Genomic DNA, 51018 nt, shown 5'->3' on the forward strand with positions numbered 1-51018 from the left:
CCCCCCCCCCCCCCCCCCCCCCCCCCCCCCCCCCCCCCCCCCCCCCCCCCCCCCCCCCCCCCCCCCCCCCCCCCCCCCCCCCCCCCCCCCCCCCCCCCCCCCCCCCCCCCCCCCCCCCCCGGCCGGTGGTCGTGCGCCGGATCAGGAGGTCGGGGGCTCGTCCCGGCCCGACTCCTCGGCCTCGTCGGCCTCCTCCTTGGTCTTGTGGACCGCGCCGTCGGCGTGCTCGGGCGGGCCGTAGACCGTGTAGAGGACCAGCGGGTTCTCGCCGGTGTTCAGGAAGTTGTGCTTCGTCCCGGCGGGGACGACGACCAGGTCGCCCTGCGCCACGTTCTTCTCCTTGCCGGAGATCACGGCCTTCCCGATGCCGCTGACGAAGGTGAGGATCTGGTCGATGTCCTCGTGCGTCTCCTCGCCGATCTCACCGCCCGGCGGGATGGTCATGATCACCAGCTGGGTGTTCGTGCCGGTCCAGAGGACCCGGCGGAAGTCCGGGCTCTTCTCGGCCTCGGTCGCGATCGTGTAGTGGATGACGGACGCCATGGACGGCGCTCCTCTCGTCTCGGGGACGGACGGCTACGGCCGGCCGGGCGCGGAGCAGCCCGGCCGGCGCCGGGCTGCTCCTGCCCTGTCCGGGCCGGGAGTAGTCGTCCGGGGCAGCGTTGTCGATCACGCCCGGGGCGCGACGGACCGGCGCCGCCGGACCCGGCGCTCGGGGCGGCTGTGCCGCCGGACCCTCCTCCGGCGGTCGGCGTGCGGGTGAGGGAACTCACCGCCCGACGGGGAAGCGTCCGGTCGGTCGTGGTGTCCTCCTCAGGTGACCTCCGTGGACCGGGCCCGCCCGTCGGGCCGCGCCTACGCGATGTGGGCCGTGGGACTGCTGGCCTACGCGGTCGCCGTCTTCCACCGCTCGTCGCTGGGCGTCGCCGCCGTCGAGGCGCAGGAACGGTTCTCCGCCGGCGCGTCCGCCGTCTCGCTCTTCCTGGTGCTGCAGCTGGCGGTCTACGCCGGGCTGCAGGTTCCGGTGGGCGTGGCGCTGGACCGCTTCGGGTCCCGGCGGATGATCCTCGCCGGCGCCGTCACGATGGCGGCCGGCCAGTTGGTGCTGTCACTGGCCGGGGACGTCCCCACCGCCATCGCCGCCCGCGTGCTGGTCGGCGCGGGCGATGCGATGACCTTCATCAGCGTGCTCCGGGTGGTGGCCTTCTGGTTCCCGGGCCCGGCGGCGCCGCTGATCACCCAGCTGACCGGGATCCTGGGCCAGGTCGGCTCCATCGTGGCCGCCTACCCGCTCGTCACCCTGCTCCACGAGACCTCCTGGACGGCGACCTTCCTGGGGGCCGCGGCGACCGGTGTGCTCGTCGCCCTGCTCGTGCTCGTCGCGCTGCGGGACGCGCCGGAGGGGACGCCGCGCCCGGCGGCGCCGGACCTGGCCCAGCTGCGCCAGGGGCTGGCCGACACGTGGCGCGAGCCGGGCACGCGGATCGGGCTCTACACCCACCTGGTCACCCAGTTCTCGGGCACGGTGTTCGCGCTGCTGTGGGGCTACCCCTTCCTGGTCGTCGGCCAGGGGCTGTCGCCGGGCACGGCGGCGGCCCTGCTGACGCTGCTGGTGCTGGTCGGCATGGGCGTGGGGCCGGCGCTGGGCCGGCTGTGCGCCCGGTGGCCGCTGCGCCGCTCGGTCCTGGTGTTCGCGATCCTCGCGGCGACGGCGAGCACCTGGACGCTCGTGCTGCTGTGGCCCGGCCGCGCGCCGCTGGCGGTGCTGGTCCTGCTGGTGGTGGTCCTGGGCACCAACGGCCCCGGCTCGATGATCGGTTTCGACTACGCCCGGACGGAGAACCCGGCGGAGCGGCAGGGGAGCGCCAGCGGCGTGGTCAACGTCGGGGGCTTCGTGGCCTCGCTGCTCACCATCCTGGCCGTCGGGGCGGTGCTGGACCTGCTCACCCCGGGCGCCTCCACCGCGTACGACCTCGACTCCTTCCGGGCCGCCTTCGCGGTGCAGTACCTGTTCTGGGCGATCGGCCTGGCCGGCGTCATCCGGCACCGCCGGCAGCTGCGCGCACGGCTGGCCCGCGACGGCGTCGTGCTCCAGCCGCTGCACGTCGCGGTCCGCCACCGGCTGCGCGGAGGCCCGTCGGGCGGCTGATCCGGAACGGGCTGTTGCCGCCCCGGCCGCGCACGGGCACGATGCCGGGAGCGGACGAGCCGGTCAGGGGGGTGGACCCGTGGACGTCGTGGTCGGGCTGGACTCGGGCACCACGGCGACGAAGGCGGTCACCGCGGGCACCGACGGCCGCGTCCGCGACGTCGCCAGCGTGGCCTACCCGCTGCTCGTCCCCGCCCCCGGCCGCGCCGAGCTGGACGCCGGGCGGCTCGCCGCGGCCGCCGTCGAGGCGCTGGGGGAGGTCGCCGCCCTCGCCCGCGAGCGGGGTGATGCGGTCGTCGCCGTCTCGCTGAGCGCGGCGATGCACGGCCTGGTCCCCATGGACGACGGGGGCACCCCGCTCGGCCCGGTGGTGACCTGGGCCGACGACCGCGCCGCGCAGTGGGCGCAGGCGCTGGTCGCCGACGGCCGCGCGCCCGACCTCCACGCCCGCACCGGCACTCCGGTGCACGCGATGTCCCCGCTGGTCAAGCTGTCGTGGGAGCGGGCGGAGAACTCCGCCCGCGTGGCCGGTGTGCCGCGCTGGGGCGGGGTCAAGGAGCTGGTGGTGGCCGCCCTCTGCGGTGGCCCGCACGTGGTCGACCGGTCCTGCGCGTCGGCCACCGGCCTGTACGACCTCCGCGCCGGGCGCTGGGACGAGGAGGCGATGAGCATCGCCGGCGTGCGCCCCGGCCAGCTGGGCGAGGTCCTGCCGACGACGGCGGTGCTCCCCGGCCTGAGGCCGGAGGTCGCGGCGGCCACCGGCCTGCCGCCGGGGCTCCCCGTGGTGGTCGGCGCCTCCGACGGCGTGCTGGCCAACCTCGGCGTGGGCGCCGTGCGCTCCGACGTCGCCGCCGTCTCGCTGGGCACCAGCGGTGCGATGCGCGTCGTCGTCCCCCGGCCGACGGTCGACCCGGGGCGGCGGCTGTTCTGCTACGCCCTCACCGACGACGCCTGGGTCGTCGGCGGCGCCATCAACAACGGCGGGTCGGTGGTGCGCTGGGCCGCCCAGGCGCTGGCCGCCGGCCCCGGGGGCGAGCCGGGCCCCGAGGGGGAGGCCGCCGACGACCTCGACGCCCGGCTGCTCGAGGAGGCGGCCGCCGTGCCGGTCGGGAGCTCGGGCCTGCTCTGCCTGCCCTACTTCCTGGGCGAGCGGGCGCCCTGGTGGCGGTCGGGGATGCGGGGGGCCTACCTGGGGCTGCGGCGCGAGCACCGCCGCCCGCACCTGGTCCGCGCCGCGGTCGAGGGGGTGTGCCAGCAGCTGGCCCTGGTGCGCGACGCGTTCGCCGCGACCGACGTGCCGGTGCGCGAGGTGCGCGCCACCGGCGGCGCGGTCGCCTCTCCGCTGTGGATCCGGACGCTCGCCTCCGCACTGGACCTGCCGGTGCGGGTCGCCGACTCCCCGGAGGGCACCGGTCTCGGCGCCTGCCTGCTCGGCTGGCACGCCCTCGGCGCGCTGCCCGACCTCACCGCGGCCACCGCGCTCGTCGCCGTCCACGAGCCGGTGCTCCCCGCCCCGGAGGCCGTCGCCGTCTACCGGCAGCTCCGCCCCCTCGTCGACCGGTCCACCACGGCCCTGGCCGACGTCCTCACCACCCTCGACGCCCTGGATGACGCACCGAGCCGACCCACCTGAACCCGTGGAGGAGCCATGCCCGAGGTCGAACCCGCGCTGAGCGCCGGGCCCCTGCTGCTGATCGCCGCGGCCGCGGTCGCGGTCCTCCTCTTCCTGATCATGAAGGTGAAGCTGCACGCCTTCCTGGCGCTGATCCTGGTCAGCCTGGCGGTGGCCCTCGCCGCGCGGGTCCCGCTCGCCGACGTGGTGGAGGTCATGACCACGGGCTTCGGCTCCACGCTGGCCAGCGTCGCGCTGCTGGTGGGCATCGGGGCGATGCTGGGCCGGCTCTTCGAGCACAGCGGCGGCGCCCAGGTGCTCGCCGACAGCCTCATCTCCCGATTCGGCGAGCAGCGCGCGCCGCTGGCCCTGGGCATCGCCGCGCTGCTGTTCGGCTTCCCGATCTTCTTCGACGCCGGGCTCGTCGTGTTCCTGCCGATCGTCTTCACCGTGGCCCGCCGGCTGGGCGGCTCGCTGCTGACGTACGGGCTGCCGGTGGCGGGCGCGTTCGCGGTCATGCACGCCTTCGTGCCGCCGCACCCGGGGCCGGTCGCGGCGGCCGGGCTGATCGGCGCGGACATCGGGCTGGTGCTGGTCTTCGGCCTGCTCATCGGCGTCCCGACCTGGTTCCTGGGTGGCTACCTGTTCGGGCTCTGGGCCGGCAGGAAGTTCGAGCTGCCCGTCCCGAACATCCTGGCCGACGAGGCGAAGACCGCCGACAACGCGCCGGACCCGTCGGTCGAGGGCAGCTCGCCGGGGATCGCGTCGGGCCGCACCGGCACGGAGACGGCGACGCGTCCCGCGCCCCCGCGGTTCGCCACGGTCATCACGCTGCTGCTCCTCCCGATGGTGCTGATCTTCCTCAACACCGGGCTGAGCACGCTCGCCGCCGAGGGCGTCGTCGACGAGGACTCGGCGCTCGTCCGCTGGGGTCAGCTGCTGGGGGCGACGCCCATCGCGCTGCTGATCACCGTCCTGGTGGCCATGTGGGTGCTCGGGCGACGGCGGGGCGACAGCGGGGCCGAGGTGGAGTCGGTGCTGAACAGCGCACTCGGCCCGGTCTGCGCGATCATCCTGATCACCGGTGCCGGCGGCATGTTCGGCGGCGTGCTGCGCGCCAGCGGCATCGGTGCCGCGCTCGCCGACGTCCTGGGCGACATCGGCCTCCCCGTCATCGTGGCGGCGTTCGTCATCTCGGCCCTGATCCGGGTGGCGCAGGGCTCGGCCACCGTCGCCCTCACCACCGCGGCCGGTCTCATCGCGCCCGTCGTCGCGGCCACCGACGGGCTGAGCTCGGTCGACCTCGCGCTGATCGTCATCGCGATCGCCGGCGGGGCGACCGTCCTCTCGCACGTCAACGACTCGGGCTTCTGGCTGGTCAGCCGGTTCTTCGGGATGGACGAGAAGACGACGCTGAAGACCTGGACGGTGATGGAGACGCTGCTGGGCACGATCGGGTTCGTCCTGGCGCTCGTGCTCAGCCTCTTCCTCTGACGACGGCGGGCGCCGCGACTGCACCGGGCTCCCGGACGCGCCATAGTGGGGCATGCCGCTCCTCCCACGTGCCGCGGCCGCCGGGCTCGGTGCGCTCGCCGCCGTCGCCGTCCGTGACCTGCTGCAGCGGGAGCACACGCTGCTGCGCAACTTCCCGGTCGTGGGCCACGCCCGCTACCTGCTGGAGTCGATCGGGCCCGAGCTGCGCCAGTACCTGGTCGCCGGGAACAACGAGGAACGCCCGTTCACCCGCGACCAGCGGCGCTGGGTGTACGCCTCCAGCAAGCGCGACAACAACTACTTCGGCTTCGGCACCGACAACGACCTGGAGTTCACCGCCGGGTACCCGGTGATCAAGCACCGCACCTTCGGGCCGGCGGTCCCGGCGACCGACGTGCACGCCGGGCAGTTCGTCGACCTGCCCTGCGCCAAGGTGCTCGGGGCGGCCCGCGGGCGGGCCGCCGCCTTCCGGCCGCCGTCGGTGGTGAACATCAGCGCGATGAGCTTCGGCTCGCTCTCGGGCCAGGCCGTGGAGGCGCTGAACCGCGGGGCCGCGCTGGCCGGCTGCCTGCACAACACGGGGGAGGGCGGCATCTCCGGCCACCACCGGCACGGCGGGGACCTGGTCTTCCAGATCGGCACCGCCTACTTCGGCTGCCGCGACGAGCACGGCCGCTTCGACCTCGACCGGCTCAAGGACCTGGTCGCCGGCGCCCCGGTGCGGGCGCTGGAGATCAAGCTCAGCCAGGGCGCGAAGCCCGGCCTGGGCGGGGTGCTGCCGGCGGCCAAGGTGTCGGCCGAGATCGCCGCCGCGCGCGGGGTGCCCGAGGGCGTCGACTGCATCAGCCCCTCGCGGCACGCCGAGTTCTCCGACGCCGACAGCCTGCTCGACTGGGTCGAGCTGCTCGCCGCCGAGACCGGCCTGCCGGTGGGCATCAAGTCCGCGGTCGGCGACATGACCTTCTGGGAAGAGCTCGCCGGGCTCATGGCCGGCACCGGCCGGGGAGTGGACTTCGTGACCGTCGACGGCGGCGAGGGCGGCACCGGGGCCGCGCCGCTGATCTTCACCGACTCCGTCTCGCTGCCCTTCCAGCTCGGGTTCTCCCGGGTGCAGGCGGTGTTCGCCCGGGCGGGGCTGGCCGAGGACGTGGTGTTCATGGGCGCCGGCAAGCTCGGCCTGCCGGACAACGCCGTGGTGGCCTTCGCGCTCGGCTGCGACATGATCAACGTCGGCCGCGAGGCGATGCTGGCCATCGGCTGCATCCAGGCGCAGAAGTGCCACACCGACACCTGCCCGACCGGGGTGGCGACGCAGAACGCCTGGCTGACCCACGGCCTGGACCCGCAGCTGAAGTCGGTGCGCGCGGCCAACTACATCGGCACCCTGCGCCGCGACCTGCTCCGGGTCGCCGAGGCGTGCGGGGTCGCCCACCCGGGGCTGATCGACACCGACTCGGTCGAGGTGCTCACCGGGCGCACGGCGTCGCGGCCGCTGCGCGAGGTGTACGGGTACGAGCCCGAGTGGGGCCTGCCCTCGCCCGCGGACCGGGCCGCCATCACGGCGCTCATGATCGGCGAACCCGAGGGTGGCAGCGCACCGCCGTCGCCCGACGCCGTCGGCTGAGCCGGGCGCCGCCCGCGTCCACGGGGACGCGTGACGGGTCCATGACATCGGCACGGGTCGGCGTGCCTCTCGGCGGACCGGGGCACAGGAGCGCAGGTACGCCCGTGCCCGACCCCGTGGTCGGCCTGCCTGGAGGAGAACCCCATGAACCGCACGTCCCTGCCCGCCCGTCGCTGGCGCTCGGCTGCCGCCGGGGTGGCCATCGCGGCCGCCTCCTTCACCATGACCGCCTGCGGCGGGGAGGAAGGCGGCGAGGAGGGCGGCGTCATCGAGCAGGAGGTCGGCGAGGAGGGCGGCGAGGAGGGCGGCGAGGAAGAGGAGGACTGACCCCGCCGACGCCCGGGAGCACCCTCGGACGCCCCGGCCTCAGCTGCCCCGGAGCAGGTCCTCGAAGGAGGTCGTCGGGTCGGCGAAGGGGTCGGCCGGGGCGGCCGGGGGCCGGCCGGCCACCAGGTCGGCGAGCTCCCCGGCCGCCCGGCGCACCCGGCCGGTCAGGGCCGGGGTGCCGGTGTCGCCACCGGCCCAGTCCTCGGGGGCGGCGAAGACGGCGGTGGGGACGACGGTCGCCCGCAGGTAGGCGAAGAGCGGCCGCACGGCGTGCTCCAGCGCGAGCGAGTGCCGGGCGGTGCCGGCCGTGGCGCCGATCAGCACGGGCTTGCCGGTCAGCGCGTCCTTCTCGAGGACGTCGACGAACGTCTTGAACAGGCCGCTGTAGGACGCGGAGAAGATCGGCGTCACCGCGATCAGGCCGTCCGCGCCGACGACGGTGTCCACGGCCGCGCGCAGCGCCTCGTTGGCGAAGCCGGTCGTCAGGTTGTCGGCGAGGTCGCGGGCGTGCTGCCGCAGCTCGACCACCTCGACGGTGGCGGCGACGCCCCGCTCCCGCAGCGCGTCCACCGCCGCCGTGGTCAGGCGGTCGGCCAGCAGCCGGGTGGACGAGGGCGTCGACAGCCCGGCGCTGACCACCGCGAGGGTGCGGGTGCTCATCGACCCACCTCCGGTGCAGGAGCGGAAGGGCTGCGCCGTGCCGTCAGGCGCATCATCGGACCTCCACCTCGTCCCGGACCTGCCCGGTCACGTCGTCGGCCGGGGCGTGCACCGTCGCGTCCGCCGCACCGCCGGCCGCGGCGACGCGGGCCGCGTGGGTGGGGGCATCGGGCACGTGGGCGGGCTTCAGCGCGGCGAACTCGCGCCGCAGCACCGGCACGACCTCCTCGCCGAGGATGTCCAGCTGCTCGAGGACGGTCCTCAGCGGCAGCCCGGCGTGGTCGATGAGGAACAGCTGCCGCTGGTAGTCGCCGACGTAGTCGCGGAAGCCGAGCGTCCGCTCGATCACCTGCTGCGGCGAGCCGACGGTCAGCGGCGTCTCGCGGCTGAAGTCCTCCAGCGAGGGACCGTGGCCGTAGACCGGCGCGTTGTCGAAGTACGGGCGGAACTCGCGGACGGCGTCCTGGCTGTTCTTCCGCATGAACACCTGCCCGCCGAGCCCGACGATCGCCTGGTCGGCGGCGCCGTGGCCGTAGTGCTCGTAGCGACGGCGGTAGAACTCCACCATCCGCTGGGTGTGCTCCTTGGGCCAGAAGATGTGGTTGTGGAAGAAGCCGTCCCCGTAGTAGGCGGCCTGCTCGGCGATCTGCGGGGAGCGGATGGAGCCGTGCCAGACGAACGGCGGGACGCCGTCCAGCGGGCGGGGGGTCGAGGTGAAGCCCTGCAGCGGCGTGCGGAACCGGCCGGACCAGTCGACGACGTCCTCGGTCCAGAGCCGGCGCAGCAGCGCGTAGTTCTCGACCGCCAGCTCGATGCCGTTGCGGATGTCCTGTCCGAACCACGGGTACACCGGGCCGGTGTTGCCGCGGCCCATCATCAGGTCGACCCGGCCCTCGGCGAGGTGCTGGAGCATCGCGTAGTCCTCGGCGATCTTCACCGGGTCGTTGGTGGTGATCAGCGTCGTGGCCGTCGACAGCTGGAGCGTCGAGGTCCGCGCCGCGATCCAGGCCAGCGTGGTGGTGGGGGAGGAGGAGAAGAACGGCGGGTTGTGGTGCTCACCCAGGGCGAAGACGTCCAGGCCGACCTCCTCGGCCTTCTGCGCGATGGTCAGCACCGCCTTCAGCCGCTCGGCCTCGCTGGGCGTGCGGCCGGTCGTGGGGTCGGTGGTGATGTCGCTGACGGTGAAGACGCCGAACTGCATCTCGAGCTCCAAACTGGTTGAGAGTGCAATCATCTCTGCCTGGCCCAACGCGCGGGACCCCCGGGCTATGCCCGGTCGCCCTGCGGGGTGGGGTCGGAACGATCCGTGACCGTTCCGGCACGCCCCGCCGTGGCACCCCCGGACCGGCCGCGACACGGGTCACGGAGCCGTCACGGTCGACCGCGCGCTCCCGGCGGCTCTGGCAGATTCCGCTCCACCTACTTCCCAGGGGGGCCATCCGGATGCTCCGGCGTGTCGAATTCGTCGCCAACCGTGTCCAGGACGAGGGGGTGCCGCCGGACGGGCCCGCCGCCCCGTCGCCGCGGCCCGCCGGAGCCCTGGAGGCGCTGCTGGACCACGGGCCCGCGTTCCGGGGCTCGGTGCGCGGCTACGACCGCGTCCAGGTCGACAACTACGTCGCCTGGGCCGAGAACGAGCTCGCCGCCGCCCAGCGCGAGCGCGAGCACCTGCTCGACCGCGTCGTCGCCTGCGGGACGGAGCTGGAGATCTCCCGTCGGCTCCTCGCCGAGCAGCCGGTCGGCCGCGAGCGCCCCGCGGTCAGCGCCCGCGTGGGCGAGGTGCTGCGGCTGGCCGAGGACCAGGCTGCGCAGGTGCTGGACGCCGCCGAGGCCGAGGCCGCCCAGCTGCGCGCCGACGCGCGCCTGGAGGCGGACGCCCGGCTGCGCAAGGCGCACGAGATCAAGGAGCTGGCGATCGAGGTCGCCGACCAGCTGCGGGTCAACGCCCAGCGGGACCGGGCGGAGGGGGTCGCCGCCCTGGAGCAGGCGCGCGCCGAGGCCGAGGAGATGCTGCGGGCCGCCGCGGCGGAGCGGGACCGGCTGGCCGCCGAGGCCGCCGCCGAGCGGGACCGGCTCGCGGCCGAGGCGGCCGCCGAGCTCGAGCGCGCCGAGGAGCAGGCGCGGCGCGACCGGGCCGCCGCCGACGACGCCGCGGGTGCCCACCTTGCCGCGCTCCGCACGGAGATCGAGGATCTGTGGCGCCAGCGCGACCAGGCCCGGGAGTCGCTGCGCTGCCTGACCGACCGGATCGGGGCCGCGCTGCAGGCGGTCGGGGTCCCCCCGGCCGAGGAGCTGGCGCTGCTGGGCGGCCGGGCCGAGCCCGTCACCGGCTGACGGCGCGGCGCGCGCCGCCGGTGGCCTGCGCGGTCGCGGGTGGTGAGAGGCTGACCCGGGCCGGTGATCGCGCCGGCACAGGGCAACGAGGAGGTCAGCGGTGGACGAGGTCCGTGAGGTCGTTCGGATCGAGGGCGGCGTCGTGGTCGGGCACGACGGCTCCAAGTGCGCGCAGGAGGCGCTGAAGTGGGCGGGGCGGCTCGCCCGGCGCGCCGATGTCGAACTGCACGTGGTGCGCGCCTGGTCGATGACGACCGCACCGCAGCCCTCGACCTGGGAGCCGGGCTACGTGCCCCCGCTCCCCGACTGGGAGCAGGCGGTGCGCGACGAGCTCACCGCGCACGTGGCGGCGGCCGGGCTCGACCCCGCCTGCCGGGTCACCACCCACGTCGTCCACCGCGCCCCGGTGCCCGGCCTGCTGGCCGCCGCGGAAGGGGCCAGCCTGCTGGTCGTCGGCGCACGCGGCCGCGGCGGCTTCAAGGGCCTGCTGCTCGGCTCGGTGAGCGACCAGCTGGTCCACCACGCCGCCTGCCCGGTCACCGTGGTGCGCACCGGCGCCCAGGGACGCGACTTCACCGCGGACGCGGTCGGGGCCGTCGTCGGGGAGTGAGCCCGGAGGTCGGCGGCTCGGTCGGGCAGACTGCCGCCGGCCCGCGGAGCGACCGCGGGCGGCGAGCTGGAGGAGACGGCGTGCGCGACTTCGCGGGGGCCACGGTGGTGCCGGTCGGCGAGGGGCCCGAGGACGTCCTCGTCGACGGCGCCGGCCGGGTGCTCACCGGCCTGGCCGACGGCCGGATCGTGCGCGTCGCCGCCCCGGGCGGGCCGGTCGAGACGGTCGCCCGGGTGCCCGGCCGGCCGCTGGGCCTCGAGCTCCTCGGGAGCGGGGTGCTCCTGGTGTGCGCCTCCGACGCCGGGCTGCTCGCCGTCTCGCTCGCCGACGGCGACGTGCGGACGCTGGTCGACGAGGTGGCGGGGCGCCGGCTGCGGGCGGTCAACAACGCCGCCGTCGGCGCCGACGGGACGATCTACTTCACCGACTCCTCGCAGCACTACCTGATCCCGCGGTGGCGGGCGGACCTGGTGCGGCGGACCGCCAGCGGGCGGCTGTTCCGCCGTGACCCCGACGGCACGGTCACCGAGCTGCTCGGCGGCCTGGAGTTCGCCAACGGCGTGGCCCTGGCCGCGGACGGGTCCTGGGTGGCGGTCGCGGAGACCGGGGCGGCGCGGGTCCGCCGGGTATGGCTGACCGGCGCGCGGGCCGGCGCGAGCGAGGTCTTCGTCGACGACCTGCCCGGCCACCCGGACAACATCGCGCTCGGCTCGGACGGGCTGGTGTGGATCACCCTGCCCAGCCCCCGGGTCGCGGCGCTGGCCGCGCTCCACCGGCTGCCCGCGCCGCTGCGCGCCCTGGTGAGCCTCCTGCCGCCGGCCCTGCAGCCCAGCCCCGGCCGGACCCTGGGCGTCCTCGCGGTCGACGCCGAGGGGACGGCGGTGCACCGCTTCAGCGGCGAGATCCCCGGCTTCGAGATGCTCACCGGCGTGCGCGAGGCCGGCGGCAGGCTGTGGTTCGGCAGCCTGACCGGCAGCACGGTCGCGACCCTCGCCGTCTGACGACGTCCCGGCTCAGCCCGGCGTGGCCGTGCCGTAGACGGCCGCGAGCCAGATGCCCAGCAGGACCTCGACGACGTCCTCCTCGGCGACGGCGGGGCCGTCCCCGCTGAAGGTCCCGTACAGCACCCGCTCGTTCATCGACGTGAGGGCGATCGCGAGGTCGCGCGCGGCGAGCCCGGGCGGCGCCGCGCCCCGCGCCCGCTCGGCGTCGACGGCCGCCGCCGACCGCTGCACCCAGCGCTCGACGACCGCCGACCACAGCGCCCGCACCTCCTCGTTGGTGGACCGGGCCTGGGCCCAGGCGACCGTGAGCGCCCGGTGCGCGCCGAAGGTGTCGTAGTAGGCGCCGATGGCCCGCGCCCAGCCGTCCCGCGCACCGGTCGCCGGGGTGTCGAAGACCTGGCGCATCGCCGTCTCGGCCTCGGCCACCACCCGGTCGAGCAGGGCGAGCAGGACGGCGTCCTTGGAGGAGAAGTAGAAGTAGAACGTCGGCCGGGAGATCCCGGCGCCGCGGGCCAGGTCGTCGACCGAGATGGCCGCCAGCGGCCGCTCGGCCAGCAGCCGCTCGGCGGTGACGAGGATCGCGAGCTCCCGGTCGTCGCCGGAGGGCCGGGCCGGTCGCCGACCGCGACCGGCGGTCTGCGGTTCGCCCGCGGCACTCGGCACGGGGAGAGGATAGCGAGGGCGGCGCTGTCGTCGACACCGTGTTGACGCACTCGACAGGGCGTCGATAGCGTGCCGGGGTCAGCCCGCGGCCGGTCCACCCGGCGGAGCCACCGGAGAGTGCATGACCATCGAGCACCTGGACGTGCTGATCGTCGGAGCCGGCCTCTCCGGCATCGGCGCCGCCTGCCACCTGGAGCGCGAGCGGCCGGGTACCCGCTACGCGCTTCTGGAGTCGCGGGCGGCGCTGGGCGGCACCTGGGACCTCTTCCGGTACCCGGGCATCCGGTCGGACTCGGACATGTTCACGCTCGGCTACTCCTTCCGGCCGTGGCGGGAGGCCGAGTCGATCGCCGACGGCCCGGCGATCCGCCGCTACATCGAGGCGACCGCGCGCGAGCACGGCGTGACGCAGAAGATCCGATACCACCACCGCGTCGTGCGGGCGGAGTGGTCCAGCGCCGACGCCCGCTGGACGGTCACCGCCGAGCGCACCGACACCGGCGAGGCGGTCACCCTCACCTGCTCGTGGCTGCAGGTCTGCTCCGGCTACTACCGCTACGACGAGGGCTTCCGCCCCGAGTTCCCCGGGGAGGAGCGCTTCCGGGGGCGGCTGGTCCACCCTCAGCACTGGCCCGAGGACCTCGACGTGACCGGCAAGCGGGTCGTCGTCATCGGCAGCGGCGCCACCGCGGTCACGCTGGTGCCGAACCTCGCCGAGCAGGCCGCGCACGTGACCATGCTGCAGCGCACGCCGAGCTACGTGATGTCGCTCCCCGGCCGCGACCCCCTGGCGGAGAAGCTGCGGGCCCGGCTGCCGGAGAAGGCGGCCTACTCGCTGGTGCGGTGGAAGAACGTCCTCACCAGCACCGCGCTCTACCAGCTCAGCCGCAGGCGCCCGGCGCTGGTCCGCTCGCTGCTGCGGCGCATGACGCAGAAGCAGCTGCCGGGCATCGACGTCGACACGCACTTCAACCCGCCCTACGACCCGTGGGACCAGCGGCTGTGCCTGGTGCCCGACGGCGACCTGTTCCGCGCCCTGCGCCGGGGCTCGGCGTCGATCGTCACCGACCGGATCGCCACCTTCACCGAGGACGGGCTCGAGCTGGCCTCGGGGGAGCGGCTGGCGGCCGACGTCGTCGTCACCGCGACCGGGCTCAACCTGCTGCCGGTGGGCGGGATGCGGATCGCGGTCGACGGGGAGCCCGTCGAGCTGCCGGAGCGGGTCTCCTACAAGGGCATGATGCTCTCCGGCGTGCCGAACTTCGCCATGGTCATCGGCTACACGAACGCCTCGTGGACGCTCAAGGCCGACCTGGTCAACCGCTACGTCTGCCGCCTGCTGGACCACCTGGACGCGCACGGCTACGCGTCGGCGACGCCGGTCGCCCCACCGGAGGGCGGTGGCGCGCCCTTCCTCGACCTCACCGCCGGCTACGTGCAGCGCAGCATCGCCGGCCTGCCCCAGCAGGGGCGCCGGGCGCCCTGGCGGCTGCACCAGAACTACCTGCGCGACGTCGCCGTGATGCGCCGGGGCCCGCTCGAGGACGAGGGCATGACCTTCCAGCCGCGCGTGCCCGCCGCCGACCGGGTCGTGGCCTGATGCGGCCCTACGCCTTCCTGGGCGGGACGGCGGTCGTCACCGGCGCGGCGAGCGGCATCGGCGAGGCGCTGGCCGGGGAGCTCGCCGGCCGGGGCAGCCACCTGGTGCTGCTGGACCGCGACGCCGACCGGCTGGCGGCGGTGGCCGCGCGGATCACCGCCGACCACCCGGCGCTGCGCGTCGTGACCTACGTCGTCGACCTGGCCGACGACGAGGCCACCGCCCGGGTGGCCGCCACGCTGGTGGCCGAGCACCCGGAGACGACCCTGCTGGTCAACAACGCCGGCGTGGCCCTGGGTGGGCGCTTCGACCAGGTCAGCCTCGGGGACGTCGAGTGGCTGCTGTCGATCAACCTGCGCGCCGTCGTCCGCCTCACCCACGCGCTGCTGCCGGTCCTGAAGGCGCACCCCGGCGCGCACGTGGTGAACCTGTCCAGCGTCTTCGGCATCTTCGCCCCCGCCGGCCAGGTCGCCTACGCCACCAGCAAGTTCGCCGTCCGGGGCTTCAGCGAGGCGCTCCGCCACGAGCTGGCGGAGGACGGCGTCGGGGTCACCGTGGTGCACCCCGGCGGCATCCGCACCCGCATCGCCGAGAGCGCCCGCACCGGCGCCGGCGTCTCCGTGGAGGAGTACGAGGAGGGCCGCAGGCAGTTCAGCAAGCTGCTGCGCATCCCGCCGGAGGTGGCCGCCGCGCAGATCGTCGCGGCGGTCGAGCGCCGCCGTCCCCGGCTCCTGATCGGCTGGACCGCGAAGGTGCCCGACGTGCTCGTGCGCCTGCTCCCGGGCACCTACTGGCGGATCATCGCCCGGCGGTCCGCGCCGGCGAAGCGGGAGCGCTGAGGCCGGAAAAGCGGTTGCCGCCCCCGGTAGAACGGGAGGCGTGAGCGACCCCTCCTGGCGCATCGTCGAGCTCGGACCCGACGACGACCTCTTCCCGTCCTGGTGCGAGGTGTGGGCCGCCACGGGTCGGGACGCCCGGCCGCACGACCCGCCCCGGCCGGCGCAGGAGCACGTCGCGCTGGGCCGGGAGCTCGTGGCGGCCGGGGGCTCCCGGGACGGCACCCACCGGGCGGCCCTGGTGGACGGCGCCGTCGCCGGGGCGCTGCGGGTGATCCTCCCCCTCAAGGACAACCCGTCGCTGGCGATGGTCGACGTCGCCGTGCACCCGGCCTCCCGGCGTCGTGGCCTCGGGAGCGCGCTGCTGGCCGAGGCCCGGGCGGTCGCCGCCGCCCACGGCCGCACCCTGCTGGTGAGCGAGGTGGACGAACCGGCCCCCGGGGCACCGGGCCGGGCTTTCGCCGAGCGGCACGGCTGGACGTGCGACCTGGTGGAGACCCGCCGTGAGCTGGCGCTGCCGGTCGACGAGGACCGCCTGCGGGCGCTGGAGGCCGGGGCCGCCGGAGCGAGTGCCGGCTACGACGTCGTCACCTGGCGGGACCGGACCCCGGACGCGCTGCTGGCGGACCGCGCGCTGCTGGAGCGGCGCATGACCACCGACGCCCCGCACGGCGAGCTGCCGGTGGGGGAGGAGGAGTGGGACGGCGACCGGATCCGCGAGTACGAGCAGACCCACGTCGCCCGGGGCCGGACGGTGCTCAGCGCGGGTGCGGTGACCGGCGGCCGACTGGTCGGCTTCACCGACCTGCAGATCCCGCTCGCCCAGCCGGTTCTCGCCCACCAGGGCGGCACGCTGGTGCTGCGGGAGCACCGCGGCCGCCGGCTCGGTGCCCGCATGAAGGCCGCCGTGCTGCGCGAGCTGGCCGCCGGCTACCCCGAGGTGCGGCGGATCAGCACCTACAACGCCGAGAGCAACGCACCGATGGTGGCGGTCAACGAGCAGCTCGGCTTCCGCCCCGCGGGCGGGCTCTCCTCCTGGTCGGCCCGGCTCTGAGCCGGGGCGCTGCGGGGCCGGCGGTCCGGTGCGGTTGACTGCCCGGGTGGACCGTCCCATCCCCGCGGAGTTCCTCCGGGCCCACACCCGGCCGGTGCGCCCGGACCTGGTGCCCGAGGTCGAGCTGCTGGTCGCCGCCGACGTCGTCGCCCTCTGGGAGGCGATGGAGAGCGAGCACGGGCGCACCTCCACCGACCCGCCGTTCTGGGCCGCGGCCTGGCCGGGCGGGCAGGCGCTGGCGCGGTACGTCCTCGACCACCCGGAGCTCGTGGCCGGGCGCGCGGTCCTCGACCTGGGCGCCGGCAGCGGCCTGGTCGCCGTCGCCGCCGTCCTGGCCGGGGCGAGCGCGGTGCTCGCCAGCGACGTCGACCCGTACGCGCTGACCGCCGTCACCGTCAACGCCGGGCGGAACGGGGCGGCCGGCATCACGCCGGTCGGTGACGTGCTCGGTGCGGACCCGCCGGACGTCGGCGTCGTCCTGGCCGGCGACGTCTGCTACGACCGGGAGATGACCGACCGGGTGCTGCCCTTCCTGACGGCTGCCCGGGCGCGCGGCGCCGAGGTGCTCGTCGGCGATCCCGGCCGCGTGTACCTGCCCGAGGACAGGCTGGAGGCGCTGGCGACCTACGACGTCCCCGACACCGAGCCCTCCCCGACGGGGCCGCCGCCGGTGCGCCGGACGACCGTGTGGCGGCTGCCCTGAGGCCCGCCTCACCGAGCGATGACCGCCGGGGGATTGTCACGGACGCATAACGGTGGTTACCGTGGCTCCGCCCGGCCGGTCGTCCACTCCCCACCGGGGGAGGTCCGCCGGGCGCCGCCGAGTCGCCTTCCGGGGCGAGCCGGGGACCACCGCAGCACTGACCCCCCTGCGCCGGACACGTCCCGTCGCGGGCAGCAGCGCTGCTCCCCCCGTCAGCTGACCCGGTAGGCGGCACACGGAAGAAACGGAGAGCCGCCGCATGGCGAGCCTGCGGGCCCACCTTGCACGGAACCGCAGCCGGTACGGAGCCTCGCGCGTGCCTTCCCCGCGCTGAGCCGCCCGGGCACCCGCCCGATCCCCGCTGCCACTCGACCACCCCAGCCGTGGTGCCGCCCGTGCGGCCCGCCGCGCCCTGCCCCTGGAGCAGTTCCACCTCATGAAGCTTCGCGCCACCTCGATCACCCGCGCCCACCGCCCCGCGACCGGGGGCCGCGCCGCCCGGATGCGCCGTCCCGCGCTGCTGCTGGCGGTCGCCGCGGCGGGCGGGCTGCTCGTCAACGGCGTCGTCGCCACGGAGCCGGCCGCGCAGGCCGAGCCGCAGCTCGCGTCGGTCAGCGTGGCCGACCAGCTCGGGATCACCGCCGACGCCCCGGCCGTCGACCCCGTCGAGTCCGCCGTCGCGAGCCTCGCGCCGCTGGCCGCCAGCCGCAGCGAGCGCGCCGCCGAGCAGACCGCCGCCGCCGAGGCCCGGGCCGCCGCCGAGCAGGCCGAGCTGGACCGCCGCGCCGCCGAGGAGGCCGCGCGCAAGGCCGCGGAGGAGGAGGCCGCGCGCAAGGCCGCCGAGGAAGCAGCTGCCCGCAAGGCCGCCGAGGAGGAGGCCGCCCGAGCCGAGGCCGCTCGCCAGGAGGCCCCCCGCACCTCTGCCCCGGCTGCCCCGGCCGCCCCGGCTCCCGCCCGCAGCGCCCCCGCGCCGGTCGCCGCTCCGGCCCCGGCCGGCGGCTCCTTCAAGGACTACGCGATGGGCAAGGTGGGCTCCGGCAGCGAGTTCTCCTGCCTCGAGAGCCTCTGGGGCAAGGAGAGCGGCTGGAACCCCAACGCGCAGAACCCGCGCAGCACCGCCTACGGCATCGCGCAGTTCCTCGACTCCACCTGGGCCGGCACCGGCATCGCCAAGACCTCCGACGGCTACCGCCAGATCGACGCCGGCCTGATCTACATCACCAACCGCTACGGCTCCCCGTGCGGCGCGTGGGCGCACTCGCAGTCCGTCGGCTGGTACTGAGCGGACCCCGCGTCCTCCCCACCGCTCGCCGGCTCGCGGGGGGACCCGGGACGGGCCCGTCCCGCTGAGGCACAGGAAGCCCTACCTGCGTCCTCGAAGCCCTCGCCCCGCGGCGCCGGCCCTGCCTAAGGTCGGTCCGGAGCCGATCGAGGGGGAGCGATGACCGAGGCCGACGACGACCGGACGACCCCGCAGGGCGGGATGATCGGCCGGTCCATCGACGAGTTCGTGAGCCAACTGCGGTTCTTCAGCGACCGTGCCCGGAACCTCGCCGGCAGCGCGACGTCCCGCCTCCCGCTCCCGGCCCTGCCGACCCCGCCCGGGGCGATGTCGGCCGCCCAGCTCCGGGCGGTGAAGGAGATGGTGACGGCGCAGCGCAGCTCGATCGCGGCCATGCGCGCCCAGCTGGACGCCTTCGACCAGCAGCTCGCCGTCTTCGAGCGGATCCTCGACCCGCTGGTGGAGTGGAGCTCCACCTGGGCCCGGCTGGAGGAGGCGGTCGGCGACATCGTGCGCCGGGAGCCGCCCGCCGAGCAGTGATCCCCGGCCGTCCGGTGACCTGACCGGCGGCGTCCCGCTCGAGCCAGGCACGGCGCGGTGGCGTGCCACGTCGACCGTTATCCCCAACAACCGCCCGGCATGAGGGCGAGAGCCGGACCAGCGCACCGACGCCGAGGATCCGGGCGCCCGAGGGCCCGGGCCCCCGACCGGGCCGGCGGACACCCTGGCTCAGTAGCCGTCGTCCTCGTCCGCGGGACGGCGGCGCAGGAGACCGGTCACCGAGCCCACGCGGGTCTGCGCCTGGCGGAGGCCGTGGATGAGAGGCATCAGGTCGTCGTGGATGCGGCGCAGCGTCTCGGGGACGGTGTCGACGGCGGGGTCGTCCAGCACCCGGCCGACCCGCTCGATGCCGGGGCGCAGCGCGCGCACCGGCTCCTCGAGCTCCTCGACCAGGCTCTCCAGGCGCTCGGCCATCCGCTGGGCGGAGGCGATGGTCTCCCGGGCGGAGGTGGTCGCGGCGGTCAGCTCCCGGACCGTGCCGTTGAGGTCGGCCAGCGTGCGGGGGAGCTGGGAGAGCGCCTCCGTCTGGGTCTGGAGCAGCGCCAGCAACTCGCTGAAGCCGGGGATGCGGGGCATGCCGAGGCCGCGGAAGGGATCCACCCCGACACCGTCGGTGACCGGCGTCCCCGGCGCAACCCGGCGCGGGTCGGGCCGGGCGGTGGTCAGCGCGGGCGGAGCTCCCCGGTCATGACGAACTGCTCGGCGACGTCCCGGACCTTGGTGTTGCTCTCCATCGACACCCGGGCCAGCAGCTGGAACGCCTGGTCGGCGGTGAGCTTGTGCCGCTCCATGAGGATGCCCTTGGCCTGGTCGATCACCGCGCGGTGCTGCAGGGCGGCCTGCAGGTGCTCGGCCCGCTCGACCGCGGTCTCGTACAGGTACATGTTCGACACCGGGCCGACGGCGTAGGTGGCCAGCCGGGACACCAGCGAGCGGGTGCGGTCGTCGGCCACCGAGAAGTTCCGGGCGTAGACGTTCATGGCCCCCGAGACCCGCTCCTGCACCGGCAGCGGGTAGGACAGGGTGCTCTCGCACCCCTGGGCGGCCGCCTCGGTCGCGAACTCCGGCCACCGCGGCTCTGCGCGTGTGTCGGGCACCGCGGTCGGCCGTCCCGTGGTGGCGGCCTCCAGGCACGGTCCGGAACCCAGGCGGTACTGCAGCTCGTCCAGCCGCAGGGCGAGGTCGCCGCTCGAGGCCACCGTGCTGGGCCGGCCGTCGTCGAGGATCGTGACCGAGGCCACGGGCCGCCCCGGCAGGATGCGGGTGGCCAGCTCGGTCACCGTGCGCAGCACGGACTCCAGCGAGTGCTCCGCGAAGGAGAGCCGGGCCAGCTCGTCGAACGCCGGTTGGACGTCGAGGGCATCGTCGTCGGGGGGTGTCACGGGTCGCACTCCGTCGGGTCATGCACCGGACGAACGTGCGCCGGCGGTCAGTGAGGGGTTCCCGCGTTGTTCCAGGATCCCTCGGAGCCGGACCCGGGGGCCCGGCCGCGCGCCGGCTGTGTGACGCGTGTGTGGCTCGGTCCAATATAGCCAGCCGTCGGGGCGGACCCCGGACGGCGTGCGGCGACGGAGGCCTGGTCAGAGCGCCTTGAGGATGTCCTCGACCCGCTCCCGGGCGTCGCCGAACAGCATGCGGCTGTTCTCGCGGAAGAAGAGCGGGTTCTGCACGCCGGCGTACCCGGTGTTCATCGACCGCTTGAAGACGACGACGTGCTCGGCCTCCCACACCCGCAGCACCGGCATGCCGGCGATCGGGCTGGTCGGGTCCTCCGCCGCGGACGGGTTGACGGTGTCGTTGGCGCCGATGACCAGGACCACCGAGGTGCCGGCGAGGTCGTCGTTGATCTCGTCCATCTCCAGGACGATGTCGTAGGGCACCTTCGCCTCGGCGAGGAGGACGTTCATGTGCCCGGGCAGGCGCCCGGCGACCGGGTGGATGCCGAAGCGCACGTCGACGTCGTGCGCGCGCAGCTTCCGCGTGAGCTCCGCGACGGCGCTCTGGGCCTGCGCGACCGCCATGCCGTAGCCGGGGGTGATGACCACCGACTTCGCGTCCCGCAGCAGCTCGGCGGTCTCCTCGGCGGAGATCTCGGTGTGCTCGCCGTAGTCCACGTCGGAGGCGGCGACCGCCCCCTCGTTGCCGAAGCCGCCGGCGATCACCGAGAGGAACGAGCGGTTCATCGCCTTGCACATGATGTACGAGAGGTAGGCACCCGAGGAGCCGACCAGGGCCCCGGTGATGATCAGCAGGTCGTTGCCGAGGAGGAAGCCCGACGCCGCGGCCGCCCACCCCGAGTAGCTGTTGAGCATCGAGACGACGACGGGCATGTCGCCGCCGCCGATCGACGCCACGAGGTGCCAGCCCAGCGCGAGGGCGAGCACGGTGACGACCGAGAGCACGAGCAGGTTCGGCTCGGCCACGAACACGACGGTGAGGACGGCGAACAGCGCCAGGGCGCCCAGGTTGAGCCAGTTGCGCCCCGGCAGCACCAGGGGGTTGCTCCTGATGCGGGCCGAGAGCTTGAGGAAGGCGACGATCGAGCCGGTGAAGGTGACCGCGCCGATGAAGACGCCGACCACCACCTCGCCGGAGTGGATGCCGGCCTCGGCGCCGGTGAGCACCGACCCGCCGTCGGCGCCCTCGACGGAGAGGTAGCCGTTCCAGCCCACGAGCACCGCGGCCAGGCCGACGAAGCTGTGCAGCAGCGCGATCAGCTCGGGCATGCCGGTCATCTCGACCTGGCGGGCCCGCCAGAGGCCGATCGCGGCACCGATGACGACCGCGACGACGAGCAGGGTCAGCCCCACGGCCGAGATGTCGCGGGTGGCCAGGCCGACGGTGGCGGCCAGCGCGATCGCCATGCCGGCGATCCCGTAGGCGTTGCCCGCCTTGGCCGTCTCGTGCCGCGACAGCCCGGCCAGGCTCAGGATGAACAGCAGCGCGGCGACGATGTAGGCCGCGGCCGCGGCGGTGGTGGCGGTCATCGGGCGACGCTCTCCGTGCTCGGGCCGCGGGAGAACATGCCCAGCATGCGGCGGGTGACGGCGAAACCGCCGAAGACGTTGATGCTGGCCACGAGCGTCGCGACGAACGCGAGCGCGCGGACCACGCCGTCGTCGCTGCCCAGCTGCAGGAGCGCGCCGACCACGATGATCCCGGAGATGGCGTTGGTGACGCTCATCAGCGGGGTGTGCAGGGCGTGGTGCACGTGGCCGATGACGTAGAAGCCGACGACGACGGCGAGCGCGAAGACGGTGAAGTGCCCGAGGAGCTCGTCGGGGGAGAAGGCGGCCACCAGGAAGAGCGCCGCCGCGGCGAGGCCCACCAGGGCGAACCGGCGCGCGGGCGCGGGCGTCCGCTGCGGCACCGCGGGGGTACCCGCCGTGGCGCCGGCGGGGGGAGCGGGCGGTGGCGGGGGCGCCGCCGACACCTGCACCGGCGGTGGGGGCCAGGTGAGCTCGCCCTGGCGGACCACCGTGATCGCCCGCTGCACGACGTCGTCGAGGTCGAGGACGAGCTCGCCGTCCTTGCCGGGGGTGAGCAGCTTGAGCAGGTTGACCAGGTTGGTGCCGTAGAGCTGGGAGGCCTGGGCGGGCAGCCGCGCGGGGAGGTCGGTGTAGCCGATGATGGTGACGCCGTTGGCGGTCACCACGACCTCGTCGGGCACGGAGCCCGCCACGTTGCCGCCCTGCGCGGCGGCCATGTCGACGATGACCGAACCCGAGCGCATCGAGGCCACCATCTCCTCGGTGATCAGCCGCGGGGCGGGCCGGCCGGGGATGAGCGCCGTGGTGACGATGATGTCCACGTCGCGGGCCTGCTCGGCGTACATCTGCGCCGCCCGGCGGTTGAAGTCCTCGCCCATCTCGCGGGCGTAGCCGTCTGTGCTCCCGGGACCCTGGCCGCCCTCCTGCTCCTCGGCGGGGACGGCGACGTACTCGCCGCCCAGTGAGCGCACCTGCTCGGCCACCTCGGGGCGGACGTCGGTGGCGCGCACGATCGCGCCCAGGCTGGACGCGGTGCCGATCGCGGCGAGCCCCGCCACGCCGGCCCCGGCGATCAGCACCTTCGCCGGGGGCACCTTGCCCGCAGCGGTGACCTGGCCGGTGAAGAAGCGGCCGAACACGTTCGCCGCCTCGATGACCGCCCGGTAGCCGGCGATGTTGGCCATCGAGGAGAGCACGTCCATCGACTGCGCCCGCGAGATCCGGGGGACGGCGTCCATGGCGAGCACGGTGATCGGACGGGCGGCCAGCGCCTCGACGAGGTCGGGGTTCAACGCCGGGCTGAGGAGGCTGATCAGCGTCGCGCCGTCGGCCAGCCGGCCGATCTCCGACTCGGCCGGGGCGTTGACCCGCAGCACGATCTCGGCGCCCCACGCCTCGGCCGCCGTGCCGATCCGGGCACCGGCCCCGGCGTAGGCGTCGTCCGGGAAGCTGGCCGCCGACCCGGCGCCGGACTCCACCACGACGTCGTAGCCCAGCTGGACCAGCTGCGTGACCGTCGCGGGTGTCGCGGACACCCGGGTCTCACGTGGCCGCGTCTCGCGCGGGACTCCGATCTGCATCGTGGCGCTCCATTCCTCGGTGGGCAGGCCTCGTCGCCTGCCCGCCAGTGGCGGGGTCCCTCGCGGTGCCGGGTGAGTGGGACGGATCTTGCCTGTTAACGCACGGTGGCGGTGCCTGGCTGCGCGAATGTGAGGCACGGCACGGCGAGTCGCGTGACGACGGCGACGCGCCGCGGTCGGTGGGCCGCCGGTATCCCCCGAACGGGGGGCGGGCGCCCTGTCCGGGTGCAGGGGGCAGGGGCGACCGGCCGAAGACCTCGGTGGCGGGTCCAGACCTCGGCGCCTGCTCGAACCGAGGGGAGGACCGTGTCCGTCATCCTGAACCGCCCCGACGACCGGGTGCCGCCGGAGATCATGGCCTCGGTCTTCTACGGCGCCACGGTCAGCGACAGCCTGGCCATCGTGGTCGTCGAGATGGTGGCCGGCCGAGCGTGCCTGAGCTGGGGCAACGCCGGTGCCGGGGAGCTGCTCGGCTACGGCCTGGACGACCTGCGCGCCCTCCCCGTCGACCACCTGTTCCCGACCCTCGGGGGTGGCGAGCTCACGCTGCTGCTGCGCCGGCAGCGGGCCGCCCGGATGACGCTGCCGGTCCGCACCGCCAGTGGCGCCCGCATCGAGGCGCTGGTCACCACGACGCCGTCGCCCGGCGGCCGGATGTGGACGCTGCGCATCGTCTCCACCGACAACGAGCAGGAGCGTGCGCTGCGGTCGGCCGCCGACGCCCACGAGCGACGCTTCTCCACCCTGACCGAGCGGTCGCCGGTGCCGACGCTCCTCTCCGAGCAGGGGATGCGCCTGGCGCACGTCAACGACGCGTTCTGCAGCCTCGTCGGCCGCCGCGCCGAGCAGCTGCTGGGCATCGGGTGGATGGACACCGTGCACGCGGACGACCTCGACACGGTGATCGAGCAGGTGTCGGCCGCGCTGGAGGGCGAGGAGGCGGAGGCCCAGGCCCGCCTGCGCCGGTCGGACGGCTCGGTCCGCACGACCGTCATCCGCTTCGCCCACGTGTTCACCCCCGGGGTGGGTGCGGGCTTCGTCGGCACCATCGAGGACATCACCGACCGGCTGGCGTTCGAGGCCACGCTGGCCCACCAGGCCAACCACGACCCGCTGACCGGCCTGCCGAACCGGACGCTGCTGGCCCGCCATGTCGCGGAGCGGTTCGTCCCCGGCGCCGGATCCCTCGCCTGCCTCTTCCTCGACCTGGACAACTTCAAGGTCGTCAACGACTCGCTGGGGCACACGGCCGGCGACGAGCTGCTCACCGAGGTGGCCGACCGGCTGCGGTCGGTCGTCCGCCCGGGCGACCTGGTGGCGCGCTTCGGCGGCGACGAGTTCGTCGTGGTCTGCGAGGAGGTCGACCAGGATGCCGTGGTCGCGCTCGCCGAGCGCATCACCGCCGAGCTCGCCCGGCCCGTGCGCCTGGGTGGCGTCGACGTGCGCCCGCACGCGAGCGTCGGCGTCACCGTGCAGACCGAGGAGCACACCGGCGCCGAGGAGCTCATCCGCGACTGCGACATCGCCATGTACCAGGCCAAGGCCGGGGGCAAGGGGCGGATCACCGTGCTCGACCAGCGGGCGCGCGAGGAGGCCCGCGACAAGCTCCGGCTGGTCGCCGAGCTGCGCGACGCCGTCGAGAGGCGCGAGATCACGCTGCTCTACCAGCCGATCCTCGGCGCCGAGGACGGGCGCCCGATCGCCGTCGAGTCGCTGGCCCGGTGGACCCACGCCGCGCGCGGCCCGATCAGCCCGACGGTGTTCGTGCCGCTGGCGGAGGAGAGCGGGCTGATCGCCGGCCTCGGCCTGCTGGTCCTGGACGAGACGTGCCGCCAGCTGGCCGAGTGGGACCGCGCCCTGGGGCCGGCCGCACCCCCGCGGGCCAACGTCAACGTCTCGGCCCTGCAGCTGGACGGCAACCTGCCGCCGCAGGTGACCGAGGCGCTCGGGCGGCACGGGCTGGACGCCTCCCGGATCTCGGTGGAGATCACCGAGTCGGCGCTGATGAAGGACCCCGACTCCGCCCGCGAGGTGCTCCAGCAGCTGCGCGACCTCGGCGTGGAGCTGGCGATCGACGACTTCGGCACCGGCTACTCGTCGCTCGCCTACCTGCGGCACCTGCCGGTGGACTGCCTGAAGGTCGACCGGTCGTTCGTCGCGGAGCTCGCCCACGGGCACGGCGAGATCGCCTCGGCGGTCATCGCGCTGGCCGGCAGCCTCGACCTGAGCACCGTCGCCGAGGGGGTGGAGACCGCCGAGCAGGCCGACGAGCTCCGCCGCCTGGGCGCCACACACCTGCAGGGCTTCGGCCTGAGCCGGCCCATGACCGGGCCGCGGACCGCCGCCTGGTTCGCGTCCCACGGAGCGGGCACCCGATGACCGTCACCCCGCTGCCGGTCCGCACCGAGCCGGCTCCGGTCTTCGACCTGGAGAAGGTCCTCGCGGGCATCGACACGATGGCGGCCCAGCGCCCGGTCGCGGCGCAGATCGTGTCGGTCGCGAACTCCGACGGCACCGGTGCCAGGGTGCTGTCGCGGATCCTGGCCTCCGACGTCGCTCTGGCCGGGCGCGTCATGAAGCTGGCCAACTCCGCCTACTTCGGCATGCGGGGCCGCGTCACCTCCCTGCAGTTCGCCGTCACGGTGATCGGCTTCACCACCGTCCGGACGATGGCGACGGTCGCGCTCACCGGGCTGGACGACGAGTCACGGCTGCCGGAGGACTTCTGGGACGTGACCACCTGCCTGGCGCTGGCGTCCTCCACGCTGGCGCCCCGCTTCGGGGAGCGGTCGCAGGACGCCCTCTGCGTCGGGCTGCTCGCCCAGATGGGCGCCGCGCTCCTGCACCACAACGACCCCGAGGGCTACGGCGCCCTCGTGGCCGAGCACCCGGGCTTCGCAGCGCGTCGCAGCGCCGAGCTGGGCCGCTACGGCATCCACAGCGTCCGGCTGACCGCCGTCGCCCTGGAGCAGTGGGGCTTCCCGCACACCATGACCAACCGGCTCAACCAGGTCGACGACCACGCCTCCCTGGAGGGCGGGCTGCTGCGGGCCGCCTTCGAGGTGGCCGCACGGCTCACCGCGGAGGAGCACGACGCGGTGCCGATCGGGCGGCTCACCTGCGGCCGGCTCCGCGAGGACGACCTGGTGCCGGTCCTCGACTCGGTGCGGGCCGACGCCGACGAGCTCCGCCGGGCGATGCTGGCCGACTGAAGAAGGGCCCCGTCGCCCCCCAGCACTCGCTCCGCTCGCGCCGGGGCCCTGCGACGGGGCAACGCGGCGGAGCCCCGCCCCCCGCGAGGGGGACGGGGCTCCGACGGGGCCCGGCAGGGGCCGCGTTCAGACTGCGTACGGCGCGCCCAGCGGGTCGACGGTCTTCCGCTCGCCCACCGTGCGGGCCAGCCGTGCGGCGGCGAAGTCGCCGTCACCGAGCAGGTGGTCGATGGCGGTGAGCCGGCTGGTGTAGTGCCCGACGGAGTACTCCGCGGTCACGCCGATGCCACCGTGCAGCTGGATGGCCTCCTTGCCGATGTGCCGGCCGGCGCGGCTGGTCTGCAGCCGGGCACGGTCGGCGGCGGAGACGACGTCGCCGCCGGCGTCCTGCACCATCGAGGCCCACAGGGCGGTGCTCCGGGCCAGCTCCAGGGACACGTACATGTCCGCGGCGCGGAAGGTGAGCGCCTGGAACCGGTTGAGCGTGACGCCGAACTGCTTGCGGGTCTTGAGGTACTCCGCGGTGGTGCGCAGGGCGGTGTCCATCGCGCCGATCGCCTCGTGGCTGTACGCGATGCGGGCCTCGGCGAGCGCCCGCTCGACGGCGGCGGTCTGGTCCGGGTGTGTGGGGGAGCCATTGCCGCCCAGCAGGGTCGCCGGGGTGCCGTCGAAGCGCACGTTGGCCGCGCGGGTGCCGTCGTGCGTGCGGTAGCCGGTGCGGGTGAGGCCCGCGGCGTCCCCCTGGACGAGGAACAGCCCGGTGCCGCCGTCGACGACCGCGGTGACCACCAGGACGTCGGCGCGGGCGCCGGTGGGCACCGGCTCCTTGACGCCGGTCAGGGTCCAGCCGTTCCCGGACGGGGTGGCGGTGACCCCGGCTGCGGAGGCGCTCCACCGGGTGCCGGGCTCCGCGTGGGCGAAGGCCGGGACCGTCGTCCCCTCGGCGATGCCCGCGAGGAGCTCGCCCTTCTGCTCGTCGGTGCCGACGGCGGCGATCAGGCCACCGGCCAGCACGACCGCCTCGATGAAGGGCTCCGGGGCGATGACCCGGCCGATCTCCTCGGCGACGATCGCGACCTCGATCGGCCCGGCGCCCATGCCGCCGTGCTCCTCGGCGAAGGGCAGCCCGAGCAGCCCCATCTCGGCCAGCCGCGCCCAGGTCTTCTCGTCGAAGCCCGGGTCGTTGGCGACGACCGTGCGGCGCTGCTCGCTGCCGGAGTAGGCGCGTGCCAGCAGGCCGCGCACGGCCTCCCGCAGGTCGCTCTGCTCGCTGTCGAAGGTGAAGTCCACGTCAGATCACAGCCCCAGGATCGTGCCGGCGATGATGGTGCGCTGAACCTCGTTGGAGCCTCCGTAGATGGAGACCTTCCGGTAGTTCAGGTAGTGCGGCGTCGCGACGCGCGCCCAGTCGGGCACGTCGGAGCCCTCCTCGGCGAACGAGGCGATCGAGAGCGGGCCGGCGATGTCGACCAGCAGCTCGGTGGCGGCCTGCTGCAGCTCCGAGCCCTTGAGCTTGAGCACCGAGGAGGCCGGGTGCGGCTTCCCGTCGGCGGAGTTGGCCACCACGCGCAGGGCGGTGAGCTCCAGGGCCACCAGCTCGTTCTCCACCTCGGCGATGCGCCGGGCCATGAACGGGTCCTCGAGCAGCGGGCGGCCGTCGACGGTGATCTCGCGGGCGTAGTCCTTGGCCTGCGCGAGCATCTTCTTGGTCGCGCCCACGCGGGCGATGCCCACGCGCTCGTTGCCGAGCAGGAACTTGGCGTAGTCCCAGCCCCGGTTCTCCTCGCCGATGAGGTTCTCGGCGGGCACGCGGACGTCCTCGAAGAAGACCTCGTTGACCTCGAAGCCGCCGTCGATCAGCTCGATGGGCCGGAGCGTGACGCCGGGGGTGTCCATCGGGAAGACAAGCATGGAGATCCCGCGCTGCTTCTTCTCCGCCGTCGGGTCGGTGCGCACCAGGCAGAAGATCCAGTCGGCGTGCTGCCCCAGGGTGGTCCAGGTCTTCTGGCCGTTGACCACCCAGTCGTCGCCGTCGCGGACGGCGGTCGTGCGCAGCGAGGCCAGGTCGGAGCCGGCGTCGGGCTCGGAGAAGCCCTGGCACCACCAGATGTCGAGGTTCGCCGTCTTGGCCAGGAAGCGCTCCTTCTGCTCCTGGTTGCCGAAGGCGGCGATGACCGGGCCGATCATGGAGGTGTTGAAGGCCAGCGGCTCGGGGACCCCGGCCAGCTGCATCTCCTCGCGCCAGATGTGGCGCTGCAGCGGCGTCCAGTCCCGCCCGCCCCACTCGACCGGCCAGTGCGGCACGGCCAGGCCGGCGGCGTTGAGCGCGCGCTGGGCCTCGACGTACTCCTCCTTGGACACGTGCCGGTGGGCCGCGACCTTGTCGCGGATCTCCTGCGGCACCTGGGTGGTGAAGAAGGTCCGCATCTCCTCCCGGAAGGCCTCGAGCTCCGGGGACAGCTGCAACCGCATCGGTCCTCATTCCTGACGGCGGCAGGTGCCGTCTCGACGTAGTGCCCCCGACGATCCCACACGGGCTACCGGTGGGTAGGAGCGGCACCCGGGGACGGCGCGCCGCTCGCGCGGACGGGCCCCGGGCAGCACGCGCCGCCCGGGGCCCGCCCCGGATCCGGTCGGCTCAGCTCAGGGTCGACCAGAAATCGCAGTTCGCCTCCGCGGCGACGTCGACCGGGCCGATGCCCTCGTCCGAGGCGATGTCCAGCCCCTGCACGTCGGCCGGGGCCCGGTAGCGGGTCCACGTCGGCACGTCCCGGCCGTTGGGGTTGCCGTGGGCCGCGAAGTTGGTCCAGTAGCGGACCATCGCCGTCGAGAGCTCCTCCTGCTCGGCGGTCAGCCCGTCCCCGAACAGATCCGGGAACAGGTAGGGCAGCTCGGCGGCGTGCTGGGCGTCCTCCGGGTAGTCCGGGTACGGGAAGTCGAACAGCGGGTCCGCCGTCCCGTCGCGGAACTGGTAGGCGAACACCGGCGCCGGCACCGGGGGACGGGCCAGCGTGTCGTAGGCGTCGACGTGCGAGCAGGTGGACAGCGCGCTCCCGGCGTCGCTGTTGACGGCGGCCAGGGCGCGCAGCGGCGACGGGTACGCGGCCGCCGGGTAGCGCGCCAGCACCTCGCCGGCGGCGTCGCCGAACACGCCGTCGAGGACGGTCGCGTAGTCGGCCTCCGTGAAGCCGTCGGCGGCCAGCCCGGCCACCGTCGGGTTCAGCGGCGTGAACAGCGTGTTCTCGTCGCTGAGGTTGCCGTGCATGACCGGCACCCGGGCGTGGTCCCCGGCCGCGATCGCCTCGGCCGGCTGCACCGGCAGCGCCGACCCGCCGACGACGAAGGCGCCGCCCGGCCAGGCGTCGAGCAGCTCCTGCACCGGCGTCTCCCGCAGGCAGGCAGCGACGTCGGCCGCCGGGTCGCATCCGACGGTCCCGGCGACCCGGGCACCCTTGGCCTCCGCCGTCTCCACCGTGTCGTAGGGCGCGGTGCAGCTGTAGCTCTGGGCGATGGCCCGGTCGAACAGGCCCCGTGCCGACGGCGAGGTCAGCTGGGCGCAGACTGCCGAGCCGCCGGCCGACTCGCCGAAGATGGTGACCCGGCCGGGGTTGCCGCCGAAGGAACGGATGTTGCGCTCCACCCAGCGCAGCGCGGCCTGCTGGTCGAGCAGCCCGGCGCTGCCGGAGGCGACGTCCCCGTTCTCCCGCGAGAGGTCCTCCTGGGCCATGAACCCCAGCGCACCGAGCCGGTAGTTGATGGTGACGACGACGACGTCGCCCTCGAGCGCCAGCTCGGCGGCGTCGTACCGGTCGCCGCTGCCCGTCTGCCACGAGCCCCCGTGGATCCAGACCATCACCGGCAGGTTCTTCCGGGGCGTGTCCAGGCCCGAGGGGGTCGTGACGTTGAGGTAGAGGCAGTCCTCCTCCACCGACGACGTCGGGTTCGTGGCGCTGGGCTCCTGCGGGCAGGCGCTGCCGGGGGAGGTCGCGTCGAGGACCCCCTCCCACGGCTCCGCCGGGGCCGGTGGCCGGAACCGCAGGTCGCCCACCGGCGGCGCGGCGTACGGGATGCCTTCGAACAGGCGGTAGCCGTCGGCCGCGGTGCCCGCGACGGCGCCCTCGGTCGTCTGCACGACCAGCGGGGCGCCATCGGGGGCGGCCCCGGCGGGAGCGGCCGCCGCCAGCGCGCCCGCGGTCAGGGCGGTGCCCAGCCCGAGCGCGAGCAACGACCTTCGGGCAGGACGTGGGGGAGTGGTGCGCACGTGACCTCCAAGGAGTGCCGGCCGAGCCCTGGGGTGAGCTGGGCCACAGCGCCTGAGACACTAGCCACGCCTGTCTCACCCCGTGTGGCGGGGGTCACGCCCGCCCGGGGGTGGCCGGAGCGCTGCTCAGCCGCCGGGGAGGGGTGGGCCGGTCATCCGCTCGAGGACCTCCACCCAGGCGGCCCGGACGTCGCGGGGGCGGTCACCGACGACGTCCAGGAGGCCGGTGCCGGCGCCCGGCCCGGTGCCGACGACGGCCTCGAAGCCCAGGCGCGTCACCAGCGCGTTGATCTCGTCGAGGTCGAGCCCGGCGTCGACCAGGGGCTGCACCAGCCATGCCGTCTCCTGCTGCGGGGCGGTGGACTCCACGCACCCCATTCGGGCGGCGGCCGCCCGGCGGATGCACCCTCCGCTACTCGACGGGCAGGCCGGTGTAGTTCTCGGCGAGCTCGCGGGCGGCCGCCTCCGAGGAGCAGATGCGCCGCAGCTGGGAGAGCTGCAGCTGGGCGTCGAAGTCGTCGCCGGAGGTGTGCAGCATCGAGGTCATGAACCAGGAGAAGTGCGTGCACCGCCAGACGCGGGCCAGCGCCCGGTCGGAGTAGGAGTCGACGAGGTCGGTCTGCTTCTCGGCCAGCAGCCGCACCAGCGCCTGTGCCAGCAGGGTCACGTCGGCGACGGCGAGGTTGAGCCCCTTCGCGCCGGTCGGCGGGACGATGTGGGCGGCGTCCCCGGCCAGGAACAGGCGGCCCCGCCGCATCGGGCTGCTCACGAACGAGCGCATCGGCAGGATCGACTTCTCGGTCACGGGGCCGGTGCCGACCTCCCAGCCGTCGAGCGCGAAGCGGCGCGAGAGGTTCTCCCAGATCCGGTCGTCGGACCAGTCCTCGATCTTCTCGGTGGGGTCGACCTGGAGGTAGAGCCGGGAGACCGAGGGCGAGCGCATCGAGTAGAGGGCGAACCCCTCGGGGTGCCAGGCGTAGATCAGCTCGTCGGTGGCCGGCGCCGCGTCGGCCAGGATGCCCAGCCAGGCGTAGGGGTAGGTGCGCTCCCACGTCCGCCCGGCGGCGGCGGCCTGCACCACGGGGCGCGAGACGCCGTGGAACCCGTCGGTGCCGGCGATCGCGTCGCACTCGAGCACCTGGGCCACCCCGTCGGCGTCGGTGAAGCGGACGCGCGGGTTCTCCGAGTCGACCTCCTCCGGGGTGACCTCGGAGACGTCGAACAGCAGCGGCGGGCCGCCGTCCAGCTGGGCGGCGATGAGGTCCTTGGTGACCTCCGTCTGCCCGTAGACCCACACCGTGCGGCCGCACAGCTCCCGGAAGTCCAGCTGGTGGCGGGTGCCCGGGTACTGGAGGTAGATGCCGCGGTGCTCCAGGCCCTCGCGGTGCAGCCGCTCGCCCAGCCCCGCGTCGGTCAGGGTGTCGACGGTGTGCTGCTCCAGGATGCCCGCCCGGATGCGGGCCTCCACGTACTCCCGCGAGCGGTTCTCCAGCACGACCGAGTCGATGCCCTGCAGGGCGAGCAGCCGCGAGAGCAGGAGGCCGGCGGGGCCGGCACCGATGATCGCTACCTGGGTGCGCACGGGGGCAGTCTCCCGCCCGCCGCCCCCGGTGTCGCCGGATCCTTCCGTCCAGCGGAGGAGCACATCCGGTCAGACGATCTCCCCGACCGTCCGCCAGGGCCCCCACTCCCCGTCGGCGGACCGGGTGCGGTGCGTGAGCGCGCCGCCCGCGTCGACGACGGCCACGACCAGCCGGCCGTCGGGAGTGGCGGCGGCGGTGGGGTGGTCGGTGACGAACCCGCCCAGGTCGGTCCACGGGCCGTAGTGGCTGTCGGGGGCGACCTGCTGGGTCACCGAGAGGCCCCCGCCGGCGTTCCGGGCGACGCAGGCGATCCGCCCGTCCACGGTGGCGTTCGCCGTGGGTCCCGTGCCGCCGTGCCCCCCGATCGAGGTGGCCGATCGCCACGCGAGGTCGCGGTCCTGCCAGCTGGTCGCGACGTCCGCCGTCCCCGCCAGGCGGTAGTGCACCTCCGGTCGCCCGTCTGCGTTGACGGCGAACGTGGCAGGGCTGGCCGGTGGCAGGCTGGGCAGCGGGCCCGGCAGGAGTGCGCCGCCGGGGACGGTCTGCCGCCAGAGGACCAGTCCGGTCCGCGAGGCGGCGACGACCTCGATGCGCCCCGTGACGTCGAGCAGCGCGTCGCACGGGTCCTGCAGGTCGGTGCCGCCGAGATCGGACCAGGGGTGCCAGTCCCCGTCGGCCTCCTGGTGGCGGCTGGACAGGCCGCCGCCGGCGTTGACGACGACGACCTGCAGCCGGCCGTCCGCGTTCGGCGCGAGGGCGGGGCTCCCGACGTACCGGGCGCCGTCGCCGGGGTTCGGCGTGCCCAGGTCCGTCCACGTGCCGCCGGTCAGGGGACGCACCGCCACCCGCCCGTCATCCGTGCGGGCGGCGAGGTGGGTGCTGCCGTCGGCCCCGGCCGCCGCGACGACCGTGGTGACCCCGGCGCCGAGGTCGTCGGGACCGAGGTCCACCGGGCCCTGCCAGCTGCCCGGACCGGTGAAGCACGCCACCCGGCCGTCGCGCACGGCGAACAGGCGCACCGCGCCCTCGCCGTCCGTCGCCGACCAGCGGGTACCGCGGGAGGTCCGGTAGTAGGAGCGGTCGGTCGCGCCGAAGACGTCAGCCGCGGCCGGGTCCCAGGGCTGGTACGCCGTCGCGAACAGCTCCCGCTTGCGCGCACGGGTCGCCCTGTCGAGGTTCACCGGGTGCTGCCCGACCCCGTAGTCGCGGTGCTCCAGCACGTAGGGCAGCCACGTGCCCTGGACAGCCCGGTACCGGCGCACCGCCTCGAGGGCGAGGGCGGTCACCGCCCGGTGGTCCGGGTGTGACCGCGGCACGTCGTACCGGTGGTCGGCGAAGCGCTCCGTCACGTGCAGCACCGTCGGCCGGTAGCGCTCCAGGAGCCCGCGCAGCACCGCCACCGCGTCGTCCTCGTCGTACCGCTGCACCTGGTCCACGAGACCACCGGCAGCCGGGACGGTCTCCAGGGTGGCGCCGGAGAACAGCCGCGAGAGGTCGCCGTCGGGGAGCCCCAGGAAGGTCACCCGCACGTCGGGCCGGTCGCGGAGCCGGAACTCCTCCACCCGGTGGCCGCCGACCTGCACCACCTCGCCCACCCACTCCTCCTGGAGGGTGCGGTCCGGCACGGCGGCGGAGATCCGGTAGGCGTCCTGGATGCCGCGTCGCCGGTCGCGGGCGCGCGACGACGCCTCCTCGAGGGGGAGCATGGCGTCCCCGGCGCTGACGTAGACCACGGTGGTGGGGAGCCCGGCGTGGATGCCCGCGTCCAGATCGGGGTTCAGGAAGAGGAGGTCGTCGTCGGGATGGGCGACGACGGCCAGGACGGAGGCGTGCACCGGCCTCTCCTCCCGCTCGACGGATCGGCGAGACGTCGCCGGGCGGTTGCAGCATCCTCCCTGGGCAGTGCGGCCGGTGGAAGCGCGCCGTCGGGGGGACGTCGCCGCCACCACCCCGGCTCAGTGGAACTCCTGGGAGCGGGCCAGCTCCCGGCCGATGCCGCGCGCCGCCATCTCCAGCACCGGGACCAGCCGGGCGAGGTCGCGTCGGTGGGGCGGCACGACGATGCCCAGCGCGGCGACGGCCAGCGGCCCGCCCGCCCGCTCCACCTGGACCGGGACCGCGAGGGACGCGGCTCCGAGGGACATCTCCTGGCAGGTGCGCGCGTAGCGCCGCCGCCGGATCTCGGTCAGCTCGCGGGCGAGCAGGGCGGGGTCGGTGACGGTGTGCCGGGTGACCGGGCGCAGACCGCGCAGCACCTGGTCGACGACGTCGTCGGGGGCCGCGGCCAGCAGCACCTTCCCCACGCCGGTGGCGTGGAGGGGGAGCCGGCTGCCGACCTGGCTGACCACCGGGACCGACTCCCGGCCCGAGACCCGGTCGACGTAGAGCGCGGAGAGCCCCTCGCGGACGGCCAGGTGCACGGTGTCCCGGATGGTCGTGTGCAGGTCGAGGAGGAACGGCGCGGCGACCTGGCGCAGCTCGAGCTGCACCGGGGCCAGCAGCCCGAGGTCCCACAGCTTCCGCCCGATCTCGTAGCGGCCGTCGGGGCGCCGGATGAGCGCCCCCCAGCCGGTCAGCTCACCGAGGAGCCGGTGCGCGGTGGTCAGCGGCGTGCCCGACCGCTCGGCGATCTCGGAGAGGGACAGCCGCGGGGTGCCGCTGTCGAATGCGTCGAGGATGCCCAGCGCCCGGGACGTGACCGACCGTCCCGGGCTGGCGCTGCGACCGGCCATGCTCACCTCTCCCGTCCAGTGGAAGCCTGGGGTTGGGAGCGTAGCCGGGCGGTCGTACGGTCCCGGCCATGACCGGGACCACCTCCACCGGCGGCCTGCACCTGCCGCGGTACCACCGGGAGGACGCCGCGCTGCGCACCCCCGTGGGCTTCCCCGACTACCGCAGCACCGCCCTGCGCGCGCCCCTGCGGACCCCGGTGGACCTGGCGCACCGGCTCACCGAGATCACCGGGCCCGTGCTGGGCGAGGACCGCGTCCTGCCGCACGACGCCGACCTGACGCTGCGCAACGGCGGAGAGGCCGTCGGGCAGCGGATCCTCGTGCACGGACGGGTGCTCGACAGCGACGGCCGCCCGGTGCCCGGTGCGCTGGTGGAGGTCTGGCAGGCCAATGCCGCCGGCCGCTACCGGCACGTCGTCGACAACTGGCCGGCGCCACTGGACCCGCACTTCGACGGCCTGGGCCGGGTGGTCACCGACAGCCTGGGCCGGTACGAGTTCCTGACGGTCAAGCCCGGCGCCTACCCGTGGGGGAACCACCACAACGCCTGGCGGCCGGCGCACATCCACTTCAGCCTGTTCGGCCGCGCCTTCACCCAGCGGCTGGTGACCCAGATGTACTTCCCGGACGACCCGCTGTTCGGCCAGGACCCGATCTACAACGCGATCCCGGCCGCCGCGCGCCACCGCGCGATCAGCCGCTTCTCGCTGGAGCGGACCCAGGACAACTGGGCGCTGGCGTTCGAGTGGGACATCGTGCTCCGCGGGGCGGACCAGACGCCGTTCGAGACCGACGACGACGGAGATGTGGCGTGACCGTGAACCCGCTGGAGGTCCCGTCGGACCCGCCCACCCCCTTCCAGCCGCGCTCGGGGCGGCGCGGGAGCGGCTTCCTCACCGGGCCGTTCCGGCTGGGCACCACCCCGAGCGCCACCGTCGGCCCCTACCTCTCCATCGGCCTCACCTGGCCCGACGGTGAGTGGGCCGCCGAGGAGGGCACCGCGGGAGCCTTCTGGATCCGCGGCCGGATCCTCGACGGCGCCGGGGACGTGGTCCCGGACGCGATGGTGGAGACCTGGCAGGCCGATCCGGACGGCGGCTTCCCCTCGCCCGAGGACCCGCGCGGGGCGTCGTCCTACCCCGGTTTCCGTGGCTACGCCCGGGCCCAGACGCTGACCGGCGAGTTCGCCGTCCACACCCTCAAGCCCGGCCGGGTGCCCGACGGCGAGGGTGGCCTGCAGGCCCCGCACATCGACGTCTCGGTCTTCGCCCGCGGCATCCTGGACCGCGTCGTCACCCGCATCTACTTCGCCGACGAGGCGGAGGCCAACGCCGAGGACGCGGTGCTGCGGGCGCTGCCCGACGGCGCCGCCCGGCAGACGCTGCTCGCCACCCCGTCCGGGGGCGGCTACCGCTTCGACATCCACCTGCAGGGCGAGCGCGAGACCGTGTTCTTCGCCGTATGAACGTCCCCGCGCGCGGCCGAGGCGGTAGGAACGGGACGTGACCGGTCTCTTCAGCGCGACCTTCGCCCGCGGCGGCGCGGCGACCGCCGTCTCCGATGCCGCCTGGATCGACGCGCTGCTCGACGTCGAGGCCGCCCTGGCGCGCGCCGCCGCGGCGACCGGGCTGGTGCCCGCGACCGCCGCCGACGCCGTCACCCGGGTCTGTGCCGAACCGGCTGCGCTCGACCTGGCCACCGTGGTGGCGCAGTCCGCGGACGCGGGGAACCCGGTGCCGCCGCTGGTGCGCGTGCTGCGCGCGGCGGTGGGGGAGCGCGACGCCGTCGCGGTCCACGTCGGCGCCACCAGCCAGGACGTCGTCGACACCGCGCTGGTCCTGCTGGCCCGCCGGGCGATCGCCGCGATCGACCGCGACCTGGTGCTCGCCGCCGAGGCCGCCGCCCGGTTGGCCCGCGCCCACCGCGACGACGTCGTCATGGGCCGCACCCTGATGCAGCAGGCGCTGCCCACGACGTTCGGGCTCAAGGCCGCCGGGTGGCTCGGGGGGCTGGACGGCGCCCGGCTGCGGCTGGCCGAGGTGGTGGCCTCGCTGCCGGTGCAGTACGGCGGCGCCGTCGGCACGCTGGCCGCCAGCGACGGCTCCGGCACCGCGCTCCGCGCCGCCCTGGCCGCCGAGCTCGGGCTGGTCGCCACCGCCGCGCCGTGGCACACGGTGCGGCTGCCGATCGCCGACCTGGCCGGCGCGCTCGGGGCCACCGGCGGGGTGCTGGCGACCGTCGCCGTCGACGTCGTGCTGCTGGCCCAGACGGAGGTCGCCGAGGTCGCAGAGACGGGGGCCGGCCGGGGCGGCTCGTCGGCCATGCCCCACAAGCGCAACCCCGTCGCCGCCATCTCCGCCCGCGCCTGCGCCCGGCGCGCACCCGGGCTCGTGACCACCCTGCTGGGCGCCATGGAGCAGGAGCACGAGCGCGCCGCCGGCGCCTGGCACAGCGAGTGGCCGGCCCTCACCGACCTGCTGTCGACCGTCGGCTCGGCCGCGGCCTGGCTGGTCGAGAGCCTCGGCGGCCTGCGCCCGGACCCCGCCCGCATGGCGGCCACGGTGGCCGCGGCCCGCGACCCGGAGCTCGCGGGCGCGCTCGCCGACGCGCTGACCCCGTCGCTCGGCCGGGACGCGGCGCACGACGTGGCCGCGGCCGCCGTCCGGGAGGCCGCGGCCACCGGACGACCGCTGGCCGACGTGGTCGCCGGCCGCGACGACGTCGACCTCGCCGCCCTGCTCGGCGCCCGCCCCGACGTCGGCGAGGCGGGCGCGCAGGTCGACGCCGTGCTGGCCGAGCACGCCCACCTCACCGGAGGAACCCGATGAACCCCGTCCCCGTCTCCCACTCCGTCGCCGGCCCCGCGGATGCACCCCTGGTGGTCCTCTCCAACTCCCTCGGCGCCACCCGGGCGATGTGGGACCCGCAGGTGCCGCCGCTGGCCGAGCGGTTCCGCGTGGTGACCTACGACGGCCGCGGGCACGGGGAGTCGCCCGCGCCCGCCGGCCCGTACACCCTCGATGACCTGGTCGACGACGTCCTGGCGCTCATGGACCTGCTCGGGGCGGAGCGGGCGCACGTCGCCGGTGTGTCGCTGGGTGGGATGGTCGGGATGCGGCTGGCGGCGCGCGAGCCGGACCGGGTCGGGAGCCTGGCGGTGATGTTCAGCTCGGCGAAGACCGACCCGCAGGGCTTCCTCGACCGGGCGGCGCAGGCCCGCGCCGAGGGGACGGCCACCTTCGCCCCGACCGTCGTCTCCCGCTGGCTCACCCCGGGCTTCGCCGCGGAAAACCCCGACCTGGTCGCCCGGCTCGAGGCGATGGTCGCCGGCGCCGACGACGAGGGCTACGCCGCCTGCTGCGAGGTGGTGGCGGGCATCGACCTGCGAGACGACCTGCCCCGGATCACCGCGCCCACGCTCGTGGTCTCCGGCGCGCAGGACCCGGCCCTCCCGCCCGCGCACCAGGAGCTGATCGCCGAGGGGATCACCGGAGCGGAGCTGCTGGTGCTCGACCCGGCCGCCCACCTGGGCAACCTGGAGCGCGCGCTGGAGGTCACCGGCGCGCTGCTCGGCCACTTCGACGCGGCAGGACTCTCGAACCCCGGCGGAGGTACCCGGTGAGCGAGCTGCCCGACACCGACGACGCCCGTCGCGAGGCCGGCATGCGCACCCGCCGCGAGGTGCTCGGCGACGCCCACGTCGACCGCGCCGTCGCCGGCACGACGCCGTTCACCGCCGGGTTCCAGGACTTCATCACCCGGGTCGCCTGGGGCGACGTGTGGCAGCGGCCCGAGCTCTCCCGGCGCGACCGCAGCCTCATGACGCTGTCGATCACCATCGCGCTGCGCCACTGGGAGGAGTTCGCCCTGCACGTGCGCGCCGCGGTGAACAACGGGCTGACCGACGAGGAGATCGGCGCGGTCATCCAGCACGCCGCCGTCTACGCCGGCGTGCCCGCCGCCAACCACGCGTTCAAGGTCGCCGGTCCGATCCTCGCGGAGCTGCGGGGCGACCCCGCCTGATCGGCGTGCCGCGGGGACCGGACGGTCAGCCGCCGTACATCCGGAAGACCGGCTCGGCGATGCAGACCGGCTTGGCCCCGCCCTCGGCCTCGATGACCGCCGCCACCGTGACCTGGAGCCCGCCGGTGACCTCCTCGACGTCCTTCAGCGTCGCGGTCAGCCGGATCCTCGAGCCGACCGGCACGGGAGACGGGAACCGGACCTTGTTGAGCCCGTAGTTCACGCCCATCGTCGCGTCGGTGACGGTGAGCACCTCCGACCACATCGGGATGAGCAGCGACAGGGTCAGGTAGCCGTGGCCGATCGGGCCACCGAAGGGGCTCTCGGCCGTGGCGCGCTCGACGTCGACGTGGATCCACTGGTGGTCGCCGGTGGCGTCGGCGAAGGTGTTGACACGCTCCTGGGTCACCTCGATCCAGGAGCTCTGCCCGAGCTCCTGGCCCCTCAGCGACGGCAGTTCGGCCAGCGTGGTGGTCGTGCTCATGCGGTGATCTCCTCGGTGTGGACGTATCGGGCCCGCAGCTCCGGCTTGCGCACCTTGCCGGTGGCGGTCTTGGGGAGCTCGTCGGCGAACTCGACCAGCCGGGGCACCTTGAAGCCGGCCAGGCGCTCGCGCAGGGCGGTGCGGACGACGTCCCCGTCGTGCTCGACGCCAGGGGCGACCACCAGGACGGCGAGGCAGGCCTCGCCCCACTTGTCGTCCGGGACGCCGATGACGGCGGCCTCGAGCACGCCGGGCAGTTCGAGCAGAGCGGACTCGACCTCGGCCGGGTAGATGTTCTCGCCGCCGGAGATGATCATGTCCTTGTAGCGGTCGCGGATGTACAGGAAGCCCTCGGCATCGACCGAGCCGGCGTCGCCGGTCCGGTACCAGCCGTCGACGAGCACCTCGGCCGTCCTCTCCGGGTCCTGCCAGTAGCCGGCCATCACGTTGGGCCCCTGGACGACGACCTCGCCCACCTCGTCCACTCCGGCCTCCGTGCCGTCGGCCCGCAGCACCCGCACGTCGGTGAAGAAGACCCGCTTGCCGGCCGAGCCGACCTTGCGGACGGCATCCGCCGAGTCCAGGACGGTGCATCCCGGGGCGGCCTCGGTCATGCCGTAGGCCTGCTGCATCGTCACGCCGCGGTCCAGCCAGGTCCGCAGGGTAGGCAGGGGGAGGGGCGCACCGGCGGCGCCGATGGTGCGCAGGGCGGAGAGATCGCGGGTGGCGAACTCCGGGAGCCGGGCCATCGCGTCGAGCATCGTGGGGACGGCGAAGAACGAGTTGATCCGCTGCTCCTCGATGATCCGCAGCGTCTCGGCCGGGTCGAAGCCGCGCACGACCACCGCGCACCCGCCTCTGAGCAGCGTCGGGTTGACGGTGCCGTTGAGTCCGCCGATGTGGAAGAGCGGGGCGAGGGCCAGCGTGCGCTCGTGCTGCCCGAAGTCGAGACCGAGCAGCTGGTTGACGCCGTTCCAGGTCATGTTGCCGTGGGTGAGCACCGCGCCCTTGGGGCGGCCGGTCGTCCCGGAGGTGTACATGATCAGGCAGGGGTCGTCGAGCGTCACCGGCAGGTCCCGGGCGTCCGCGTCGGCCTCGGCGAGCAGCTCCTCGTACGGCAGGGAACCGGCCCCGCCGGCGGCCGGGGGCTCGGCCGCCAGCCAGTGCCGGACGCCGGGCAGCCGGTCGCGCAGCGCGTCGGCGAGGGCGCCGTGGTCCCGGCCGTGCACGACGACGCTCGCGCCGGAGTGGCCCAGCACGTACTCCGCCTCCGGAGCGGCGAGCCGGGCGTTGACCGGCACCCAGACGGCGCCCAGCTGACCGCAGGCGTAGAGCGTCTCGAGCGCGGAGGGGTGGTTTCCGCCGGTCCACGCGACCCGGTCGCCCGATCCGACGCCGAGCCCCGCCAGCGCACCGGCGGTGCGGCGCACGCGGTCGGCGAACCCTGCGTGCGAGGTCGTCGTCCCCTCGAACCAGAGGGCGTCGCGGTCGGGGGAGATGCGCAGCCGGCGCTCCGGCCAGGAGCCGAGCCCGGCGTTACGCACGGTCCAGCCCGAGAGCGCGGACGGCGTTGTCCTTCATGATCAGCGGCTTCACCTCGTCGCGGATCTCGAGCATCTCGAAGTCCCTCATCCAGCGCTCGGGCCGCAGCAGCGGGTAGTCCGATCCGAAGAGCACCTTCGTCTTGAGCAGCGTGTTGGCGGCCCGGACCAGCTGGGGCGGGAAGTACTTCGGGGACCAGCCGGACAGGTCGATGTAGACGTTCGCCTTGTGCTGGGCGACGGCGATCGCGGAGTCCTGCCAGGGCACCGACGGGTGGGCCATGATGATCGTCAGGCCGGGGAAGTCGGCGGCGACGTCGTCGAGCAGCATCGGGTCGGAGTAGCGCAGCTTGATCCCGCGGCCGCCCGGCAGCCCGGAACCGATGCCGGTCTGGCCCGTGTGGAACAGCGCCGGGACGCCCAGACCCTGCAGCTCCTCGTAGAGCGGGTAGACGGCCCGGTCGTTCGGGAGGAAGTCCATCAGGCTGGGGTGGAACTTGAACCCGCGGACGCCGTGCTGCTCGACCAGCCGCCGGGCCGCCCGGATGCCGGCGACGCCGCGGTGCGGGTCGATCGAGCCGAACGGGATGAGCACGTCGGGGTGCTCGGCTGCGGCCTCGGCGATCTCCTCGTTGGACAGGGCCGTGTGCCCGGTGGCCGCCTCGGCGTCGACGGTGAAGATGACCGCGGCCATCCTCCTGCCCCGGTAGTCGGCCGCGATGTCGGCCACGGTGGGGTCGTAGGGGTCGCCCTTGAAGTACGTCGCCGCGGCGGCGTTGAGCTCGTCGTCCAGGGCCAGGTGGCCGTGGGAGTCGGCGTGCACGTGGACGTGCACGTCGATCGCCACCAGGGCGTCGAGGTCCAGGTGCGACGTCACCCTGCTCATCGGCTCGGCTCCGGGTCGCTCCGCTCCTCGGGCGCTGGCGCTCCCTGCGATGCTCACTCCGCCGTCGCCTTCGTCGGGGGCTCCGGGAACTCCTGGCCGACCCTCTGCTGGGATCCTGCGAACGCCCCGGGCCACACGCCGGCGACGGCGTCGGCCGACCAGCCGGTGCCGTCGGCGAACTCCACCACGACCTCGCGCGGGTGGCTCCACAGCGCCAGCCGGTCGCCGCCGATGCCGACCACCTGGCCGGTGATGCCGGCCGCCGCGTCGGAGGCGAGGAAGGCGACCACCCCCGCGGCGTCCTCCGGCGGCCCGAGGCTGAGCTCGCGGCGGCCGTACTCGGCCAGGGGCCCGCCGGTCCGCATCGCGTCGATGTAGGGCTCGAGGAAGGGCGCTGTCTCGGTCATCGCCGTGATGGCCACCGGGACGATCGCGTTGACGGTGATCTCCGCGCGGGCCAGTTCCATGGCCCAGGTCCGCACCATGCCGACGATCCCGGCCTTGGCCGCGGCGTAGTTGGTCTGCCCGAAGTTGCCGACCTGGCCGGTGGGGGAGCCGACGCAGACGATCCGGCCGCCCTCACCCTGCTCGCGCATCCGGATGGCCGCGGCCCGGGTGCAGGTGAAGGTCCCGCGGAGGTGGGTGCCGATGACCGCGTCGAAGTCCTCGTCGCTCATCTTCCAGAGCGTGCTGTCCCGCAGGATGCCGGCGTTGTTGACCAGGACGTCGAGCCGGCCGAACGCCGACACCGCCCGGTCGACCAGCGCCTGCGCGGCCTCGCTGGTGCCCACGGGCACCACCTCGGCCACGGCCGTGCCCCCGGCGTCGGTGATGGTCCTGACCGCGGCCTCGGCGACGGCGGCGTCGACGTCGTTGACGACGACCGCGGCACCGGCGCGGGCGAGCTCGGTGGCGTAGGCCAGCCCGAGACCCCGTCCGCTTCCGGTGACGATGGCTACCTTGCCGGACAGGTCCACGGGACTCCCTTGATCGGGGGACGGTCAGCTGGTGCGCGACGCTAGGCGGATATCGTGGAGGATGTCAACGATGGAGGAGACATGGACGCCCACACCACCACAGGCGCGCTGATCGACGACGTCGGCTTCCTGCTGTCCCGCGCCAGCGGGCTGTTCGTGCGGGCCAGCAACACCGCCCTGGCGTCCTACGGCCTCCGGGTCCGCTCGTACTCGGTCCTGCTGCTCGCCTGCGCCTCCGACGACGGGATGTCGCAGCGCGACCTGGCCGGCGTCCTGGGCCTCGATCCCAGCCAGGTGGTCCTGCTCGTGGACGAGCTGGCGGAGTCCGGCCTGGTCGAGCGGCGGCCGTCGGGCACCGACCGGCGGACCAAGCTGGTGGTCGGCACCGCCGCCGGTCGCGAGCTGCGCGCAGCCGCCGTCGTGGACGTCGATGCCGCGGTGGCCGTCCAGCTGGCCGATCTGACGGCCACCGAGCAGTACCTGCTGCGGGATCTCCTTGGTCGCCTGGTGCGCACCGGCAGCGGTGGCGCCGTCGGCTGACCCGCCGCCGGCCGGGCGGCCGGCTGCCGCCCGGCGGAAGGGACTGGCCAGGCGTCGCTGTGACGTGCATCATGCCGTCTGTCAATCGTTGACGACCTCACCGAATCCCGGGAGCCGCCATCATGCGCCGCTGGATCCCCACCCTCCTCGCCTCGACGCTCGTGCTCGCCGCCTGCGGCGGGGACGACTCGGACGCCTCGCCGTCGGCCGGTGCCGCCGCCGACGGTGGTGGACCCCGACAGGTCACCGTCGGGATGCTGCCGATCCTCCCCACCGCCGCGCTCTACGCCGGCATCGAGGAGGGCTTCTTCGCCGACCGCGGGATCGAGGTCACCGTCGAGACCGGTCAGGGCGGTGCGGCCCTGCTGCCTGCGGTCATGGGCGGTCAGATCGACTTCGCGACGAGCAACCCGGTCTCGCTGCTCCAGGCGCGGGGGCAGGGTCTGGACGTCCGCGTGATCGCCCACTGGACCTCCGCCCTGTCCGAGGGGGACGCCGACGTCAACGGTGTGGTGGCCGCCGCCGGGTCGGGCATCGAGTCCGCCGCCGACCTCGAGGGGAGGACCGTCGCGGTGAACACGCTCAGCGGGATGGGCGGGCTGACCATCCGCGAGGCGGTGCGCCAGGACGGCGGTGATCCCGACGCGGTGGAGTTCGTCGAGCTGCCCTTCCCGGACATGCCCGCCGCCCTGGAGGGCGGCAACGTCGACGCGGTGTGGGTGCCCGAGCCGTTCCTGAGCAGCCTGCAGGCCGGCGGCAACGTCGTCGCCACCTACTCGAGCGCGGAGTCGGTGCAGGGCCACCCGACCCAGCTGTTCTTCACCTCCGGCGAGCTCGTCGAGTCCGACCCCCAGCTCGTCGAGGACTTCACCGCCGCGATCGAGGAGACCCTCGAGTTCGCCGAGGAGAACCCCGACGCCGTCAAGGACCAGATCTCCGAGGTGCTGCCGCAGCTGCCGCCGGAGGTCGCCGAGCAGGTGCGCCTGGAGGAGTTCGGCACCGACCTGCGGCGGGATCAGCTCGAGCAGCTGGGGGAGCTGATGGTCGAGGACGGCCTCCTCGAGGACGACGCCGACCTGGACGGGTTGCTCCCGGAGGGGTGATGCGGGCGTCGCGGGCCCGTCGGCAACTCCGGCGGGACGAGCCTTCCACGTGGCGGAAGAGTGCTGTCGGGCGACGGGTGACGGCGGTCACGCTCGGACCACGCCGGATCGAGGAGGAGCAGGACGCATGACGTCGATCGTTCGGAACCAGTGGTACGTGGCCGCCTACGGGCGCGAGGTCGGGAGAGCGCTGTTCAGCCGGACGATCTGCGGCGAGTCGATCCTGTTCTGGCGGACCGAGGCCGGCGAGGTCACCGCGATGAGCGACCGCTGCGTGCACCGCCGGTTCCCGCTCTCGCAGCAGCCCAGCCACCTGGTGGGCGACACGGTGGTGTGCGGCTACCACGGCTTCACCTACGGGGCGGACGGCGTCTGCGTCGCCGTCCCCGGCCAGACCCGGGTGCCGCGCACCGCGCGGCTGAAGAGCTACCCCGTGGTCGAGCAGGACAGCTTCGTCTGGGTCTTCATCGGCGACCCGGACCGGGCGGAGACCACCCGGATCCCGCGCGCGCCGTGGCTGGACATGGAGGGCTGGACGACGGTGTCCGGGATGGAGCCGCTCGCCGCCCGGGCCAGCCTGCTGGTGGACAACCTCATGGACCTCTCCCACGAGACCTACCTGCACGGCGGATACATCGGCACCCCCGAGGTGGCCGAGACGCCGATCACCACCGAGGTCGACGACGAGGCCGGCATCGTCTACGTCAGCCGGCACATGGCCGACGCCGCCTGCCCGCCGTTCTACGCGAAGAGCACCGGCATCGAGGGGCGGATCACCCGCTGGCAGGACATCGAGTTCACCCCGCCCTGCCTGTACAAGCTGCACAGCCGGATCGCGCCGGTCGGCGTCCTGCCGAACGACGACGGGACCGATCCCGACGCCTTCCACGTCGAGGTGGTCTATGCGATCACGCCGGAGACGGAGCACTCGACGCACGACTTCTGGGCCGTCGCCCGCGACTTCGCCCTCGACGACCAGGGTGTGTCTGACTTCCTCGCCGAGAACAACCGGACCGTCGTCCTGCAGGACGTCGTCGCCCTCGACGTGCTCGAGCAGGTGCTGACCGGCGAGGCCGACGGCTACCAGGAGCTCTCGATCAACATCGACACCGGCGGGCTGGCCGCCCGGCGCCTCATCGCCCGGCTGGCCGCGGAGGCCGACGGCCCCGCCGCCGCCCCGGCCCCCGCCGCGGCCGGCCGGTGACCCCCGGCATGTCCCTCCCGCCGCCTCGGCACGTCCTCGAGGGCGAGCGGGTGCTGCGGGTGAACTGGCTGCCAGGCTCCGACCGCCTGCGCGGGCGGTGCCACTGCGGCGCGGAGAGCGAGGCCGAGGACCCGGTGCGGATGTGGGAGTGGCTGCTCGCCCATCCCGACCACCCCGCCGGGGGGCCGGACATCCCGGAACCGCCCGTCGACCTGCCGCCCCCGCCCGCGCACGTGGTCACCGACCCGGCGGTCCTGCGGGCCCGGGAGCGGACCCGCATCCCCGTCCTGGCCTAGCGAGAAGGAGCTGCTCCCGGTGCACAGCACCCACGACGAGGTCGAGCTGCGGCTGCGCGTCGACCGGCGGACGACGGGCGCGGAAGGCGTCGTGGTCCTCGACCTCCGCGCCGCCGACGGGCGCGACCTGCCGGCCTGGTCGGCCGGCGCGCACGTCGACCTCTGCCTGCCGGGCGGGCTGACCCGCCAGTACTCGCTCTGCGGTGACGCGGCGGACCGGTCGGTCTGGCGGATCGCCGTGCTGCGCGAGCCGGAGAGCCGGGGCGGGTCCGCCCACGTGCACGACGCCCTCGTCGAGGGGGCCGAGGTCGAGGTGCGCGGTCCCCGCAACCACTTCCCGCTGGTACCGGCCCCGCGGTACGTCTTCGTCGCCGGCGGCATCGGCATCACGCCGATCCTGCCCATGGTCGACGCCGCCGAGGCGGCCGGCGCCGAGTGGGAGCTCCACTACGGCGGCCGCAGCCGGCGGTCGATGGCCTTCCTGCAGGCGCTCGAGGAGGCGACCGGCTCCCGGGTCACCCTGCACCCGCAGGACGAGGTCGGCCTGATCGACCTCGACGCGCTGCTCGCCGTGCCGCGGCCCGGGACCCTGGTCTACTGCTGCGGGCCCGAGCCGCTGCTGGCCGCGGTCGAGCAGCGCTGCCGGCAGTGGCCCGAAGGGTCGCTGCACCTGGAGCGGTTCGCCCCCAAGGACGTCGGCGAACCAGTGCTCACCGACGCCTTCGAGGTGGAGCTGGCCGTCAGCGGGCTGGCGCTCACCGTGCCCCCGGGGAAGTCTGTCCTCGAGGTGGTCGAGGAGGCCGGGGTCAGCGTGCTCTCCTCGTGTCAGGAGGGAACGTGCGGAACCTGCGAGACGGCGGTCCTCTCCGGCGCGGTGGATCACCGGGACTCACTGCTGACGCCGGCGGAGCAGGCGGCCAACGACACGATGTTCATCTGCGTGTCCCGGGCGGCCTGCCCGAAGCTGGTGCTGGAGCTCTGACCGGCTCGCGGACCGCCGGAGGGAAGCTGCTCGCCGTCCTCGGCGCGTTCTCCCGGGACCGGCCGGCGCTGACGCTGTCGGACATCTCCCGGGCCGTCGGTGTGCCGTTGTCCACCGCCCACCGGCTGGTGGGTGAGCTGTGCGCGTGGGGTGCGCTCGAGCGGGCGGACGACGGCCGGTACCGGGTGGGCCTGCGCGTCTGGGAGCTGGGCGCGCTCGCGCCACGCGGCCTGGGCCTGCGGGAGGCCGCGCTGCCGTTCATGGAAGACCTGTACGAGGTGACCCACGAGAACGTGCAGCTGGCCGTCCGGGACGACGTGGAGGTCGTGTTCGTCGAGCGGTTCGCCGCACGCGACGCCGTCGCCGTCCTCACCCAGGTGGGCGGCCGTTTCCCGCTGCCGCCGACCGGGGTCGGGCTCGTGCTGCTCGCCCACGCCCCCGCCGACGTGCAGGAGCGGGTGCTGGCCGGCCCGCTGCACCGGTACACCTCGCACACCGTCACCGACCCCCGCCAGCTGCGCCGGGTCCTCGCCGAGGTGCGCCGCGCCGGCGTGGCGGTGAGCGACCGGCAGGTGACCACCGACGCGGTGTCCGTGGCCGCCCCGATCGAGGTGCGCGGGACGGTCGTGGCGGCGCTGTCGATCGTGGTCCGCGGCAACTCGCCGGCCGCCGTCCGCACCCTGACCCCGGGGGTGCGCGCGGCCGCCCGCGGCATCTCGCGCACCCTGGACCGCGCTGCGGACCCGACCGGGCCCGGCGGGCGACCGGTGCCCTGACCCGGGGGCGCCGGCCGGCGCCCCCGGGTCAGACGGTGGCCGGCAGCGGCATCTCGCGGACGTCGTCGGCGACGGTGAGCGGGGCCCCGGTGGCGGCGACCACCTCGTCGACGGTGACGCCGGGCGCGGTCTCGCGCAGGACCAGCCCCTCGGCGGTGACCTCGATGACGGCGAGGTCGGTGACGATCCGGTCGACGCAGGCCTTGCCGGTCAGCGGCAGGGTGCACTCCTGCACGATCTTGGGCGACCCGTCGCGGGCGACGTGCTCCATCATGATGATCACGCGCCGGGCGCCGTGGACGAGGTCCATCGCCCCGCCCATGCCGTTGACCATCTTGCCGGGGATGAGCCAGTTGGCGAGGTCGCCGCGGGCGTTGACCTGCATGGCGCCGAGCACGGCGACGTCCAGGTGCTGGCCGCGGATCATGCCGAAGGAGAGCGCCGAGTCGAAGAAGCTGGCACCGGGGAGGAGGGTGACGGTCTCCTTGCCGGCGTTGATCAGGTCGGGGTCCTCCTCGCCCTCGAAGGGGTAGGGCCCCACGCCGAGGACGCCGTTCTCCGAGTGGAGGACGACGTGCACGCCCTCGGGCACGTAGTTCGGCACGAGGGTGGGCATGCCGATGCCCAGGTTGACGTACTGGCCGTCCTCGAGCTCGAGGGCCACGCGGGCGGCGAGCTGCTCACGGGTCAGGGCCATCAGCGTGCTCCCTCGGTGGTGGCCTCGTCACCGGCGGCGGCCGGGGCGGCGGTGTCGGGCCCCGCCGGGCGGGGACGGGTGGTGCGCCGCTCGATCGGCTTGCGGTCGGCGCCGACGACCACGACCCGGTCGACGAAGACGCCGGGCAGGTGGACGTGCTCGGGGGTGATCTCGCCGGGCTCGACGAGCTCCTCGACCTCGGCGACGGTGATCCGGCCCGCCATGCCGGCCAGCGGGTTGAAGTTCGCCGCCGACTCGTGGAACACGAGGTTGCCGTGCCGGTCGCCCACGGCGGCGTGGACGAGCGCGAAGTCGGCGGTGAGCGCGGTCTCCAGCACGTACTGGCGGCCGTCGAACTCCCGCACCTCCTTGGGCCGGCTGACCTCCACCACGGTGCCCTCGGCGTCGTAGCGGATCGGGATGCCGCCCTCGGCGACGAGCGTGCCGACGCCGGTGGGGGTGTAGAAGGCGGGGATGCCGCTGCCGCCGGCGCGCAGCCGCTCCGCGAGGGTGCCCTGCGGGGTCAGCTCCACCTCGAGCTCACCGGAGAGGTACAGCCGCGCCAGCTCCTTGTTGCCGCCGACGAACGAGCTGATCGTCTTGCGGATCCGGCCCGCGTAGAGCAGGACGCCGAGGGCCTGGTCGTCGACGCCGCAGTTGTTGGAGATCGTGGTCAGCCGGTCAGCACCCTGGGCCAGCAGCGCGTCGATCAACGCGTACGGCACACCGCACAGCCCGAAGCCACCCACGGCCAACGTGGCGCCGGCGGTGATGTCGGCGACCGCCTCCTCGGCGGAGCGGACGACCTTGTCCACGTCAGCCCTCCCGCTCTGCGGGGACGGTTCCCCGTCCGTGGTCCGAACGCGCCCGATCCACCACGTTGCTCCCATCGTCGCCGGCTGCGGCCCCCAGTATCGCGGGCCGCCACCGCCCGGCGGGGCCGCCGTCCCCACTGGGCGGAAATCCGCCGCTGCGAGGGGTCAGGGGAGCAGGGCGGTGAGCCGGACGCGGACCCCGCCGTCGCCCGGGTGGTGGGCCCCGCCGGAGATGTCGACGTGGTCGCACAGCTGGCGGGCCAGCCACAGGCCCATGCCGCCGCGGGAGAGGTCGTTCCCGTGCGCCGGCCCGTACCCGGCGAACGGGTCGTCCCAGCCCGGACCGCCGTCGGCGATGGTGCACACGAGCCGGTCGGGCGCGGTCCACAGCTGCAGGCTGACCGGGGGCAGCCCGTGCCGGACGGCGTTGGACGTCATCTCGTCGACGGCGAGCAGGAAGTCCTCGACGAGGTCGGCGGGTGCCCCCAGGCCGGCGAGCTCCGCGCCGACGGCGTGCCGCAGGCCGATGAAGTCGGCGACGTCGGCGGCGGCGAACCGCGGCGGGGTGCTCTCCAGCGGCTCCTCCGGCACGGGCAGCCCGCGCAGGTAGGCGGCCGGGTCGGTGTACCCCGTGCTGCTCGTACGGCCCTGGGCGCCCACCACGTGGGGGTGCGTGCAGGCCGCGGAGGCCACCACCGGCGCGGGCAGCCGCCGGGTGTCGAACGCGCAGACGCCCCAGAGGTCCCAGCCGCGCAGCGCCTCGTTGATGACCGCGTCGTAGCGCTGCCACTCCAGCCACTCGCGCGGGGTCCTGCCGTGGTCCACCTCGCCGAGGACCCGGACCCGCGACGCCCCAGCCGCCCGGTGCTGCTCGGCCAGCCGGCGGAAGCTGGTGATCGCCGCCGGTGTGCGCGGCCCGTAGGTCACGGTGCGGTCGAGGACCACGAGCCGCTCGTCGTCGTCGATCGCCTCCCGCAGCGCGGTCGTGGCCGGGCCCGACGCGACGACCACGGCGGCTTCACCGGCGTCCAGCCCCGCCCGCAGGAAGGGGGCGGCCACGGCGACGAGGTCGTCGAGGGAGTCGTAGACCAGCGCGTCGTGGACGAAGCCCGCCGTCGGGGGGTGGCCCGCACCGCCCGCTGCCGTCCAGTTCACCTGTTCCCCTGAGTTCTCCGCGCCGGCCGTCCTGCTCGGGCTCCCACGGTAGGCCAGCGCGGCGGGGTGGTCAGCCCGCACCCCGGTCCGGAGGCGCATCCGGGGGTTCCGGGAGCGCGTGGTGCCGGCCCGGGGGACGGTGGTCGGGCCGCCTGCCGCCCGTTTCGAGCGGGCCCGTCCGGGCAGGTGAGGGCGCATCAGGAGGGAGAACACCATGGCCATCGCGACGATCAACCCGGCGACCGGCGAGACGCTGAAGACCTATGAGCCGTTGGGGGAGGAGGCGTTGGAGGAGAAGCTGGCTCGTGCGGCCCGGGCGTTCGCGGGCTACCGGTTGACCTCGCCGGAGGAGCGGGCGGGGTGGCTGTCGGCGGCGGCCGATGTGCTGGACGGCGACAGCGACGCCGTCGCCGAGCTGATGACGACCGAGATGGGCAAGACGCTGGCCTCGGCGCGGGCGGAGGTGGGCAAGTGCGCGAAGGCGTTGCGCTGGTATGCCGAGCACGGCCCGGCGATGCTGGCGCCCGTACCGAAGGACGCGGCGGCGGTGGGGGCGGAGCGGGCGTTCGTGGTGCACCAGCCCCTGGGTGTGGTGCTGGCGGTCATGCCGTGGAACTTTCCGTTGTGGCAGGCGATGCGGTTCGCCGCGCCGGCGTTGATGGCGGGGA

At 74.7% G+C, this 51018-nt stretch carries 49 protein-coding genes and 1 pseudogene; 28 read left to right on the plus strand and 22 right to left on the minus strand.

Annotated features, from left to right (window positions below):
• Positions 1–141 precede the first annotated feature (141 nt).
• A complete protein-coding gene (locus tag ACI794_RS19065) occupies positions 142–543 on the minus strand; it encodes a cupin domain-containing protein (RefSeq protein WP_456603852.1) in 402 nt (133 codons plus the stop codon).
• A 274-nt stretch (positions 544–817) separates the two neighbouring features.
• Between ACI794_RS19065 and ACI794_RS19070 the strand changes: the two genes are divergently transcribed.
• The 5 genes from ACI794_RS19070 (at position 818) to ACI794_RS19090 (ending at position 7206) form a co-directional block, all read left to right on the plus strand.
• On the plus strand, positions 818–2149 hold the full coding sequence (locus ACI794_RS19070; protein ID WP_456603853.1) for an MFS transporter: 1332 nt from the start codon (positions 818–820) through the stop codon (positions 2147–2149).
• Positions 2150–2228: 79 nt separating this feature from the next.
• A complete protein-coding gene (locus tag ACI794_RS19075; RefSeq protein ID WP_456617107.1) occupies positions 2229–3782 on the plus strand; it encodes a gluconokinase in 1554 nt (517 codons plus the stop codon).
• A 15-nt stretch (positions 3783–3797) separates the two neighbouring features.
• Positions 3798–5255 (plus strand): GntP family permease, encoded by a 1458-nt coding sequence (locus ACI794_RS19080; protein WP_456617108.1) that lies wholly within the window; start codon positions 3798–3800, stop codon positions 5253–5255.
• A gap of 52 nt (positions 5256–5307) precedes the next feature.
• The gene (locus ACI794_RS19085; RefSeq protein ID WP_456617109.1) at positions 5308–6879 is read left to right on the plus strand and encodes an FMN-binding glutamate synthase family protein; all 1572 of its coding nucleotides are present in this window, start codon (positions 5308–5310) and stop codon (positions 6877–6879) included.
• Between the two features lie 144 nt (positions 6880–7023).
• Complete coding sequence (locus ACI794_RS19090; protein WP_456603857.1) at positions 7024–7206, plus strand: hypothetical protein; 183 nt, start codon at positions 7024–7026, stop codon at positions 7204–7206.
• Between the two features lie 39 nt (positions 7207–7245).
• On the opposite strand, the gene ACI794_RS19095 is transcribed toward ACI794_RS19090, so the two are convergent.
• Positions 7246–7866, minus strand: coding sequence for an FMN reductase (locus tag ACI794_RS19095; protein WP_456617110.1), 621 nt, complete (start codon positions 7864–7866; stop codon positions 7246–7248).
• A gap of 52 nt (positions 7867–7918) precedes the next feature.
• Positions 7919–9100: an LLM class flavin-dependent oxidoreductase gene (locus ACI794_RS19100; RefSeq protein ID WP_456581167.1), complete on the minus strand. Its 1182-nt coding sequence runs from the start codon at positions 9098–9100 to the stop codon at positions 7919–7921.
• 209 nt (positions 9101–9309) lie between these two features.
• Between ACI794_RS19100 and ACI794_RS19105 the strand changes: the two genes are divergently transcribed.
• From ACI794_RS19105 to ACI794_RS19115, 3 genes are all read left to right on the plus strand, one after another.
• Entirely contained in the window at positions 9310–10200 is an 891-nt protein-coding gene (locus ACI794_RS19105; protein ID WP_456617111.1) for a DivIVA domain-containing protein, read from the plus strand.
• Between the two features lie 100 nt (positions 10201–10300).
• Positions 10301–10810: a universal stress protein gene (locus ACI794_RS19110; RefSeq protein ID WP_456603860.1), complete on the plus strand. Its 510-nt coding sequence runs from the start codon at positions 10301–10303 to the stop codon at positions 10808–10810.
• Between the two features lie 80 nt (positions 10811–10890).
• The gene (locus tag ACI794_RS19115; RefSeq protein ID WP_456617112.1) at positions 10891–11811 is read left to right on the plus strand and encodes an SMP-30/gluconolactonase/LRE family protein; all 921 of its coding nucleotides are present in this window, start codon (positions 10891–10893) and stop codon (positions 11809–11811) included.
• A 12-nt stretch (positions 11812–11823) separates the two neighbouring features.
• On the opposite strand, the gene ACI794_RS19120 is transcribed toward ACI794_RS19115, so the two are convergent.
• Entirely contained in the window at positions 11824–12477 is a 654-nt protein-coding gene (locus ACI794_RS19120) for a TetR/AcrR family transcriptional regulator (RefSeq protein ID WP_456617113.1), read from the minus strand.
• Between the two features lie 121 nt (positions 12478–12598).
• On the opposite strand from ACI794_RS19120, the gene ACI794_RS19125 reads away from it, so the two are divergent.
• From ACI794_RS19125 to ACI794_RS19150, 6 genes are all read left to right on the plus strand, one after another.
• Entirely contained in the window at positions 12599–14077 is a 1479-nt protein-coding gene (locus ACI794_RS19125) for a flavin-containing monooxygenase (protein WP_456603863.1), read from the plus strand.
• Positions 14077–14916 (plus strand): SDR family NAD(P)-dependent oxidoreductase, encoded by an 840-nt coding sequence (locus tag ACI794_RS19130; RefSeq protein WP_456603864.1) that lies wholly within the window; start codon positions 14077–14079, stop codon positions 14914–14916. The genes ACI794_RS19125 and ACI794_RS19130 overlap by 1 nt, the downstream gene beginning before the upstream one ends.
• A gap of 40 nt (positions 14917–14956) precedes the next feature.
• A complete protein-coding gene (locus ACI794_RS19135; protein ID WP_456603865.1) occupies positions 14957–15967 on the plus strand; it encodes a GNAT family N-acetyltransferase in 1011 nt (336 codons plus the stop codon).
• Between the two features lie 46 nt (positions 15968–16013).
• The gene (locus ACI794_RS19140; RefSeq protein WP_456581175.1) at positions 16014–16670 is read left to right on the plus strand and encodes a class I SAM-dependent methyltransferase; all 657 of its coding nucleotides are present in this window, start codon (positions 16014–16016) and stop codon (positions 16668–16670) included.
• A gap of 436 nt (positions 16671–17106) precedes the next feature.
• On the plus strand, positions 17107–17952 hold the full coding sequence (locus ACI794_RS19145) for an aggregation-promoting factor C-terminal-like domain-containing protein (protein WP_456581176.1): 846 nt from the start codon (positions 17107–17109) through the stop codon (positions 17950–17952).
• Between the two features lie 159 nt (positions 17953–18111).
• Positions 18112–18492, plus strand: coding sequence for a hypothetical protein (locus ACI794_RS19150; protein ID WP_456617114.1), 381 nt, complete (start codon positions 18112–18114; stop codon positions 18490–18492).
• 189 nt (positions 18493–18681) lie between these two features.
• On the opposite strand, the gene ACI794_RS19155 is transcribed toward ACI794_RS19150, so the two are convergent.
• The 4 genes from ACI794_RS19155 to ACI794_RS19170 all read right to left on the minus strand — a co-directional run bounded on the left by ACI794_RS19155 (position 18682) and on the right by ACI794_RS19170 (position 23083).
• Positions 18682–19113, minus strand: a complete 432-nt coding sequence (locus ACI794_RS19155) for a hypothetical protein (RefSeq protein WP_456581178.1) — start codon at positions 19111–19113, stop codon at positions 18682–18684.
• A gap of 62 nt (positions 19114–19175) precedes the next feature.
• Complete coding sequence (locus tag ACI794_RS19160; RefSeq protein WP_456603868.1) at positions 19176–19895, minus strand: GAF and ANTAR domain-containing protein; 720 nt, start codon at positions 19893–19895, stop codon at positions 19176–19178.
• 198 nt (positions 19896–20093) lie between these two features.
• The gene (gene pntB, locus ACI794_RS19165) at positions 20094–21500 is read right to left on the minus strand and encodes a Re/Si-specific NAD(P)(+) transhydrogenase subunit beta (protein WP_456603869.1); all 1407 of its coding nucleotides are present in this window, start codon (positions 21498–21500) and stop codon (positions 20094–20096) included.
• Entirely contained in the window at positions 21497–23083 is a 1587-nt protein-coding gene (locus tag ACI794_RS19170) for a Re/Si-specific NAD(P)(+) transhydrogenase subunit alpha (RefSeq protein ID WP_456617115.1), read from the minus strand. The genes pntB and ACI794_RS19170 overlap by 4 nt, the downstream gene beginning before the upstream one ends.
• Before the next feature lie 306 nt (positions 23084–23389).
• On the opposite strand from ACI794_RS19170, the gene ACI794_RS19175 reads away from it, so the two are divergent.
• Together ACI794_RS19175 and ACI794_RS19180 are read left to right on the plus strand one after the other, a co-directional pair.
• Positions 23390–25462, plus strand: coding sequence for a putative bifunctional diguanylate cyclase/phosphodiesterase (locus tag ACI794_RS19175; RefSeq protein WP_456617116.1), 2073 nt, complete (start codon positions 23390–23392; stop codon positions 25460–25462).
• Positions 25459–26295 carry an HDOD domain-containing protein gene (locus ACI794_RS19180; RefSeq protein WP_456617117.1) on the plus strand — a complete coding sequence of 279 codons (837 nt, stop codon included), beginning with the start codon at positions 25459–25461 and terminating at the stop codon, positions 26293–26295. The genes ACI794_RS19175 and ACI794_RS19180 overlap by 4 nt, the downstream gene beginning before the upstream one ends.
• 126 nt (positions 26296–26421) lie before the next feature.
• Here the strand turns inward: ACI794_RS19180 and ACI794_RS19185 are convergent, their stop codons facing one another.
• From ACI794_RS19185 to ACI794_RS19215, 7 genes are all read right to left on the minus strand, one after another.
• Complete coding sequence (locus tag ACI794_RS19185) at positions 26422–27585, minus strand: acyl-CoA dehydrogenase family protein (RefSeq protein ID WP_456617118.1); 1164 nt, start codon at positions 27583–27585, stop codon at positions 26422–26424.
• A 6-nt stretch (positions 27586–27591) separates the two neighbouring features.
• Positions 27592–28767, minus strand: coding sequence for an acyl-CoA dehydrogenase family protein (locus ACI794_RS19190; RefSeq protein ID WP_456603874.1), 1176 nt, complete (start codon positions 28765–28767; stop codon positions 27592–27594).
• Between the two features lie 166 nt (positions 28768–28933).
• The gene (locus ACI794_RS19195; RefSeq protein WP_456617119.1) at positions 28934–30520 is read right to left on the minus strand and encodes a carboxylesterase/lipase family protein; all 1587 of its coding nucleotides are present in this window, start codon (positions 30518–30520) and stop codon (positions 28934–28936) included.
• Between the two features lie 162 nt (positions 30521–30682).
• Positions 30683–30925: a hypothetical protein gene (locus tag ACI794_RS19200; protein ID WP_456603876.1), complete on the minus strand. Its 243-nt coding sequence runs from the start codon at positions 30923–30925 to the stop codon at positions 30683–30685.
• A 43-nt stretch (positions 30926–30968) separates the two neighbouring features.
• A complete protein-coding gene (locus tag ACI794_RS19205; protein ID WP_456603877.1) occupies positions 30969–32138 on the minus strand; it encodes a 4-hydroxybenzoate 3-monooxygenase in 1170 nt (389 codons plus the stop codon).
• 69 nt (positions 32139–32207) lie between these two features.
• Entirely contained in the window at positions 32208–33974 is a 1767-nt protein-coding gene (locus ACI794_RS19210) for a PIG-L family deacetylase (protein WP_456617120.1), read from the minus strand.
• Between the two features lie 120 nt (positions 33975–34094).
• Positions 34095–34871 carry an IclR family transcriptional regulator gene (locus tag ACI794_RS19215; protein ID WP_456603879.1) on the minus strand — a complete coding sequence of 259 codons (777 nt, stop codon included), beginning with the start codon at positions 34869–34871 and terminating at the stop codon, positions 34095–34097.
• 68 nt (positions 34872–34939) lie between these two features.
• On the opposite strand from ACI794_RS19215, the gene pcaH reads away from it, so the two are divergent.
• The 5 genes from pcaH to pcaC are packed head-to-tail and all read left to right on the plus strand — an operon-like array spanning position 34940 to position 38894.
• Entirely contained in the window at positions 34940–35686 is a 747-nt protein-coding gene (pcaH, locus tag ACI794_RS19220) for a protocatechuate 3,4-dioxygenase subunit beta (RefSeq protein ID WP_456617121.1), read from the plus strand.
• The gene (gene pcaG, locus ACI794_RS19225) at positions 35683–36336 is read left to right on the plus strand and encodes a protocatechuate 3,4-dioxygenase subunit alpha (RefSeq protein WP_456617122.1); all 654 of its coding nucleotides are present in this window, start codon (positions 35683–35685) and stop codon (positions 36334–36336) included. The genes pcaH and pcaG overlap by 4 nt, the downstream gene beginning before the upstream one ends.
• A gap of 37 nt (positions 36337–36373) precedes the next feature.
• Positions 36374–37699, plus strand: a complete 1326-nt coding sequence (pcaB, locus tag ACI794_RS19230) for a 3-carboxy-cis,cis-muconate cycloisomerase (RefSeq protein WP_456603882.1) — start codon at positions 36374–36376, stop codon at positions 37697–37699.
• On the plus strand, positions 37696–38493 hold the full coding sequence (gene pcaD, locus ACI794_RS19235; RefSeq protein WP_456617123.1) for a 3-oxoadipate enol-lactonase: 798 nt from the start codon (positions 37696–37698) through the stop codon (positions 38491–38493). Before pcaB ends, pcaD begins: the two co-directional genes overlap by 4 nt.
• Positions 38490–38894, plus strand: a complete 405-nt coding sequence (pcaC, locus tag ACI794_RS19240) for a 4-carboxymuconolactone decarboxylase (RefSeq protein ID WP_456581195.1) — start codon at positions 38490–38492, stop codon at positions 38892–38894. Before pcaD ends, pcaC begins: the two co-directional genes overlap by 4 nt.
• A gap of 25 nt (positions 38895–38919) precedes the next feature.
• Here pcaC and ACI794_RS19245 read toward each other — a convergent pair whose 3' ends face one another.
• The 4 genes from ACI794_RS19245 to ACI794_RS19260 form a co-directional block, all read right to left on the minus strand.
• Complete coding sequence (locus ACI794_RS19245) at positions 38920–39378, minus strand: MaoC family dehydratase (protein ID WP_456581196.1); 459 nt, start codon at positions 39376–39378, stop codon at positions 38920–38922.
• Positions 39375–40922 (minus strand): acyl-CoA synthetase, encoded by a 1548-nt coding sequence (locus tag ACI794_RS19250; RefSeq protein ID WP_456603885.1) that lies wholly within the window; start codon positions 40920–40922, stop codon positions 39375–39377. The genes ACI794_RS19245 and ACI794_RS19250 overlap by 4 nt, the downstream gene beginning before the upstream one ends.
• A complete protein-coding gene (locus tag ACI794_RS19255; RefSeq protein ID WP_456603894.1) occupies positions 40915–41784 on the minus strand; it encodes an amidohydrolase family protein in 870 nt (289 codons plus the stop codon). The genes ACI794_RS19250 and ACI794_RS19255 overlap by 8 nt, the downstream gene beginning before the upstream one ends.
• Positions 41785–41858: 74 nt before the next feature.
• Positions 41859–42782, minus strand: a complete 924-nt coding sequence (locus ACI794_RS19260) for an SDR family oxidoreductase (protein WP_456617124.1) — start codon at positions 42780–42782, stop codon at positions 41859–41861.
• Between the two features lie 81 nt (positions 42783–42863).
• On the opposite strand from ACI794_RS19260, the gene ACI794_RS19265 reads away from it, so the two are divergent.
• The 6 genes and pseudogenes from ACI794_RS19265 to ACI794_RS19290 all read left to right on the plus strand — a co-directional run bounded on the left by ACI794_RS19265 (position 42864) and on the right by ACI794_RS19290 (position 47683).
• Positions 42864–43322, plus strand: coding sequence for a MarR family winged helix-turn-helix transcriptional regulator (locus ACI794_RS19265; protein ID WP_456617125.1), 459 nt, complete (start codon positions 42864–42866; stop codon positions 43320–43322).
• A 122-nt stretch (positions 43323–43444) separates the two neighbouring features.
• Positions 43445–44425 carry an ABC transporter substrate-binding protein gene (locus ACI794_RS19270; RefSeq protein WP_456617126.1) on the plus strand — a complete coding sequence of 327 codons (981 nt, stop codon included), beginning with the start codon at positions 43445–43447 and terminating at the stop codon, positions 44423–44425.
• A 127-nt stretch (positions 44426–44552) separates the two neighbouring features.
• On the plus strand, positions 44553–45629 hold the full coding sequence (locus ACI794_RS19275) for a Rieske 2Fe-2S domain-containing protein (RefSeq protein WP_456617127.1): 1077 nt from the start codon (positions 44553–44555) through the stop codon (positions 45627–45629).
• A gap of 8 nt (positions 45630–45637) precedes the next feature.
• Positions 45638–45925, plus strand: a complete 288-nt coding sequence (locus ACI794_RS19280) for a hypothetical protein (protein WP_456603890.1) — start codon at positions 45638–45640, stop codon at positions 45923–45925.
• Between the two features lie 37 nt (positions 45926–45962).
• Positions 45963–46907: pseudogene (locus tag ACI794_RS19285) on the plus strand (PDR/VanB family oxidoreductase); the annotation flags it as partial.
• A 26-nt stretch (positions 46908–46933) separates the two neighbouring features.
• Positions 46934–47683, plus strand: coding sequence for an IclR family transcriptional regulator (locus tag ACI794_RS19290; RefSeq protein WP_456617130.1), 750 nt, complete (start codon positions 46934–46936; stop codon positions 47681–47683).
• A gap of 28 nt (positions 47684–47711) precedes the next feature.
• On the opposite strand, the gene ACI794_RS19295 is transcribed toward ACI794_RS19290, so the two are convergent.
• The 3 genes from ACI794_RS19295 to ACI794_RS19305 all read right to left on the minus strand — a co-directional run bounded on the left by ACI794_RS19295 (position 47712) and on the right by ACI794_RS19305 (position 50350).
• Complete coding sequence (locus ACI794_RS19295; protein WP_456603891.1) at positions 47712–48380, minus strand: CoA transferase subunit B; 669 nt, start codon at positions 48378–48380, stop codon at positions 47712–47714.
• Positions 48380–49195, minus strand: coding sequence for a CoA transferase subunit A (locus ACI794_RS19300; RefSeq protein ID WP_456603892.1), 816 nt, complete (start codon positions 49193–49195; stop codon positions 48380–48382). Before ACI794_RS19300 ends, ACI794_RS19295 begins: the two co-directional genes overlap by 1 nt.
• 165 nt (positions 49196–49360) lie before the next feature.
• Complete coding sequence (locus tag ACI794_RS19305) at positions 49361–50350, minus strand: anti-sigma factor RsbA family regulatory protein (RefSeq protein ID WP_456617128.1); 990 nt, start codon at positions 50348–50350, stop codon at positions 49361–49363.
• Between the two features lie 214 nt (positions 50351–50564).
• On the opposite strand from ACI794_RS19305, the gene ACI794_RS19310 reads away from it, so the two are divergent.
• A partial coding sequence (locus ACI794_RS19310) for an aldehyde dehydrogenase family protein (protein WP_456617129.1) occupies positions 50565–51018 on the plus strand: 454 nt, incomplete at its 3' end.

The sequence above is a fragment of the Blastococcus sp. SYSU DS0541 genome (assembly GCF_054050875.1).

Coding starts and splice junctions, on each gene's coding strand:
- ACI794_RS19095 (WP_456617110.1), bottom strand. CDS start 7,866: ATGAGCACCCGCACCCTCGCGGTGGTCAGCGCCGGGCTGTCGACGCCC.
- ACI794_RS19100 (WP_456581167.1), bottom strand. CDS start 9,100: ATGATTGCACTCTCAACCAGTTTGGAGCTCGAGATGCAGTTCGGCGTC.
- ACI794_RS19270 (WP_456617126.1), top strand. CDS start 43,445: ATGCGCCGCTGGATCCCCACCCTCCTCGCCTCGACGCTCGTGCTCGCC.
- ACI794_RS19090 (WP_456603857.1), top strand. CDS start 7,024: ATGAACCGCACGTCCCTGCCCGCCCGTCGCTGGCGCTCGGCTGCCGCC.
- ACI794_RS19065 (WP_456603852.1), bottom strand. CDS start 543: ATGGCGTCCGTCATCCACTACACGATCGCGACCGAGGCCGAGAAGAGC.
- ACI794_RS19275 (WP_456617127.1), top strand. CDS start 44,553: ATGACGTCGATCGTTCGGAACCAGTGGTACGTGGCCGCCTACGGGCGC.
- ACI794_RS19125 (WP_456603863.1), top strand. CDS start 12,599: ATGACCATCGAGCACCTGGACGTGCTGATCGTCGGAGCCGGCCTCTCC.
- ACI794_RS19170 (WP_456617115.1), bottom strand. CDS start 23,083: ATGCAGATCGGAGTCCCGCGCGAGACGCGGCCACGTGAGACCCGGGTG.
- ACI794_RS19080 (WP_456617108.1), top strand. CDS start 3,798: ATGCCCGAGGTCGAACCCGCGCTGAGCGCCGGGCCCCTGCTGCTGATC.
- ACI794_RS19265 (WP_456617125.1), top strand. CDS start 42,864: ATGGACGCCCACACCACCACAGGCGCGCTGATCGACGACGTCGGCTTC.
- ACI794_RS19190 (WP_456603874.1), bottom strand. CDS start 28,767: ATGCGGTTGCAGCTGTCCCCGGAGCTCGAGGCCTTCCGGGAGGAGATG.
- ACI794_RS19180 (WP_456617117.1), top strand. CDS start 25,459: ATGACCGTCACCCCGCTGCCGGTCCGCACCGAGCCGGCTCCGGTCTTC.
- ACI794_RS19215 (WP_456603879.1), bottom strand. CDS start 34,871: ATGGCCGGTCGCAGCGCCAGCCCGGGACGGTCGGTCACGTCCCGGGCG.
- ACI794_RS19245 (WP_456581196.1), bottom strand. CDS start 39,378: ATGAGCACGACCACCACGCTGGCCGAACTGCCGTCGCTGAGGGGCCAG.
- pcaD (WP_456617123.1), top strand. CDS start 37,696: ATGAACCCCGTCCCCGTCTCCCACTCCGTCGCCGGCCCCGCGGATGCA.
- pcaH (WP_456617121.1), top strand. CDS start 34,940: ATGACCGGGACCACCTCCACCGGCGGCCTGCACCTGCCGCGGTACCAC.
- ACI794_RS19105 (WP_456617111.1), top strand. CDS start 9,310: ATGCTCCGGCGTGTCGAATTCGTCGCCAACCGTGTCCAGGACGAGGGG.
- ACI794_RS19150 (WP_456617114.1), top strand. CDS start 18,112: ATGACCGAGGCCGACGACGACCGGACGACCCCGCAGGGCGGGATGATC.
- ACI794_RS19295 (WP_456603891.1), bottom strand. CDS start 48,380: ATGGCCCTGACCCGTGAGCAGCTCGCCGCCCGCGTGGCCCTCGAGCTC.
- ACI794_RS19085 (WP_456617109.1), top strand. CDS start 5,308: ATGCCGCTCCTCCCACGTGCCGCGGCCGCCGGGCTCGGTGCGCTCGCC.
- ACI794_RS19145 (WP_456581176.1), top strand. CDS start 17,107: ATGAAGCTTCGCGCCACCTCGATCACCCGCGCCCACCGCCCCGCGACC.
- ACI794_RS19280 (WP_456603890.1), top strand. CDS start 45,638: ATGTCCCTCCCGCCGCCTCGGCACGTCCTCGAGGGCGAGCGGGTGCTG.
- ACI794_RS19130 (WP_456603864.1), top strand. CDS start 14,077: ATGCGGCCCTACGCCTTCCTGGGCGGGACGGCGGTCGTCACCGGCGCG.
- pntB (WP_456603869.1), bottom strand. CDS start 21,500: ATGACCGCCACCACCGCCGCGGCCGCGGCCTACATCGTCGCCGCGCTG.